This is a genomic window from Pseudomonas sp., assembly GCF_040514055.1.
Classification (GTDB): Bacteria; Pseudomonadota; Gammaproteobacteria; order Pseudomonadales; family Pseudomonadaceae; genus Aquipseudomonas.
The window spans coordinates 1-56,842 of sequence record NZ_JBEVDL010000068.1 but is presented as its reverse complement, the minus strand read 5'-3'; the positions used below and the strand labels follow the sequence as shown (position 1 = coordinate 56,842).

General features: G+C 63.7%; 51 protein-coding genes. 16 read left to right on the top strand and 35 right to left on the bottom strand.

Going from position 1 to position 56,842, the window contains the following annotated elements:
• Nucleotides 1–246: 246 nt before the first annotated feature.
• The 5 genes from rplS to ffh form a co-directional block, all read right to left on the bottom strand.
• Nucleotides 247–597, bottom strand: coding sequence for a 50S ribosomal protein L19 (gene rplS / locus ABWY06_RS17970; RefSeq protein WP_353926946.1), 351 nt, complete (start codon nucleotides 595–597; stop codon nucleotides 247–249).
• Nucleotides 598–639: 42 nt separating this feature from the next.
• Nucleotides 640–1,392, bottom strand: a complete 753-nt coding sequence (trmD, locus tag ABWY06_RS17965; RefSeq protein WP_353926957.1) for a tRNA (guanosine(37)-N1)-methyltransferase TrmD — start codon at nucleotides 1,390–1,392, stop codon at nucleotides 640–642.
• Between the two features lie 19 nt (nucleotides 1,393–1,411).
• Complete coding sequence (gene rimM / locus ABWY06_RS17960) at nucleotides 1,412–1,948, bottom strand: ribosome maturation factor RimM (protein ID WP_353926945.1); 537 nt, start codon at nucleotides 1,946–1,948, stop codon at nucleotides 1,412–1,414.
• 5 nt (nucleotides 1,949–1,953) lie between these two features.
• A complete protein-coding gene (gene rpsP, locus ABWY06_RS17955; protein ID WP_353926944.1) occupies nucleotides 1,954–2,205 on the bottom strand; it encodes a 30S ribosomal protein S16 in 252 nt (83 codons plus the stop codon).
• A 241-nt stretch (nucleotides 2,206–2,446) separates the two neighbouring features.
• Nucleotides 2,447–3,844 carry a signal recognition particle protein gene (gene ffh, locus ABWY06_RS17950; protein WP_353926943.1) on the bottom strand — a complete coding sequence of 466 codons (1,398 nt, stop codon included), beginning with the start codon at nucleotides 3,842–3,844 and terminating at the stop codon, nucleotides 2,447–2,449.
• Nucleotides 3,845–3,999: 155 nt separating this feature from the next.
• Here ffh and ABWY06_RS17945 point away from each other — a divergent pair, with 155 nt between their 5' ends.
• Together ABWY06_RS17945 and ABWY06_RS17940 are read left to right on the top strand one after the other, a co-directional pair.
• Nucleotides 4,000–4,800, top strand: a complete 801-nt coding sequence (locus ABWY06_RS17945; RefSeq protein ID WP_353926942.1) for a cytochrome C assembly family protein — start codon at nucleotides 4,000–4,002, stop codon at nucleotides 4,798–4,800.
• Between the two features lie 19 nt (nucleotides 4,801–4,819).
• Nucleotides 4,820–6,106, top strand: coding sequence for an HlyC/CorC family transporter (locus ABWY06_RS17940; protein WP_353926941.1), 1,287 nt, complete (start codon nucleotides 4,820–4,822; stop codon nucleotides 6,104–6,106).
• Here ABWY06_RS17940 and ABWY06_RS17935 read toward each other — a convergent pair.
• Genes ABWY06_RS17935 through ABWY06_RS17915 form a run of 5 tightly spaced genes read right to left on the bottom strand, consistent with a single transcriptional unit; the run spans nucleotide 6,081 to nucleotide 9,385 of the window.
• Nucleotides 6,081–6,818: an SGNH/GDSL hydrolase family protein gene (locus ABWY06_RS17935; protein WP_502948223.1), complete on the bottom strand. Its 738-nt coding sequence runs from the start codon at nucleotides 6,816–6,818 to the stop codon at nucleotides 6,081–6,083. The two genes, ABWY06_RS17940 and ABWY06_RS17935, sit on opposite strands and share 26 nt — an antisense overlap.
• The gene (purT, locus tag ABWY06_RS17930; RefSeq protein ID WP_353926940.1) at nucleotides 6,815–7,996 is read right to left on the bottom strand and encodes a formate-dependent phosphoribosylglycinamide formyltransferase; all 1,182 of its coding nucleotides are present in this window, start codon (nucleotides 7,994–7,996) and stop codon (nucleotides 6,815–6,817) included. The genes ABWY06_RS17935 and purT overlap by 4 nt, the downstream gene beginning before the upstream one ends.
• Before the next feature lie 38 nt (nucleotides 7,997–8,034).
• Nucleotides 8,035–8,247: a DUF1289 domain-containing protein gene (locus tag ABWY06_RS17925; protein ID WP_353926939.1), complete on the bottom strand. Its 213-nt coding sequence runs from the start codon at nucleotides 8,245–8,247 to the stop codon at nucleotides 8,035–8,037.
• A complete protein-coding gene (locus tag ABWY06_RS17920) occupies nucleotides 8,244–8,765 on the bottom strand; it encodes a gamma carbonic anhydrase family protein (protein ID WP_353926938.1) in 522 nt (173 codons plus the stop codon). The genes ABWY06_RS17925 and ABWY06_RS17920 overlap by 4 nt, the downstream gene beginning before the upstream one ends.
• A 17-nt stretch (nucleotides 8,766–8,782) precedes the next feature.
• On the bottom strand, nucleotides 8,783–9,385 hold the full coding sequence (locus tag ABWY06_RS17915) for a CoA pyrophosphatase (protein WP_353926937.1): 603 nt from the start codon (nucleotides 9,383–9,385) through the stop codon (nucleotides 8,783–8,785).
• A gap of 143 nt (nucleotides 9,386–9,528) precedes the next feature.
• Here ABWY06_RS17915 and ABWY06_RS17910 point away from each other — a divergent pair, with 143 nt between their 5' ends.
• A complete protein-coding gene (locus tag ABWY06_RS17910; protein ID WP_353926936.1) occupies nucleotides 9,529–10,068 on the top strand; it encodes an NUDIX hydrolase in 540 nt (179 codons plus the stop codon).
• A gap of 40 nt (nucleotides 10,069–10,108) precedes the next feature.
• Entirely contained in the window at nucleotides 10,109–10,612 is a 504-nt protein-coding gene (locus ABWY06_RS17905) for a L,D-transpeptidase family protein (protein WP_353926935.1), read from the top strand.
• Between the two features lie 63 nt (nucleotides 10,613–10,675).
• Here ABWY06_RS17905 and ABWY06_RS17900 read toward each other — a convergent pair whose 3' ends face one another.
• Complete coding sequence (locus ABWY06_RS17900) at nucleotides 10,676–10,993, bottom strand: YqfO family protein (RefSeq protein ID WP_353926934.1); 318 nt, start codon at nucleotides 10,991–10,993, stop codon at nucleotides 10,676–10,678.
• Between the two features lie 405 nt (nucleotides 10,994–11,398).
• Here ABWY06_RS17900 and ABWY06_RS17895 point away from each other — a divergent pair, with 405 nt between their 5' ends.
• Both ABWY06_RS17895 and ABWY06_RS17890 read left to right on the top strand, forming a co-directional pair.
• Nucleotides 11,399–12,772 carry an MATE family efflux transporter gene (locus tag ABWY06_RS17895; RefSeq protein ID WP_353926933.1) on the top strand — a complete coding sequence of 458 codons (1,374 nt, stop codon included), beginning with the start codon at nucleotides 11,399–11,401 and terminating at the stop codon, nucleotides 12,770–12,772.
• A 435-nt stretch (nucleotides 12,773–13,207) separates the two neighbouring features.
• A complete protein-coding gene (locus ABWY06_RS17890) occupies nucleotides 13,208–15,670 on the top strand; it encodes a phospholipase D-like domain-containing protein (protein ID WP_353926932.1) in 2,463 nt (820 codons plus the stop codon).
• Between the two features lie 746 nt (nucleotides 15,671–16,416).
• Here ABWY06_RS17890 and purL read toward each other — a convergent pair.
• Nucleotides 16,417–20,313, bottom strand: coding sequence for a phosphoribosylformylglycinamidine synthase (gene purL / locus ABWY06_RS17885; RefSeq protein ID WP_353926931.1), 3,897 nt, complete (start codon nucleotides 20,311–20,313; stop codon nucleotides 16,417–16,419).
• Nucleotides 20,314–20,479: 166 nt separating this feature from the next.
• Here purL and mltF point away from each other — a divergent pair, with 166 nt between their 5' ends.
• On the top strand, nucleotides 20,480–21,946 hold the full coding sequence (gene mltF / locus ABWY06_RS17880; protein WP_353926930.1) for a membrane-bound lytic murein transglycosylase MltF: 1,467 nt from the start codon (nucleotides 20,480–20,482) through the stop codon (nucleotides 21,944–21,946).
• Between the two features lie 26 nt (nucleotides 21,947–21,972).
• Here mltF and ABWY06_RS17875 read toward each other — a convergent pair whose 3' ends face one another.
• Entirely contained in the window at nucleotides 21,973–22,458 is a 486-nt protein-coding gene (locus ABWY06_RS17875) for a GNAT family N-acetyltransferase (protein ID WP_353926929.1), read from the bottom strand.
• A 107-nt stretch (nucleotides 22,459–22,565) separates the two neighbouring features.
• On the opposite strand from ABWY06_RS17875, the gene ABWY06_RS17870 reads away from it, so the two are divergent.
• Both ABWY06_RS17870 and ABWY06_RS17865 read left to right on the top strand, forming a co-directional pair.
• Entirely contained in the window at nucleotides 22,566–22,724 is a 159-nt protein-coding gene (locus ABWY06_RS17870; protein ID WP_353926928.1) for a LysR family transcriptional regulator, read from the top strand.
• Between the two features lie 68 nt (nucleotides 22,725–22,792).
• Entirely contained in the window at nucleotides 22,793–23,230 is a 438-nt protein-coding gene (locus tag ABWY06_RS17865) for a LysR substrate-binding domain-containing protein (protein WP_353926927.1), read from the top strand.
• Here ABWY06_RS17865 and tadA read toward each other — a convergent pair.
• From tadA to kdpF, 8 genes are all read right to left on the bottom strand, one after another.
• Nucleotides 23,216–23,692: a tRNA adenosine(34) deaminase TadA gene (gene tadA, locus ABWY06_RS17860; RefSeq protein ID WP_353926926.1), complete on the bottom strand. Its 477-nt coding sequence runs from the start codon at nucleotides 23,690–23,692 to the stop codon at nucleotides 23,216–23,218. The genes ABWY06_RS17865 and tadA overlap by 15 nt on opposite strands.
• Before the next feature lie 22 nt (nucleotides 23,693–23,714).
• The gene (locus ABWY06_RS17855; protein ID WP_353926925.1) at nucleotides 23,715–25,088 is read right to left on the bottom strand and encodes a multicopper oxidase family protein; all 1,374 of its coding nucleotides are present in this window, start codon (nucleotides 25,086–25,088) and stop codon (nucleotides 23,715–23,717) included.
• Nucleotides 25,089–25,594: 506 nt separating this feature from the next.
• On the bottom strand, nucleotides 25,595–26,287 hold the full coding sequence (locus ABWY06_RS17850; RefSeq protein WP_353926924.1) for a response regulator: 693 nt from the start codon (nucleotides 26,285–26,287) through the stop codon (nucleotides 25,595–25,597).
• 28 nt (nucleotides 26,288–26,315) lie between these two features.
• Nucleotides 26,316–28,967 (bottom strand): DUF4118 domain-containing protein, encoded by a 2,652-nt coding sequence (locus ABWY06_RS17845; RefSeq protein WP_353926923.1) that lies wholly within the window; start codon nucleotides 28,965–28,967, stop codon nucleotides 26,316–26,318.
• Nucleotides 28,968–28,972: 5 nt separating this feature from the next.
• Complete coding sequence (gene kdpC, locus ABWY06_RS17840) at nucleotides 28,973–29,539, bottom strand: potassium-transporting ATPase subunit KdpC (protein WP_353926922.1); 567 nt, start codon at nucleotides 29,537–29,539, stop codon at nucleotides 28,973–28,975.
• Nucleotides 29,540–29,609: 70 nt separating this feature from the next.
• On the bottom strand, nucleotides 29,610–31,661 hold the full coding sequence (kdpB, locus tag ABWY06_RS17835) for a potassium-transporting ATPase subunit KdpB (RefSeq protein ID WP_502948222.1): 2,052 nt from the start codon (nucleotides 31,659–31,661) through the stop codon (nucleotides 29,610–29,612).
• A 12-nt stretch (nucleotides 31,662–31,673) separates the two neighbouring features.
• Entirely contained in the window at nucleotides 31,674–33,374 is a 1,701-nt protein-coding gene (kdpA, locus tag ABWY06_RS17830) for a potassium-transporting ATPase subunit KdpA (RefSeq protein ID WP_353926920.1), read from the bottom strand.
• An 8-nt stretch (nucleotides 33,375–33,382) separates the two neighbouring features.
• On the bottom strand, nucleotides 33,383–33,472 hold the full coding sequence (gene kdpF, locus ABWY06_RS17825; RefSeq protein WP_353926919.1) for a K(+)-transporting ATPase subunit F: 90 nt from the start codon (nucleotides 33,470–33,472) through the stop codon (nucleotides 33,383–33,385).
• Between the two features lie 325 nt (nucleotides 33,473–33,797).
• On the opposite strand from kdpF, the gene ABWY06_RS17820 reads away from it, so the two are divergent.
• On the top strand, nucleotides 33,798–34,082 hold the full coding sequence (locus ABWY06_RS17820) for a hypothetical protein (protein WP_353926918.1): 285 nt from the start codon (nucleotides 33,798–33,800) through the stop codon (nucleotides 34,080–34,082).
• Between the two features lie 174 nt (nucleotides 34,083–34,256).
• On the opposite strand, the gene ABWY06_RS17815 is transcribed toward ABWY06_RS17820, so the two are convergent.
• Genes ABWY06_RS17815 through ABWY06_RS17805 form a run of 3 tightly spaced genes read right to left on the bottom strand, consistent with a single transcriptional unit; the run spans nucleotide 34,257 to nucleotide 36,480 of the window.
• Nucleotides 34,257–34,598: a DUF3325 domain-containing protein gene (locus ABWY06_RS17815; RefSeq protein WP_353926917.1), complete on the bottom strand. Its 342-nt coding sequence runs from the start codon at nucleotides 34,596–34,598 to the stop codon at nucleotides 34,257–34,259.
• Nucleotides 34,598–36,232, bottom strand: coding sequence for a PepSY-associated TM helix domain-containing protein (locus ABWY06_RS17810; protein ID WP_353926916.1), 1,635 nt, complete (start codon nucleotides 36,230–36,232; stop codon nucleotides 34,598–34,600). The genes ABWY06_RS17815 and ABWY06_RS17810 overlap by 1 nt, the downstream gene beginning before the upstream one ends.
• Entirely contained in the window at nucleotides 36,229–36,480 is a 252-nt protein-coding gene (locus ABWY06_RS17805) for a DUF3649 domain-containing protein (protein ID WP_353926915.1), read from the bottom strand. Before ABWY06_RS17805 ends, ABWY06_RS17810 begins: the two co-directional genes overlap by 4 nt.
• A 311-nt stretch (nucleotides 36,481–36,791) precedes the next feature.
• Between ABWY06_RS17805 and ABWY06_RS17800 the strand changes: the two genes are divergently transcribed.
• From ABWY06_RS17800 to ABWY06_RS17790, 3 genes are all read left to right on the top strand, one after another.
• Nucleotides 36,792–37,298, top strand: a complete 507-nt coding sequence (locus ABWY06_RS17800) for a sigma-70 family RNA polymerase sigma factor (protein WP_353926914.1) — start codon at nucleotides 36,792–36,794, stop codon at nucleotides 37,296–37,298.
• The gene (locus ABWY06_RS17795) at nucleotides 37,295–38,242 is read left to right on the top strand and encodes a FecR domain-containing protein (RefSeq protein ID WP_353926913.1); all 948 of its coding nucleotides are present in this window, start codon (nucleotides 37,295–37,297) and stop codon (nucleotides 38,240–38,242) included. Before ABWY06_RS17800 ends, ABWY06_RS17795 begins: the two co-directional genes overlap by 4 nt.
• 92 nt (nucleotides 38,243–38,334) lie before the next feature.
• Nucleotides 38,335–40,749 carry a TonB-dependent siderophore receptor gene (locus tag ABWY06_RS17790; RefSeq protein ID WP_353926912.1) on the top strand — a complete coding sequence of 805 codons (2,415 nt, stop codon included), beginning with the start codon at nucleotides 38,335–38,337 and terminating at the stop codon, nucleotides 40,747–40,749.
• A 137-nt stretch (nucleotides 40,750–40,886) separates the two neighbouring features.
• On the opposite strand, the gene ABWY06_RS17785 is transcribed toward ABWY06_RS17790, so the two are convergent.
• The 5 genes from ABWY06_RS17785 to ABWY06_RS17765 all read right to left on the bottom strand — a co-directional run bounded on the left by ABWY06_RS17785 (nucleotide 40,887) and on the right by ABWY06_RS17765 (nucleotide 45,424).
• Nucleotides 40,887–41,339 carry a GNAT family N-acetyltransferase gene (locus tag ABWY06_RS17785; RefSeq protein WP_353926911.1) on the bottom strand — a complete coding sequence of 151 codons (453 nt, stop codon included), beginning with the start codon at nucleotides 41,337–41,339 and terminating at the stop codon, nucleotides 40,887–40,889.
• A 596-nt stretch (nucleotides 41,340–41,935) separates the two neighbouring features.
• Nucleotides 41,936–42,292 (bottom strand): hypothetical protein, encoded by a 357-nt coding sequence (locus tag ABWY06_RS17780; protein WP_353926910.1) that lies wholly within the window; start codon nucleotides 42,290–42,292, stop codon nucleotides 41,936–41,938.
• Between the two features lie 123 nt (nucleotides 42,293–42,415).
• Nucleotides 42,416–44,479, bottom strand: coding sequence for an acyltransferase family protein (locus ABWY06_RS17775; RefSeq protein ID WP_353926909.1), 2,064 nt, complete (start codon nucleotides 44,477–44,479; stop codon nucleotides 42,416–42,418).
• 26 nt (nucleotides 44,480–44,505) lie between these two features.
• Nucleotides 44,506–45,042: a hypothetical protein gene (locus tag ABWY06_RS17770; protein WP_353926908.1), complete on the bottom strand. Its 537-nt coding sequence runs from the start codon at nucleotides 45,040–45,042 to the stop codon at nucleotides 44,506–44,508.
• Nucleotides 45,043–45,220: 178 nt separating this feature from the next.
• Nucleotides 45,221–45,424: a hypothetical protein gene (locus ABWY06_RS17765; protein WP_353926907.1), complete on the bottom strand. Its 204-nt coding sequence runs from the start codon at nucleotides 45,422–45,424 to the stop codon at nucleotides 45,221–45,223.
• 489 nt (nucleotides 45,425–45,913) lie between these two features.
• Between ABWY06_RS17765 and ABWY06_RS17760 the strand changes: the two genes are divergently transcribed.
• The gene (locus ABWY06_RS17760) at nucleotides 45,914–49,480 is read left to right on the top strand and encodes an NHL repeat-containing protein (RefSeq protein WP_353926906.1); all 3,567 of its coding nucleotides are present in this window, start codon (nucleotides 45,914–45,916) and stop codon (nucleotides 49,478–49,480) included.
• Nucleotides 49,477–51,546 (top strand): pentapeptide repeat-containing protein, encoded by a 2,070-nt coding sequence (locus ABWY06_RS17755; protein ID WP_353926905.1) that lies wholly within the window; start codon nucleotides 49,477–49,479, stop codon nucleotides 51,544–51,546. The genes ABWY06_RS17760 and ABWY06_RS17755 overlap by 4 nt, the downstream gene beginning before the upstream one ends.
• Before the next feature lie 238 nt (nucleotides 51,547–51,784).
• On the opposite strand, the gene ABWY06_RS17750 is transcribed toward ABWY06_RS17755, so the two are convergent.
• On the bottom strand, nucleotides 51,785–52,261 hold the full coding sequence (locus ABWY06_RS17750) for an SMI1/KNR4 family protein (RefSeq protein ID WP_353926904.1): 477 nt from the start codon (nucleotides 52,259–52,261) through the stop codon (nucleotides 51,785–51,787).
• 256 nt (nucleotides 52,262–52,517) lie between these two features.
• Entirely contained in the window at nucleotides 52,518–53,183 is a 666-nt protein-coding gene (locus ABWY06_RS17745; protein WP_353926903.1) for a HEAT repeat domain-containing protein, read from the bottom strand.
• A 114-nt stretch (nucleotides 53,184–53,297) separates the two neighbouring features.
• Between ABWY06_RS17745 and ABWY06_RS17740 the strand changes: the two genes are divergently transcribed.
• Nucleotides 53,298–53,720 carry a helix-turn-helix domain-containing protein gene (locus ABWY06_RS17740; RefSeq protein WP_353926902.1) on the top strand — a complete coding sequence of 141 codons (423 nt, stop codon included), beginning with the start codon at nucleotides 53,298–53,300 and terminating at the stop codon, nucleotides 53,718–53,720.
• Nucleotides 53,721–53,940: 220 nt separating this feature from the next.
• Here ABWY06_RS17740 and ABWY06_RS17735 read toward each other — a convergent pair whose 3' ends face one another.
• The 4 genes from ABWY06_RS17735 to ABWY06_RS17720 all read right to left on the bottom strand — a co-directional run bounded on the left by ABWY06_RS17735 (nucleotide 53,941) and on the right by ABWY06_RS17720 (nucleotide 56,256).
• Nucleotides 53,941–54,333 (bottom strand): hypothetical protein, encoded by a 393-nt coding sequence (locus tag ABWY06_RS17735; RefSeq protein ID WP_353926901.1) that lies wholly within the window; start codon nucleotides 54,331–54,333, stop codon nucleotides 53,941–53,943.
• A gap of 68 nt (nucleotides 54,334–54,401) precedes the next feature.
• Entirely contained in the window at nucleotides 54,402–54,692 is a 291-nt protein-coding gene (locus ABWY06_RS17730; RefSeq protein WP_353926900.1) for a hypothetical protein, read from the bottom strand.
• A 14-nt stretch (nucleotides 54,693–54,706) separates the two neighbouring features.
• Nucleotides 54,707–55,072 carry a hypothetical protein gene (locus tag ABWY06_RS17725; protein WP_353926899.1) on the bottom strand — a complete coding sequence of 122 codons (366 nt, stop codon included), beginning with the start codon at nucleotides 55,070–55,072 and terminating at the stop codon, nucleotides 54,707–54,709.
• A gap of 821 nt (nucleotides 55,073–55,893) precedes the next feature.
• Nucleotides 55,894–56,256, bottom strand: coding sequence for a tetratricopeptide repeat protein (locus ABWY06_RS17720; protein WP_353926898.1), 363 nt, complete (start codon nucleotides 56,254–56,256; stop codon nucleotides 55,894–55,896).
• Nucleotides 56,257–56,842 lie beyond the last annotated feature (586 nt).

Genomic DNA, 56,842 nt, shown 5'->3' with positions numbered 1-56,842 from the left:
ACCACCATCAGGCTCCTGCGTCGTGTGCCCCAGCCCCAAGTACAACAGGCAACGTGCGCACCTTGGGCACCTTGGGCACCGTCATACCCGCGAAGACGGATATCCAGCATCCCGGCGCGCCGAATCAGTTCCCGGCCCGCGCATGACGGATTGGGCCAAGCGCCCTTACGGGCGCGCAGCAAAAGGTAAATCGCAGGTACAAAAAAGGCAGCCCGTAGGCTGCCTTTTGGCGCAACAAGCAGTCGATCAGGACAGCTTTTCTTTGATGCGCGCTGCACGGCCGGACAGGTCGCGCAGGTAGTACAGCTTGGCTTTGCGCACGTCGCCGCGACGCTTGACAGCCAGACTGTCAACCAGCGGGCTGTAGGTCTGGAAGGTACGCTCCACGCCGACGCCGTTGGAGATCTTGCGCACGGTGAACGCGCTGTTGACGCCACGGTTACGCTTGGCGATGACTACGCCTTCGAAGGCCTGCAGACGCTGACGGTCGCCTTCTTTCACACGCACTTGCACGATGACGGTGTCACCCGGGGCAAAGGGTGGGATTTCTTTGGTCATCTGCTCTGCTTCGAGTTGCAGAATGATTTTGTTGGTCATGCTGTGCTCCTAAGACAAACCCTCGGGCTTGCCATCGATACGTTAACTATCGTTGCGCTGGCGAATAAACTCGTCCAGCAGCGTCTGCTCTTCTCCAGAAAGCGAGCGGCTTTCCAGAAGATCAGCGCGACGTTCGTAGGTCCTTCCAAGGGACTGCTGCAAACGCCAACGCCGGATATGTGCGTGATTGCCGCTAAGCAACACGTCGGGAACGCGCTTATCCGCATACACCTCCGGACGGGTGTAGTGCGGGCAGTCGAGCAGGCCATCCGTAAAGGAGTCCTCCTCGGCCGAATCTGCATGCCCCAAGGCCCCGGGCAGCAGACGCGTCACCGCGTCGATCAGGACCATCGCCGGCAGCTCGCCACCGGACAGGACATAGTCACCAATCGACCACTCTTCATCGACATGCGCCTCAATAAAGCGCTCGTCGATGCCTTCATAACGTCCCGCGATGAGGATCAACGCTTGTCGACCCGCCAATTCGCGGACCGCCGACTGCGTCAGTCGACGGCCTTGGGGCGACAGGTAAATCACCTTCGCCCCCCCTCCGGCAGCCTGCCTGGCATCGGCCAAGGCGCTTTCCAGAGGCTGAATCTTCATCACCATCCCGGGTCCCCCACCGAAGGGGCGATCATCCACCGTGTGGTGGCGATCCTCGGTGTAGCTGCGCGGATTCCAACAAGTCAGCTGCAACAGCCCCTGTTTGACCGCACGACTGGTGATGCCGTACTCGCTGATGGCGGCAAACATCTCGGGAAACAAACTGATGACTTCCACACGCAGGCTGGCCATATCGCTCACACACCCGCCGTTAGAAATCTGCATCCCATTCGACCCGCATCTCGCCAGCCAGCAGATCGACAGCCAACACGCACTGCCCGGTATAGGGCAACAGGCGTTCGCGATCATCCAGGCTGTCGGGGCAAGGCTTGACCACCATTACATCGTTGGCGCCGGTCTCGAGCAGATGGTCGATACGCCCGAGCAATTGCCCAAGCTGGTCGATCACCTTCAATCCGAGCAACTGGTACCAGTAGTACTCGCCGTCGGTCAGATCCGGTAACAGGCTGCGCTGCACGCAGATTTCGAATCCAGCGAGAAGGCGTGCCTCTTCGCGATCATCGAGCCCCTTGAGCTTTGCCACCAGAACCTTGTTCTGCGAGCGTCCGCTGACCAGCTCAACCTGGCGAACCTCGCCGTCACGCCTGAGCGTCCAGCTACGGTAGTCCAGCAGGTTGTCAATCGGATCGGTAAAGGAAAAGACCTTCACCTCGCCGCGAACACCGTGCACCGAAACAATCTTGCCAATGACGATCAGGTCATCGGCGGGAGCGGGCGTCGCGTTCATGGCGCTTAGGCTGCTGCCTTGGCGGCATCCTTGAGCAGCTGAGCAACACGCTCAGACGGCTGTGCACCCTGGCCGAGCCAGTAGGTAGCACGCTCTTGATCAACGGACAGACGGATCTCGCCACCGGCGGCAACCGGGTTGAAGAAACCAATACGCTCAACGAAACGACCGTCGCGCGCATTGCGGCTGTCGGTCACGGTGAGGTGGTAAAACGGGCGCTTCTTGGAGCCGCCACGGGCAAGACGGATGGTTACCATGTGAACATCGTTCCTGTAGTCGGTGCTGCAAAACTGATATGCATGCATAGGGCACTAGGCCCGAAAGGCCGCATATTCTAAGGATTATCGGTTTTTTTGCCAAGCCTTTTTCGGAAAAAGCGAAATAAAGCAGGCTGAAGCGGCTGCAAGCCCCGAGCGATAAGCTTCACGCTTAACGCCCCGGGCCTGAGCTTGTGGCTTGTGGCTTGTGGCTTGTGGCTTGTGGCTTGTGGCTTGTGGCTTACTTGGGCATCCCCGGCATTCCGCCGCCTCCGCCACCCAGCAGACCACCCATCCCCCCCATGCCGCGCATCATCTTGGCCATGCCGCCTTTGGCGGTGAATTTCTTCATCATCTTCTGCATCTGCTTGTGCTGCTTGATCAGCCGCCCGATGTCCTGCACCTGGGTGCCGGACCCCATGGCGATACGGCGCTTGCGCGAGCCGCTGATGATCTCCGGGTCACGTCGCTCCGCCGGAGTCATGGAGTTGATGATCGATTCCATCTGCTTGAACTGCTTCTCGGCGACGCCCTGGGCGCTGCCCATCTGCCCCAGATTCATGCCTCCGATGTTCGGCAACTTGTCCATCAGACCGCCCAAGCCGCCCATGTTTTTCATTTGTTGCAACTGGTCGCGGAAATCTTCGAGATCGAAACCCTTGCCCTTCTTCAGCTTCTTGGTGAGCTTCTCGGCCTTTTCCCGATCCATGCTCTGTTCGGCCTGCTCGATCAGGCTGAGTACGTCACCCATGCCGAGGATGCGCGAGGCAATGCGGTCCGGGTGGAAAGGGTCGAGGGCGTCACTTTTCTCGCCCATGCCGAGGAACTTGATCGGCTTGCCCGTAATGGCACGCACCGACAGGGCCGCACCGCCTCGGGCATCGCCGTCGACCTTGGTGAGGATGACCCCGGTCAGCGGCAAGGCATCGCCAAAGGCCTTGGCCGTGTTGGCCGCATCCTGGCCGGTCATGGCATCGACCACGAACAGGGTTTCGACCGGTTTGATGGCCGCGTGCACGGCCTGGATCTCGGCCATCATCTCGGCATCGATGGCCAACCGGCCGGCGGTGTCGACGATCACCACATCGATAAATTTCAGCTTGGCTTCGCGAATCGCCGCCTCGGCGATGGCCACCGGCTTCTGGCTGATGTCCGACGGGAAGAAGGTCACGCCGACTTCCGCCGCCAGGGTTTCCAGCTGCTTGATCGCCGCCGGGCGGTAGACGTCGGCCGACACCAGCATCACGGTCTTTTTCTTGCGCTCCTTGAGAAAGCGCGCCAGCTTGCCGGCCGTGGTGGTCTTGCCCGCCCCTTGCAACCCCGCCATCAGCACCACCGCCGGCGGCGTGGTCGCCAGGTTAAGGTCCTCGTTGGCGGCGCCCATCAGCGCTTCGAGCTCGGCCTGCACAATCTTCACGAAGGCCTGGCCCGGCGTCAGGCTGCGCGACACCTCGGTGCCCACCGCGCGATCCTTGACCTTGGCCACAAAGTCCTTGACCACTGGCAAGGCGACGTCGGCCTCGAGCAGGGCCATGCGCACCTCGCGCAAGGTGTCCTTGATATTGTCCTCGGTCAGCTTGGCCTTGCCGGTGACATGGCGCAGGGTCTGGGAGAGACGGTCGGTTAGGTTTTCGAACATGACGTTCCTTTACAGGCTCTAGATGAACCGAGGTTGAGCTGGCAGGTCATCGATTATAACCAAGACTCCACCGGGCCGACACCGGTGCCGGCCTTTCGTGAGACACAGGTTGTATGCCACACTCGCGACCTTTCGGGCTCGCCTAACAAGGACTTATGCACCCTCTGCTGCCCAGCCTCGTTGCCGCCGGCCTCTACGCCGGCGCCACCGCCTACCAGGGCTTGCGCCTGGCCCGCCGGGAAATTCCGCGCAAGGGCCTGCTGGCGCTACTGGTGGCGATCGCACTGTTTTTCCATGGCGCCAGTCTGTTTTTGCAACTGCACGCCGTCGCCGGCCTGGCCCTGGACTTCTTCAACGCGGCCAGCCTGATCGCCTATTCGGCCATCCTGCTGACGCTGTTGGCCTGCGCGCGCATCCCGGTGGAGAATTTGCTGCTGCTGTTTCTGCCCCTGGGCTGCATCACGGTGCTGTTCGCACAGTTCCTGCCGTCCGGCACGGTGCAGCCGATCGACGAGGAGCCCGGCATCCTGGCGCATATCCTGCTGTCGATTCTGGCCTACGGCATGCTCACCATCGCCGTGTTCCAGTCCCTGCTGCTGCTGCTGCAGGACCATCAACTGAAAAACAAACACCCGTCCGGGCTGATCAAGAACTTTCCGCCCCTGCAAACCATGGAAAGCCTGCTGTTCGGTTTCCTCTGGGCAGGCTGGGCGCTGCTGTCCGCCTCGCTGATCTCCGGCTGGCTGTTCTTCGAGGACCTGTTCGCCCAGCACCTGGTGCACAAAACCCTGCTGGCTTGCCTGGCCTGGGTGGTCTTCGCCGTGCTGCTGTGGGGCCGCCACCAGCTGGGCTGGCGTGGGCACAAAGCGATCCGCTGGACCCTGGCAGGCTTCTGCCTGCTGATGCTGGCGTATTTCGGCAGTAAGCTGGTCCGCGAATTCATCCTGCATATTTAGGCACCTTCTAGGCACCCCCGTGGACATTGCGCACCCTGGTTTTCTGATCGGCCTGCTGGTTTTCCTGATCCTCTGCTCGGCGTTTTTCTCCAGCTCGGAAACCAGCATCCTCAGCCTCAACCGCTACCGATTGCGGCGCCTGGCCAAGGAAGGACACCGCGGCGCCAGACGGATCAGCGCCCTGCTGGTTCGCCCGAACCGCTTGCTCGGCGCCATCCTGATCGGCAACAACTTCGTCAATATCCTCGCCTCGTCGATCGCCACGGTGCTGGCCCTGCAATTCTGGGACGAGGCCGGCATCGCCATTACCATCGCCACCCTGGGCCTGACGCTGATGGTGCTGATCTTCGGCGAGATCACCCCGAAGACCTTCGCAGCCCTGCGGCCCGAGCTGGTGGCCTACCCCTTCAGTTTCCCGCTGATCCTGCTGCTCAAACTCCTTCACCCATTGGTGCTGGTGCTCGGCGGAATCAGCAACGGCCTGCTTCGACTGCTGGGCGTTGACCCGACCCGTCCGAGCAACGACGGCCTGACCACCGAGGAGCTGCGCAACGTGGTGCGCGAGTCCGCTGACGACCTGCCGCAGAATCGCCAGAACATGCTGCTGAGCATCCTCGACCTGGAAAATGTCACGGTCAACGACATCATGATCCCGCGCAACGAGGTCACCGGCATCGACCTCGACGACAGCCTGGAAGACATCACCACGCAATTGCGCACCACGGGCCACACGCGCCTGCCGGTCTTTCGCAACGACATCAACCAGATCGAGGGCGTAGTGCATATGCGCCAGATCGCCCGCCTGCTGACCCATAACCAGTTGACCAAGGAAGCCCTGGCCGAGGCTTACCACGAACCCTATTTCGTCCCGGAAAGCACGCCGCTGTCGACCCAGCTGATCAACTTCCAGAAACAGAAACGTCGCATCGGCATCGTCGTCGATGAATACGGCGACGTACTGGGCATAGTTACCCTGGAAGATATTCTCGAAGAAATTGTCGGCGACTTCAGCAACCAAGATCTGCTGCGCAGTCCGGATATTCATCCCCAGGCGGACGGCACCCAAGTTATCGACGGCGCCGCCTATATCCGCGAGATCAATAAGGCGCTTGGCTGGCACCTGCCCTGCGACGGCCCCAAGACTCTCAACGGCCTGGTCACCGAAGCCCTGGAAAGCATTCCCGACAGCGCGGTGTGCCTGAAGATCGGCCCTTACCGCCTGGAAATCCTGCAGTCGATGGATAACCGGGTGAAAAGCGTTCGGGTCTGGCAGGCCGGCGTTATGCCCCGACCGCCGACGCCCTAAGCTTAGTCACCAGGCCTTCGGCCCAGACGCGGTAGCCAAGGGCCGACGGGTGATAGCCGTCCAGCGCCAGGTAAGCGGGTGAAAACTCCAGATCCACGGTGCAACGCGCCAAGTTCAGGCGGGCCGCCAACTGCCCCAGATGCCTATTCAGTAATCTGGCCCGCGCGCCCAGCAAATGCCGCAGCAGCCAGGGCAGCGCACTGAAGTGCTGCAAGGGCGGCACCGCGGTAAAGGCCACTTGCGCACCCTGGGCGCCCAAAGCCTGGGCCATCTCACCCAGCGCCCGCTCCCATGCCAAAGGCGCGGTGAGCCGGGTGCTGTCATTGACGCCGAACACCAGCACCGCCAGGTCCGCCGGCTCGGCCAGCGCCGAGGGCAGCAGGCGCTGCCGCGCCTGGTCAACCGTGATGCCGTTTTCCCCACAGATACGCCAGCATACCGGGCGGGCCAACGCGCGGGACAAGGCCACGGCCAACTGGCCCGGCAAGGCCTGCTCCAGCGTCGCCACGCCAACCCCGACCACGGTCGACTCGCCCACCAGCAGCAGCCGCAGGGGCGTGCCGGCGCAGTGCGCACCCGCCACCCCCCTGGTCGGCCCGCTGGCGGGAGGCAAGCGCAGGGCGGTGCGCCGCGTATGCACGGCCAGGGGCACCAGCAGCGGCAACAAGGGCAGCGCCATGCCCCACCAGGCCAGGCTGCGCCAACGGCTCACAGCTCGACCTGAACCGCCTGGGCCGCACGGATCGCCTTGGCACGGGCCGCCTGCACCGAGGCATCCCGCGCCAGAGCCACACCCATGCGCCGCTGACCCTCGACCTCGGGCTTGCCGAACAGGCGCAAGGCGGTGTCCGGCTCGGCCAGTGCCTCGCCCAGGCCGGCGAAACTGACCTGGCGCGACTGGCCCGTCACCAGGATCACCGCCGAGGCCGCCGGACCCAGCTGACGAATCCGCGGAATGGGCAGGCCCAGGATCGCCCGTGCATGCAGGGCGAACTCCGACAGGTCCTGGGAAATCAGCGTGACCAGGCCGGTATCATGGGGCCGTGGCGACACCTCGCAAAACCACACCTGGTCACCCTTGACGAACAGCTCCACCCCGAACAGGCCGCGCCCACCCAGCGACCCGGTTACCGCCAGCGCGATCCGCTCGGCCTCGGCACGCGCCAGCGGGCTCATCACCTGGGGCTGCCAGGACTCCTGGTAGTCGCCCCTGACCTGGCGGTGCCCGACCGGCTCGCAGAAGGTCGTGCCGCCGGCGTGACGCACGGTCAACAAAGCGATCTCGTAATCGAAATCGATAAACCCCTCGACTATCACGCGGCCCTTGCCCGCCCGCCCACCCGCCTGGGCATAGTCCCAGGCGGCCTGCAGGTCGTCCGGCCCCTTGAGCAGCGACTGACCCTTGCCGGAAGAGCTCATGATGGGCTTGATCAGACAGGGATACCCCAGGGCCTGCACCGCATCCTGGCATTGTTCGAGCGAGTCGGCGAAACGGTAGGGCGACGTCGGCAGCCCCAGTTCCTCGGCGGCCAGGCGACGAATACCCTCGCGGTTCATGGTCAACTGGGCGGCGCGCGCGCTGGGGATAACGGTAAAGCCCTCGGCCTCCAGTTCGGCCAGGGTCGCGGTGGCGATGGCCTCGATCTCCGGCACGATGTAATGGGGGTTTTCCAGTTCGATTACGGCGCGCAGGGCGGCGCCGTCGAGCATGTCCAATACATGGCTGCGGTGCGCCACCTGCATGGCCGGGGCATTGGCGTAGCGATCGACCGCGATCACCTCGACGCCCAGGCGCTGCAGCTCGATCACCACTTCCTTGCCCAGCTCGCCCGAGCCACAGAGCAATACACGGGTCGCACTGGGCGACAACGGGGTTCCGATACGGGGCATCCGATGGTTTCCTTTAAACAGAGAGGTACGGGTAACACTCAGGCCGGGCGGCCATCGGGCTCGCGCAACCACTGGCCGCTGGCGCTGACGCGCTCGACGCAGCGGGCCAGGACCGCACGGCGCTCGGCATTGTCCATCCGCCCCCAGCGGCTGATTTCGTCGATGGAGCGCTGGCAGCCGATGCACAGGTCAGCGTCGTCCAGGGCGCAGATCTGCACACAGGGCGAGGCCAGCGGGCGTTCGTCGGTCATTCCTCGGCGACCAGGTCGCGGGCATAACGCTGGGCGTTGTGCACATAGTGCGCGGCACCGGCCTCGAGCATTTTTTTCTGCTGCTCGCTGAGCTCGCGCACCACCTTGCCCGGCGAACCCATCACCAGGCTGCCATCGGGAATGTCCTTGCCCTCGGCAATCAAGGCATTGGCGCCGATGATGCAATACTTGCCGATGCGCGCGCCGTTAAGCACAACCGCATTGATGCCGATCAGGCTGTAGTCGCCCACCGTGCAACCGTGGAGCATGGCGTTATGGCCCACTGTCACGCCCTTGCCCAGGGTCAAGGGAAAGCCCATGTCGGTGTGCATCACGCTGCCGTCCTGGACGTTGCTGTTCTCGCCGATCAGGATCAATTCGTTATCGCCACGCAGCACCGCGTTGAACCAGACGCTGGCCCCCGCCTCCAGTTTGACCTTGCCCACCAGCGTGGCGCTCGGCGCGATCCAACTGCTGGGATCGGCCTCTACTCGGGCGGCGCCCAGTCGGTAATTCATGCTCGCGTCCTCATGGGTCAACTCAAGGCGATAAAGTGGTCGGGAGGCTGTTGCAGGTCGATCCCGGTGTCATACAGCAGGTTGACCAACTCAACCACCATGATCGCCGTCAACCCCCAGATGCTGTACTCGCCGTAGCGGTAACTGGGCACATACCAGCTGCGCCCCAGGTAATCGATGCGGTGGGTAGTCTGGCGTGGATCGTCGCAGAAAAACGCCAAGGGCACCGTGAAGACCGCGGCGATTTCGCCGTCATTGGCCTTGTACTCCACATAGTCCGGTACCAGGCCCACATAGGGCGTGACCTGGATGCCATGCCGCGAAACCAGGGGGCTCAGTGGCCCTATCACTTCCACCAGCCCCGGCGGCAAGCCGATCTCCTCCTGGGCCTCTCGCAAGGCGGTAAAAATCAGATCTGGGTCTTCCGGATCACGTCGCCCGCCGGGAAAGGCCACCTCGCCGCCATGGGTCGACAACCCACTGGCACGCAACGTCAGCACCAGTTCAGGTTCGTCGCTACGGGTGATGGGCACCAGTACCGCCGCTTCGGGGAAACGGCGGTCGGTCTGCAGAAGACGCGGCGTGTGGCTGCGCACACGCTGCAGGAGCTCGTCCAGCATCGGCACTCTCGGCGTTTTTATTGTCCGAGGCATCATGGCATGAAAGAACCAGCCCGCCCAAGCCCTGCACCGCTGGCATGCAGCATTAGTTTGCCGTCCACGCCGGCGCGCGCCAAGATGACGCCTCAGCCGGAGACTTCACCATGAAATTCTGCAGCCAATGCGGTCACGCGGTCACCCTACGCATCCCCGAAGGCGATAACCGCCTGCGCCATGTCTGCGGCCAATGCCAGGTCGTCCATTACCAGAATCCACGCATCGTCGCCGGCTGCCTGCCGATCTGGGGCGAGCAGGTACTGCTGTGTCGGCGCGCCATCGAACCGCGCCGTGGCTATTGGACGCTGCCGGCCGGGTTTATGGAAAACGGCGAAACCCTGGAGCAGGCCGCGGCCCGCGAAACCCTCGAGGAAGCCTGTGCACGGGTACGCAACCTCAGCCTCTACACCCTGTTCGACCTGCCGCACATCAACCAGGTGTACATGCTGTTTCGCGCCGAGCTGGTGGACCTGAATTTCGCCGCGGGCGAGGAGAGCCTGGAGGTGCAGTTATTCGATGAACGCGACATTCCCTGGTCAGAGCTGGCTTTCCCGACCATCGGCCGTACCTTAGAATGCTATTTCTCCGACCGCCTGGAGCGCACTTACCCACTGCGCAACGAGGCGATAACGGCGTTACGCACCTGACCGCCACGGCGGCTTTATACACACCTGGGATATTGCTCCGATGCGTTGGTTGTTTGCTGTTCTCTGTTGGTCGTTTATCAGCCTGTCCCATGCCACTGCCACCCCCTCGCTGGAAGGCACCACCATCCACAAAGTGCTGGTGGTCAAATCCGAGCGCAAGCTGTACCTGATCAGCTACGGCAAGCCGCTGAAGTCCTACCGTATCTCCCTGGGTAAAAAGCCCGAGGGAGCGAAGAGGCTCGAGGGCGACAAACGCACCCCGGAAGGCATCTATTGGCTGGACTGGCGCAAGAACAGCGACAAATACAACCTGGCCATGCACATTTCCTATCCCAACGCCCGAGACGTGGCGCGAGCGAAAAGAGAAGGCGTGCGTCCCGGCAGCATGATCATGCTGCACGGCACCCCACTGAACGACGAGTATCCGGAATGGTTCTTCCATACCCTGGACTGGACCGAGGGCTGCATCGCCCTGAAAAACGCCGACATGCGCGAAGTCTGGAGCCTGGTCAAGGATGGCACGCTGATCGAAATCCGTCCCTGAGGGCAAAGCGAGCCGCTTGAAAACCCGCCACTCAGTCGAGCCGCAGGTCGGCTCGACAGCTCTCTAGAGCAGCAGATCGGACAAGCGCCAGACATCGAACGCCGGCGTCTGATAAGGGTGGCTGGCACGCAACGCCTTGACCACGTCATGGATCAATTCGTCGGCCACCACCAGTTCAACCTTCCACTCGGCGACTTCCTCCAGCCGTCCCACCTGCCCGAGAAAGGCCTGACTGCCTTCCAGCGGCCGGAACTGCCCTCGCCCCAGGCTTTGCCAGCAACAGTGATCGTAAGTGCCCACTCGCCCGGCGCCAGCGCCGAACACCGCGCCTTTGACGGATTCCAGGTGGGTATCGGGGACATAAAAACACAACTTGTACATCAACGGCCTCCAGCAAGCCAAAGCGCAGCGAAAGGAACAGGGGTTATGATGCCACAGCGTAATGGCGTTATGCCTTTAAGCAATGCGACCCCGATCACCTGCCCACCATTGGACTGGGCACGCGGTGAACTGTTCGCCCTCCCCGGCAGTTAGGGCCTGTTGGCCATTGCCATCACGGTAGGGCGACCTAGGCGCGCCGTCCAGCGACAACCCGCGGCGTTTGGCCGCGGCATGCACCATCCATTGGATGCGCGTGGGCGCCCTCAGCCGCCAGTAGCTCCATGGGCACACGCCGTCTGCCGCCCTCTCTGTAGATGGCCGTGGGGCCGCCCAATACCCATCCCGCACAGTGCCGATCAGACACCGCCTCGGTTATGCTGGCAGACCACCTGTCGCGATGCCGCCATGACCGAACCTGACAGCTCCCCCCTGACTGCCCTCGCCCCGCCCCGTGCCACGGCGCAGTTTGTCAGTGGCTCACCGCTACGCCATGTGGCCGTGATGTCCGGTACCGGCGCTATCGGCTTGATCGCGGTATTTTTGGTCGACCTGATCAACCTGTTCTATATCTCGCGCCTGGGCGAGGAATCGGTGGCCGCGGCAGTCGGTTTCGCCGGGGTGGTGGGATTTTTTCAACTATCGGTCTGCATCGGCCTGATGATCGGCATCGCCGCGCAAGTCTCACGGAGCATAGGGGCCGGCCAGGCCGAGCAGGCCAGACACATCGCCAGCAGCAGCCTGGTGTTGATGGGCCTGACCTGCGCGCTGGTCGCACTGGCCACCTACCTGGCGCTGGATCCCCTGCTCAATGTACTGGGCGCCGAGGGCGAAACACGGGCACAGGCCGCGCTCTATTTACGCATTACCCTGCTATCGGTCCCCGCCCTGGGCGTCGCCATGGGCTGCTCATCGCTGCTGCGCGCGGTGGGCGACGCCAAACGGGCCATGAATGTGACGCTGATCGGCGCGCTGGTCACCGCACTGCTCGATCCACTGCTGATCTTCGGGCTGCACCTGAGCCTGGAAGGCGCCGCCATCGCCGCGGTGATTGCCCGCCTCAGCATGCTCGCCATGGGCCTTTGGGGAGTCCTGCACGCCCACCAGCTGCTGGGACGGTTCCAGCCAGCGCGCTGGTTCCCGGACAGCCTGCACGTGGGGCGCGTCGCTGGACCGGCCATCCTGGCCAATCTGGCGACGCCCTTCGGCGCCGCTTTCGTGACCCACTTTATGGCCCAGTTCGGCCCGGCCGCCATCGCCGGCCAGGCCACCATCGATCGCTTGACCCCAGTTGCCTTTGGCCTGGTGTATGCGTTGAGCGGTGCGGTCGGCCCCATTTTCGGTCAGAACCTCGGTGCCGGCCGTTTCGATCGGGTGCACGCGACGCTGCGCGGCAGCCTGCTGTTTATGGGCATGGTGGTCGGCGCGGCATGGATCCTGCTGGCGCTGGGACAGTCGTTGATCATTCGCGCATTCTCGGCACAAGGACCAGCCGCCGAGCTGATCGCGTTGTTCTGCAGCGGCCTGGCGGCCAGTTTCTTCTTTATCGGCGCTCTGTTCGTGGCCAATACCGCCTTCAACAACCTCGGCCGGCCGCTGTATTCGATGGGTTTCAACTGGGCCCGCGCCACACTGGGCACCATTCCTTTCGCCTATTTCGGAGCGCAGTACGGACCCGCCGGCGTACTGATAGGCCCGGCCATCGGGTCGGTCATTTTCGGCTCGCTGGCGCTCTGGGTCGCCTTTCGCCTGACCGCGCAGCTGGGCGCGGGCGCTAGGTGACAGGCAAACCTACCCGAAGGACCCGCTGCTTAGAATAAAACGCAACTAATAATCCGTGTGCGAAAACTAATTAAGCTGCTTCCAAGCCGAGCAAAGCTGACGCACTTATCAGGAACCCAGATGCAAACAGCCCGTCAACTATTCGACACCAAAATCCACCATTTTAATTCATTGAAAGCATCACTCGGATTTGCCTGATAATAACTTCCCAGAAGAATCACAGGCCTCGTGTGATATTCAACCAATATCACCTAAAGGAGATCGGCATCGACAACTAAACAGCACCATCGCCAGCACTCAATATGTTTATCAATGGATCTGGAAGACGGTAAATTCCAGCCCGCTCGCGGATTGACCAACCCACTTGCCAAGGTTATACATGCGGCTCCCAAGGGTTGATCCGATCTCTCCGCCGTAGCCCGAAAAGGACAAATCATGAAACGTTATGCAGTTGCTTTTCTACTATTTTTTTCCTGCGGCGCCTTTGCCGCCGATATAAAAACCTACTTCAACCACCCGTCCAATACGCCAGCGATCAGCGCCGATTTACAGAGCGTTATTATCGACTATATCAACACCGCGACGACCACAGTGGACGTCGCCGTGTATGACCTCGATATCGACGCCATCGCCAATGCCTTGGTCGCGGCCAAGCTGCGCGGAGTCACCGTCAGGCTGGTTACCGACAATGAAAATACCGGTGCCGACAACCAGTCGGCGCTCGGCATCCTCACCGCCAATGCTGTGCCCTGGATCGATGACCGGGAAGATGGCAGCGCCGGCAGTGGCCTGCAGCATAACAAGTTCATCGTGGTCGATGGCCTCAAGGTCCTCACCGGATCGGCCAACTTCACCCACAGCGACTTGCATGGCGACCCGGATGGCCAGGGCGGCTACCTGGGTTTGGGCAATGCCAATAACGTCGTCACCATACAGTCCGGCAGCCTCGCCAGCGTGTATACCAGCCAGTTCAATCAAATGTGGGGCGACGGCCCGGGCGGCTTGCAAAACTCGAAATTCGGCCTGAGCAAAATCGACCACTCGGTACAGACCGTCTATACCGACAACGATGCCACGCGTATCGATGTGCAGTTTGCCCCACAATCCTCGTCGGCATTCAATGGCTCAGCACTGGACACCCTGAACAACACCTTGGCCAGCGCTCAATCGCGCATCCATACCGCCCAGTTCGTTTTCAGCGCACAAGTACTGGCCGATACCCTGCAGGGCCGACATGCGCTCGGCGTGAATGTCCAGGGTGTTGGCGATCGACTGTTCTTCAACCGCTACTACAGTGAGTTTCTGGACATGATCGGCACGCAAGTCGCCGACCCCAACGGCAACTACGAAGTCGACGGCAGCACCGGCGCCGCCAACTACCCTTGGGCCCTGCCGGCCGAGGCCTATGTCGCGGAAACCAGCAGCCACGACAAGTTTCACCATAAATACTGGATTGTCGATAACAACGTGGTGACTGGCTCGTTCAACGCGTCCAGCTCGGCAGCGTTCGACAACGACGAAAACCTGGTCGTCATTTATGACCAAGCCACCGCCGAGCAATTCGAGGGCGAGTTCAGCCGGCGCTTCTGCGAGGGCAAGGGCGCGCTCAATTGCGACGGCGCGCTGACCCACGCCAGCAGCATTGTCGAAACTGTCGGTTTCACTGCTCAGGAAGCGACCGCGGTCATGGCCTTCGTCGCCACGGCCAGCCTGGCCCAGCTCGATGACGATGTCGCCCTGGATTCGCGCGCGGCGCTGGCCATTTACACCGATCGCCCCACCACCATGGCGGCTCTGGGCGCTGCGGCCTACGTGGGTCCTTCGGCATTGGCCAAACTGCGTAACTACATGCTGCTGCCGGCTACACCGGCCCAGTACGAAGTACGCTTCGACCTCGGCACCACGGCCAACCTCACCGCCCTGTACAGTTACCCCAACTCGAGCAACGGCATGTCGCTCAAGGAAACCCTGGAGCACTACCTCAACCAGAACCTGCAACGCGACCAGATCGCCAAAGGCAGCGCCGTGGTAGCCATCCGTACCGGCAACACCTACGAGGTGGTGCTGCGCGGCGACTCCAGCCTGGTCAGCAGCTACCAGACCGCCCTGACGGCGTTCTATAACAGTGGCACGCTGGCGGTCAGCGCCGAACAGGCCCTGCGCAGCGCCAACGCCTGGGACGTTGACGAGTGGCGTTTGTTCCTACCCCATGGCCTGGCGCTGAAGAACCAGCGCAGCCTGCAACTGCTGCACTTTCCGCCCGACTACTCGCTGACCGAACAGGACTACCTGAACTCCAGCACCAGCAAACGCTGGGAGGAGCTGCTCAAGCTCAACGCGGTGCCGGAGGAACAACTGAGCCTGCACGAAACCATTCTTGATATCGCACCGATCGCCGCACCCGCCAGCGCCGGTAGCACCCTGGATGCGACCTACAGCTATTTCGAACCCTATGTACTGAGCATGCTGAAGGTGCTGACCAAAGCCAACCAGGGGGGCGCCAACGCGATTCCCATCGTCGCCTACGGTGGTCCGGTGCGCACCTGGCTGGCCGGCCATTACAACCTGCAGGGCTTTGGGGTCAACAGCGTGGCGCAGATCGAGATCAGCCCGGGCGTGACCTCGGCGGTCATCGGCGCCAACCACCCCAGCTACATCTGGTACGCCACCCAGACCAGCCGCGCCCATACCTTCGATGTCATGGAGCAGGACCTGATCTCGGCGTGCTGGCAGCAGAGCATGGGCAATGCCCCGCAACAGAACCCCAACAGCGTGATGAGCAGCTGCACCAGCGACTGGAGCAACCAGCCCCAGGCGGTCTGCATCGCCATGGAAGTGCAGGCCTATTCGCGCAGCGACGCCGATGCGACCTTGATCTGCGAGGCCGAATACCCTTGAAATGACCTGAGCGCCCAATAAATAGCCCGGCAGCTTTCGCTGCCGGGCTTTTTTGTGCGACTCGGTGCCCACGTCGGGTGGGTTAGGCGGATCGCGGCGGCTGGCGCTCGAGCGGCGTGGCCGCGACGCCGTAACCCACGCGGCGGTGCCGAAGGGGCGGGATGACCGGCATGGGTCTCGCTGCATGGATATCGCTGCGCAGCATGGGTATCGCTGCTCAGCATGGGTATCGCTGCGCTCAACCCATCCTACGTGCGTATCCTACAAAATGCGGGTCCCACGTCGGGTGGGTTAGGCGGGTCGCGGGTCTGGCGCTCGAGCGGCGTGGCCGCGACGCCGTAACCCACGCGGCGGAGGCGAAGGGGCTGGATGACCGGCATGGGTCTCGCTGTATGGGTATCGCTGTGCAGCATGGGTATCGCTGCGCTCAACCCATCCTACGTGCGTATCCTACAAACCGCGGTGCCCACGTAGGGTGGGTTAGGCGGATCGCAGGGGTGACGTTCGAGCGGCGTGGTGGCGGCGCCGTAACCCACGCGGCGGAGGCGAAGGAGCGGCAGGGCGCTATGGGTGACGCGGGGCAGCACGGGGATCGCTGTGCAGCATGGGTATCGCTACGCTCAACCCATCCTACATATCCAACGTATCGGCGTGGGAACGATCTAAGGCAGGCGGGACATGCCCATAAAAAAGCCCGACAGCTTTCGCTGCCGGGCCTTTTTTATTGTGGAGTCAGGTCCAGCGGGTCAGTCGACCCAGACCCGCGCATTGCGGAACATCCGCAGCCAGCCGGCATCTTCCTGCCAGTCGTCCGGCTTCCAGGAGTTCTGCACCGCGCGGAACACCCGCTCCGGGTGCGGCATCATGATGGTCACACGGCCATCCCGGCTGGTCAGGCCGGTGATCCCACGCGGCGAGCCGTTGGGGTTGGCCGGGTAGGTTTCGGTGACCTTGCCGTGGTTGTCGACGAAGCGCATCGCGACGCAACCGGACAGGTCTGCCTCGAGCAGGGCCTCTTCGCTTTCGAACTCGGCGTGTCCTTCACCGTGGGCGATGGCGATCGGCATCCGCGAGCCGGCCATGCCACGCAGGAAGATCGAGGCCGATTCCTGGATCTGGACCATGGCCACCCGGGCCTCGAACTGCTCCGAGCGGTTACGCACGAAGTGCGGCCAGAACTCGCTGCCCGGGATCAACTCGTGCAGGTTGGAGAGCATCTGGCAGCCATTGCACACGCCCAGGGTGAAACTGTCCTTGCGCTCGAAGAAGGCGCTGAAGGCATCCCGCGCACGGTCATTGAACAGCACCGACTTGGCCCAGCCTTCCCCGGCGCCCAACACGTCGCCGTAGGAGAAACCGCCACAGGCGACCAGCCCCTTGAAGTCGTTCAGGTCGACGCGACCGGCGAGGATATCGCTCATATGCACGTCCAGCGCGGCAAAACCGGCGCGGTCGAAGGCCGCCGCCATTTCCACCTGACCGTTGACGCCCTGCTCGCGCAGGACCGCGATCCGCGGGCGCACGCCCGACTTGATATAAGGCGCGGCGATATCCTGACTCGGCTCGTACCCCAGCTTGACCGACAGACCAGGGTTGTCCTCTTCCAGCAGGCCGTCGTACTCCTGCTCGGCGCACGTCTGGTTGTCGCGCAAACGCTGGATCCGGTAGCTGGTCTCGGCCCACTGGCGCTGCAACAGACGCCGCTCGCCACTGAACACCGTGGCGCCATTGAAGCCGATCAACACCTCGCCGTTGTTCACCGGACGGCCGATCACCGCGACGCAGTCGCCTAGCCCGGCGGCGCTGAACTGCGCCAGCACCTCGGCGGTGAGGTCGCGCTGGACCTGGATCAGGGCGCCCAGTTCTTCGTTGAACAGCACCGCCGCCAACTCGCTGGAGGTGTCCGCCAGGGCATCGAGCTGCAGGCTCAAACCGCAGTGACCGGCAAAGGCCATTTCCAGGGCAGTCACCAGCAGGCCACCGTCGGAACGGTCGTGGTAGGCCAGCAGGCGGCCGTCGGCGTTAAGCCCCTGGATCACCGCGAAAAAGGCCTTGAGGTCTTCGGCGTCGTCCAGGTCCGGCGCCTGGCGGCCCAGTTGGGCATGCACCTGGGCGAGGATCGAGGCGCCCATGCGGTTCTGCCCGCGCCCCAGGTCGATCAGGATCAGGTCGGTCTCGCCCTTGTCCAGGCGCAGTTGCGGCGTCAGGGTCTGGCGAATGTCCAGCACCGGCGCGAAGCCGGAGACGATCAGCGACAGCGGCGAGGTCACGCTCTTGTCGACGCCGTCTTCCCGCCAACCGGTCTTCATGGACATCGAGTCCTTGCCCACCGGCACGGTGATGCCCAGCTCCGGACACAGCTGCATGCCCACGGCCTTGACCGTGTCGTACAGGCGGGCATCCTCGCCCGGGTGCCCGGCGGCGGCCATCCAGTTGGCCGAGAGTTTGATATCCGAGAGTTTGCTGATGCGCGCCGCGGCGATATTGGTCAGCGTCTCGCCGATCGCCATGCGCCCCGATGCCGGCGCATCGAGCAGGGCCAGCGGCGTGCGCTCGCCCATGGCCATGGCTTCGCCGTAATACACGTCGAAGCTGCTGGCGGTCACCGCGCAGTCCGCCACAGGCACCTGCCAGGGGCCGACCATCTGGTCGCGGGCCACCAGCCCGGTGATGCTGCGGTCACCGATGGTGATCAGAAAGCTCTTGCTGGCCACCGCCGGATGACGCAGCACCCGGGTCACGGCGTCCTGCAGGTCGAGGGTAGCCGGATCGAAGTCGTCGCCCAGCTCCGCTTCGCGGGTCGCCGAGCGGTGCATGCGCGGCGCCTTGCCGAGCAATACTTCCAGTGGCATGTCCACCGCGTTGTTACCGAAATGACTGTCGGTCACGGTCAGCTGCGGCTCGGCCGTGGCCTCGCCGACCACCGCGAACGGGCAACGCTCGCGCTCGCAGATGGCCTGGAACCGCTCGAAGTCGGCCGCGTCCACCGCCAGTACGTAGCGCTCCTGGGACTCGTTGCTCCAGATCTCGTGAGGGGCCATGCCCGGCTCGTCGTTGGGCACCGCGCGCAGTTCGAAACGGCCACCGCGGCCACCGTCATTGACCAGCTCGGGGAAAGCGTTGGACAGGCCACCGGCGCCCACATCATGGATAAAGCTGATGGGGTTGTGCGCACCCAGCTGCCAGCAGCGGTCGATCACTTCCTGGCAGCGGCGCTCCATTTCCGGGTTCTCGCGCTGCACCGAGGCAAAGTCGAGGTCCGCCGAGCTGCTGCCGGTCGCCATCGAGGAGGCGGCGCCGCCGCCCAGGCCGATCAGCATGGCGGGGCCGCCCAGCACGATCAGCTTGGAGCCGACGGTGATTTCGGCCTTCTGCACGTGCTCGGCGCGGATATTGCCCATGCCGCCGGCCAACATGATCGGCTTGTGATAACCGCGCACTTCCTCGCCACGGGGCGTCTGGATGGCTTGTTCGAAGGTGCGGAAATAACCGGTCAGGGCCGGGCGGCCGAATTCGTTGTTGAAGGCCGCGCCACCCAGCGGGCCTTCGAGCATGATATCCAGCGCGGTGACGATGCGCTCGGGTTTGCCGTAGGGCTGTTCCCAGGGTTGTTCGAAGCCCGGGATGCGCAGGTTCGACACGCTGAAACCGGTCAGGCCCGCCTTGGGCTTGGCCCCGCGGCCGGTAGCGCCCTCGTCGCGGATCTCGCCACCGGAACCGGTGGATGCGCCGGGGAAGGGGGCGATGGCGGTCGGGTGGTTGTGCGTCTCCACCTTCATCAGGATATGCACCGGTTCCTGCACGGCGGCGTACTGGCGGCTGTCCGGATTCGGGTAGAAGCGGCCGGCGATCGAGCCTTCGATCACCGCGGCGTTGTCCTTGTAGGCCGACAGCACCCCTTCACCATGCAGCTCGAAGGTGTTCTTGATCATGCCGAACAGGCTCTTGTCCTGGTTCTCGCCGTCGATGTCCCAGCTGGCGTTGAAGATCTTGTGCCGACAGTGCTCGGAGTTGGCCTGGGCGAACATCATCAGCTCGATGTCGTGGGGGTTGCGCCCCAGGTCACCGAAGCTTTTTACTAGGTAATCGATCTCGTCTTCGGCCAGGGCCAGCCCCAGCTCCAGGTTGGCGCGTTCCAATGCGGCGCGGCCACCCCCCAGTACATCGATCACGCTCAGCGGCTTGGGCTCGGCGTGGCTGAACAGCGCGCCGGCCTGTTCCAATGATTGCAGCACCTGCTGGGTCATGCGGTCATGCAGCGCCACGCCGATCAGTTCGGCCTCGGCCTCGCTGAACGAGCCGCTGACGTAATAGGCAATGCCCCGCTCCAGCCGCTGAATCTTGCTCAGGCCGCAATTGCGGGCGATGTCGCTGGCCTTGCTCGACCAGGGCGAAATGGTGCCGAACCGGGGTAGCACCAGGAACAGCCGACCGGCCGGCTCCTGCACTGCCACGCTGGGCCCGTACTTGAGCAGGCGCGCCAGCACCCCTGCCTCATCGTCGGAGAGGCTGCCAGCGACCTCGGCGAAGTGGGCAAACTCGGCATAGAGCCCGCCGACGGCGGGGACCTTCTGGGTCAGTTGCTCGAGTAGTTTGCCGTGACGAAAAGCAGAAAGGGCAGGAGCACCGCGCAGGATCAACATCTTCGGGACAGCCTCGGGAAGGGGGTATGCTTTGAGGCCGTGCATTCTAGCCTAAACCGCCTCGCGGCGGCACCCGTGCCGGTCACCTTGCGCCAGTCGGGCGCTAGCAGAGAAGTGCTCCGCTGTCGATATATGGCAGTGCTGGCCCTTTGCGTATACTGCGCCGATGTTTTCACAAACGGCGTTCCGCAGGCGCTGCACCCCCTGGGTGCTGGCGACCGGAATCCTTCTGCTGATGTCCGGTTGTAGTGAGCCTCCCAAGCCCTCTACGCTCGAGCGCATCCAGAAGGAGGGCGTGCTGCGCGTGGTCACTCGGAACAGCCCGGCCACCTACTTCCAGGACCGTAACGGCGAAACCGGTTTCGAATACGAACTGGTCAAGCGGTTCGCCGAAGACCTGGGCGTCGAGCTGAAAATCGAGACCGCCGACAACCTGGACGAGCTGTTCTCCCGCCTGAGCCAACCCGACGGTCCGGTACTGGCCGCCGCCGGTCTGGTCGGCAGCGAAGGCCGCAAACGCCAGGCGCGCTTTTCCCACAGTTACCTGCAGGTCACCCCGCAAATCATTTACCGTGACGGTCAAACCCGTCCGTCGCGTCCCGAAGACCTGCTGGGCAAACGCATCCTGGTGCTCAAGGGCAGCAGCCATGCCGAACAGCTGGAAAGCCTAAAAGCGCGCCTGCCCGGCCTGCAATTCGAGGTGTCGGACGCGGTGGAGGTGGTCGACCTGTTGCGCATGGTCGACGAAGGGCAGATCGACCTGACGCTGGTGGATTCCAACGAACTGGCGATGAACCAGGTGTACTTTTCCAAGGTGCGGGTAGGCTTCGACCTCAGCGACCCGAGCAGCCTGGGTTGGGCACTGGCCTCCGGCGATGACAACAGCCTGCTCGAGAAGACCAATGCCTTTCTCGACAAGGTCGAGCAAAATGGCACCCTGCAACGTTTGAAGGACCGCTACTACGGCCATGTCGACGTACTCGGCTACGTCGGCGCCTACACTTTCGCCAAACACCTGCAACAGCGGCTGCCGCGCTATGAAGGGTTTTTCCGCCAGGCGGCCCAGGCCCATGGCATCGACTGGCGCCTGCTCGCCGCCATGGGCTACCAGGAATCGCTCTGGCAACCCGACGCGATTTCCAAGACCGGTGTGCGCGGCCTGATGATGCTGACCCAACGCACCGCCCAGGCGATGGCGGTTTCCAATCGCCTGGACGCCAAGCAAAGCATCACCGGCGGGGCCAAGTACCTGGCGCAGATCCAGGAGCAGTTGCCCGCCGAAATCGTCGAGCCGGACCGCACCTGGTTCGCCCTGGCCGCTTACAACATCGGCAATGGTCACCTGGAGGACGCCCGCCGGCTGACCGAAGCCGAGGGCTTGAACCCGAACAAATGGCTGGATGTGAAACAGATCCTGCCGCGCCTGTCGCAGAAACAGTGGTACAGCAAGACCCGCCACGGCTACGCCAGGGGCGGCGAGCCGGTGCATTTCGTCGCCAACATTCGGCGCTATTACGACATCCTCACCTGGGTCAATCTGCCCCAGCTGGAAGGCAGCCAACTGGCCGAAAGCAGCTTGCACGTACCAGGCATCGACAAGGCCGGCAACGAGAAGCCCCTGCCGCAGCTCTGAAGCTGTGCAGTGACCCAGGCGACGGCTTACTGGTCGCCATAGGCGAATGCCCGCAGGGCGTCGTCCGCCAACCGATAACGCACCCATTCCTCCTGGGGGCTGGCGCCCAGGGCCTGGTAGAACTGGATGGCTGGCTCGTTCCAGTCCAGTACGCTCCATTCGAAACGACCGCAGCCGCTTTCGCACGCCAGTCGCGCCAGGTGGCGCAACAACCCCTTGCCCGCACCGCTGCCACGGGCGGCGGGCGATACATAGAGGTCTTCCAGGTACAGGCCCTGACGCCCCAGCCAGGTCGAATAACTGAAGAAATACACCGCGAAACCCACCGGCTGGTCGTCCAGGCTGCAGATCAGGGCGCGGGCAACGGACTGCTCGCCGAACAGGCTTTGCTCGATATCAGCCACGCTGGCCTTGACCTCGTGCTCGGCCTTTTCATAGATCGCCAGCTCGGTGATAAAGGACAGGATCAGCGCGGCGTCGGCCGGGGTCGCTTGACGGATATGCAGACTCAAGGAAAGGCTCCTGGGCAAGTGACGCGCCAGGGCGGCGCGGCTGGTCTCATGCTAACCAACTCCCTAAACTGCATGTAGTGCATTTATTTCAGACAGTAGTGAAGCCCATGCATCCCGACCTGCGTCGCCTCGACCTCAACCTGCTACTGGTCTTCGACAGCCTGTTTCGCCTCTGCTCGGTCAGCGCCGCGGCGCAGGAAATGGCCCTCAGCGCCTCGGCCTTCAGCCACGCCCTGGCGCGTGTGGCTAGTGTCCACAGGCCCTAGCCTACAGCGAAGACCTCGGCCCCCTGCCCTCCGGCATCGAGGAGTTCGACTGGTTCGAGGATGACTATGTGGTGATCGCCAGCCAGCAGCATCCGCGGATCCAGGACCGGCTGACGCTGGCCGACTACCTGGCGGCGCGGCATGTGGTGGTGACGCCCTGGAACGAAACGCGGGGGGTGATCGACTATGTGCTCGACGGTCTGTCGCTGAGTCGCCAGGTGGCGGTGCAATTGCCGAGCGTGCTGGCCGCCCCCTTTATCATCGGGCGCAGCGAGCTGATCATGACGCTGCCGCGGCACGCGGCCGAGACCCTCTGCAGCGCGGCGCCGATCCGCCTCTACCCGGCACCCTTTGCCATCGCGCGCTACAGCCTCAAGGTCTACAGCCATGCCAAGCACGCCCGCAGCGCGGCCCATGCCTGGCTGCGCGAGCAGTTGCTGGCGACCTTGCCGCGGGTGCCGGAGCAGCGGCCGCCGGCCGCGGACGCCCCCTCAGGCCCGGCGTGACTTGAAGAACGCACTCAACAGCGCGCTGCACTCCTCAGCCAGCACACCGCCTTCGACCAGCACCCGATGGTTGAGGAAGTCCTGGGTAAAGAACTGGCCACGGCTGTGGACCACCCCGGCCTTGGGCTCGCTGGCGCCATACACCACCCGGGCGATCCGCGCATGCACGATCAGCCCCGCGCACATGCTGCACGGTTCCAGGGTGACGTACAGCGTGCTGCCAGGCAGGCGGTAATTGTCCAACGCAGTGGCAGCCGCGCGAATCGCCACCATCTCGGCATGGGCACTGGGATCGCGGCCGCTGATCGGCCGATTGAACCCCCGCCCGAGCACGTGACCGTCCTGCACCAGCACGGCGCCGACCGGCACCTCGCCCAGGGCCGCGCCCTCGGCGGCGAGCGCCAGCGCCTGCTGCATAAAGGCCAGGTCGCGGCTACGGTCGATGATCTGCGGTTTTCTCATGGCGGGATTCCCGGACCTGGCCTCAGGCGACTTCGATCGAGGCCATCAGGCCGGTTTCCATATGATCGATCACATGGCAGTGGAACATCCAGACCCCGGGATTATCCGCGACCAGGGCAATGCGCGCCCGCTCGTTCTTGCCCAGCAGGTAGGTGTCGGTGAAGTACGGCAGGATGCTTTTGCGGTCGGAGGACAGCACCTTGAAGGTCATGCCGTGCAGGTGGATCGGGTGTTGGTACTGAGCCATGTTGCGCAGCTCGAAGATATAACTCCGACCGAGCTTGAGGCGGGCGATCGGCCGCTCGGCGCAGCTCTTGTCGTCGATGTCCCAGGCCTCGCCATTGATCTGCCAATACTTGGCGCGACCGGCGTTGGCGCCGCTGCCGGCCAGCTCGGCCGACCACTCGAAGTTGAACCTGAGGGTTTCGGCCGTGGCCAGGTCCGGCTCGGCCACCGGGTTGGCCGGCAGCGCGGACGGCCAATCGCCGGCCGGCTGGCCCGCACTGTCCAGCGCGCGCAAGGTTGCCAGGCGCAGCGGCCCGTTGCGCAAGGCGAGTTCCTGCCCCACCGCGGGTACCCGCAGCGCCAGGTCGATGCGCATGCCCGGGCCCAGCCAGTACTCCTTGCCCAGCGGCCGCGGCTGCACCGGGTTACCGTCCAGGGCGTAGATACGCGCCTCGGCACCGGGCAGGTTGAGCCGGTAGGTCAGGGTGCTGTCCAGGTTCATCAGCCGCAGACGGACCACCTGGCCGGCGGGCAGCTCGAGGGTCGGCAGGTGCGCACCGCTGACCGTGGACAGGCGCCCCGCCGTGCCGCCGCGGGCCGCTTCCCGGGGCAGGCTGAAAGCCGTGAAGGCGCCCTGCTCGTCGATATGCCAGGTTTTCAGGGTCAGCGTGCGTTCGTGCCGGAACCCCGTGGGCTCACGCTCTTCGACGATCAGCGGGCCAACCAGGCCGCGACCGAGTTGCTCGCCACTGGCCACATGGGGGTGGTACCAGAAACTGCCGGCATCGGGGGTCTTGAAACGGTAGTCGAAATATTCACCAGGCAGCACCGGCAGTTGCGACACATAGGGCACGCCATCCATCTCCAACGGCAGGCGGATACCGTGCCAGTGAATGGTGGTCGGCACGTCCAGCTTGTTGATAAAGCGCACCCGCAGCCAGTCGCCCTGACGGCTGCGCAACTCCAGGCCCGGCGCCTGGCCGCCATAGGCCCAGGCGGGGCTGGGATGACCGGGGACCAGCTCCAGTTGCAGCGGCGCGGCGATCAGTTCGTAATCGTGGCCGGCGGCGCCATCGGTGCGCCCCAACCAGTAGCGCACACCCCCGGCGCCCAGCCCGACCACGCCCAGGCCAAGCAGACCGCCGAGCACCTGCCTGCGGGAAAACACCATGGGTCAAGCTCCTGTGCGATACGGCTGACGGCCTGAGCGGCGCGCTGAAGAAGGGGCGGGGTCGTCGGCCAAGTGCTGCGCACGAACGGCGCCGTCGGCGTTTTCGGCCCGCCGCAATGGCGCGCAGGATACCGGAATGACCCCGACCCGTCAGCCGGGTGCGGCCTTATGCCCCCACTGACTTTACTGCCTCCACGTTTGCCGGAGTGGCTCGCGGACGGGGCCCGCGCCATTGGATGCGTGGCGAGCCGGAGAGAGAACAGCGACGATCCTGGGGCCTGTGGACACTAGAGCGGTTTCACTAAAAGTCCGTCTGCACCTGGGCGCCCGTCCGCGTGGGTTATGCCGCGCTCGGCCGCGCCGTGGTTTGTTGGCGCAGTTTTCTGCGCGGCTAACGCCACCCTACGACAAGCGCGCCTGCGTACGCGTCGGGTGAGGTGCTCAACCTTGTAGCACTCCTCGCGGCCGAGATCTGAAACTGCGGACCAAGATAAGGCGAAAACGCTCTAGTCCTCGCTCAGGCGATAACCGACCCCCGAGGCCGTGATGATAAACACCGGATTGGCGGGATCGTCCTTGAGTTTTTGTCGCAGGTGTCCGACCACCACCCGCAGATAGTGGCTGTCGTCGCGGTGACTCGGCCCCCAGATATCGTTCAGCAACTGCTGCTGGGTCACCACCTGGCCCTGGTGCCGCGCGAGCATTGCCAGCACCGCGTACTCCTTGGGCGTCAGGCTGACGTCGAGCTGCTCCAGGGTCACCCGCCGGCGGACGAAATCCACCGTCAGGGGGCCGCTGCGAACGCTGGTCTGGCGGGGGCTGTCGCCGGTCGAATGGCGCAGCAGCACCCGCAGGCGCGCGAGGAATTCCTGGATGCCGAAGGGCTTGGTCATGTAGTCGTGCGCGCCTGCGTCCAGCGCCTGCACCTTTTGCGCCTCGCTGGCGCGCACCGACAGCACCAGCACGGGCACCTGCGACCATTCCCGCAGCTCACGCAGTACGACCAGGCCATCGAGGTCGGGTAGGCCGAGGTCCAGGATCACCAGGTCCGGCGCGTTCAGCGCCGCCTGCGACAGGCCCTCGGCGCCGGTCGCGGCCTCGAGCACGGCATAACCCTGGGTCGACAGGCTGATGCGCAGAAACTTGCGGATCTGCGGCTCGTCGTCGATCACCAGGATGATAGGTTGGCTGTTTTTCATCCAGTGCGGACCGGCGGCGGCAGGGCCGTCAGGTCGCGTCCTCCAGGTCGGGTTGCGGCGGTAGGGGCAGGTGCAGGGTCATGCAGGTGCCGTCACCATCGAGTCCATCGGCGACCGTCACCCGTCCGCCATGGGCGCCGAGCATGCCCTGGCAAATCGCCAATCCCAGGCCGGTGCCTTGGCCACCGCGATCGCCACGGGCGGCGGTGTAAAACATGTCGAATATCTTTTCACGCTCGGCCAAGGGTATCCCGGGCCCCTGGTCACTCACCAAAAAACGCAGCGCCTGGTCGTCCGCCTCCACCACGATCCGCAGCAGGCCGGACGGCGGTGAAAAGCGCGCGGCGTTTTCCAGCACATTGACCAGGGCCTGCTCGATCAAGGCACCGTGCACATACAACAAGGGTAAGCCTTCCTGCAGCCGGTGCTCCACCCGCAGCGGCGCCAGCAGCGGGCGCAGGCGCTGCAGGGCACTGGCGACTATGTCCGCCGGCGCCACCCAGTCGCGTGCCAACTTCAGGCTGCCATGGCCCAGGCGGGTCATGTCCAGCAGGTTCTGGATATAACGGTCGAGACGCTCGGCCTCGTCGCGAGTGCCCTCCAGCAACTCGCGCCGGTCGTCCTGGGACATCTGCTCCCCCAACGCCAACAGGCTGTCGATCGAGCCACGCATGCTGGTCAGGGGGGTGCGCAAGTCATGGGACACCGAGGCCAGCAAGGCGCTGCGCAATTGCTCGGTTTCCCCCTGCAGGCGCGCCGCTTCCAGGTCCTCGGCCAATTGGGCACGCTCCAGGGCCTGGGCCAGCGGCTGGCCGAGGGCGGCGATCAACCGGCGCTGCGGCGGCGGCAGTGGACCACCGCCCCGGGGCCGTACGCCAAGCAAGGCCAGGGACCTGTGCTCTCCCGCCAGCGGGCACCACCACCAACCGCCATTGGGCAGCGTGCCGGTACCCAGACCCGCCGGCTGAGTGTGTTGCCAGGCCCAGTCGGCGGCCGCGCGCTCGCCTTCGGCCAGCTCATCCCGCGCCCCGGCCTCGACCGTCCAACCGCCCTCGGCGGCCGGCACCCGCAGGCTGATCTCCAGTTCGCTCCACAGACCGAACTGCTGCATGGCGGCGGCCAGCACCGCCTGGCGATCGGTGGCGGCGGTCAGTTTGCGCGACAACTCCAGCAGCGCCGTGGTCTCGCGCTGGGCCTGGCGCACCCCCTGCAACTGGCGACGCTGACGCGACGCCAGGTTACCGGTCAGGGCCGCCATCAGCAGGAAGAACAGCAGGGTCAGCACATCCTCCTGACGGGCGATGGTCAACGACCAGGTCGGCGGAATAAACAGCACATCGTAGGCGACAAAGGACAGCCCGGCGCACAGCAGCGCCGGGCCCAGGCTGCTGCGTACCGCCACCAGCAGCACGGCGGCGAGGAATACCAGGGAGATATTCGGCAGCGCCAATACCCGCGACACCGCCGTGGCCAGGCCGGCGGCACCCAGTGCGGCGAGCACCGCCAGCAGGTAATCCCGCCAGACCCAGGGCGCTCCCAGCCGCCGCGGCGCGACAGGGGTGCCCTCCTCGCCCTGCACCACATTGATTTCCAGGCCCTGGCCCTGCACCAGCAAGCGCTCGGCCACGCCCCGACCGAACCAGCGCCGGCGCAGACGCGCCTGGCTGCGTCCGACCAGGATCAGGCTGGCGCGCCGTTCGCGGGCATGCTCGATCAACCCACGGGCGACGTGCGCGGCGCGCAGGCTGACCACCTCGCCGCCCAGGCGCTCGGCCAGTTGCTGGGCGCTCTGCAATCGGGCCAGGCGTTGTTCGTCATGGGGCCGGCCGGTGTCCACATGCACCACCGACCAGGGCAGGTGCCGGCGCGCCGCCACGCGGCAGGCATGCCGCACCAAGCGTTCGGCATGGGCGTCGCCATCGATGCCGAGCAACAGCCGGCCACGCACCGTGGGCGCCAACTGCCCCTGCACGCGGTAACGCTGGTTTAGGTCGGCATCGACCCGCGCCGCGGCGGTCTGCATCGCCAGTTCGCGCAGGGCGGTCAGGTTGGTCTGGGAGAAAAAGGCATCGATCGCCGCCCGCGCCTGCTCCGGCACATACACCTTGCCCTCGCGCAAGCGTTCGAGCAACTCCCGCGGCGGCAGGTCGATCAACAAGATTTCATCGGCCTCCTGCAGCACCCAGTCCGGCACGGTTTCGCGCACCTGCACGCCCGTGATGTCGCGTACCTGGTCGTTAAGGCTTTCCAGGTGCTGCACATTGACCGTGGTGTAGACATCCACACCGGCGGCCAGCAGCTCCTGCACATCCTGCCAGCGTTTGGCATGGCGACTGCCCGGGGCGTTGCTGTGAGCCAGTTCGTCCACCAGCACCAGGGCCGGACGCAGCGCCAGCAGCCCGTCGAGGTCCAGCGCCTGCAGGCGCAGGCCACGGTAATCCAGGTGCACCGGCGCCTGCCGGATCAGCCCGGCGAGCAGGCTCTCGGTTTCGGCGCGGCCGTGGGTTTCGACCACTCCTACCCGCAGGTCGACGCCCTGGCGTCGTTGCGCCTGCGCTGCCTGCAGCATGGCAAAGGTCTTGCCGACCCCCGGCGCAGCGCCGAGAAACACCTTCAGCCGGCCCCGTCCGCCGCTCGGCAGGTCCGCCAGCAGCGCCGATGCGCGAACGGCATCACTCATGAAGGTTACTCGGTGGGAACAAGGGAGGGATTTTCCGCCAACGCCTGGTTAAGCGCTAGCACATTGACCACCGCGGGGCCCACCAGCGGCCGTTGCGTATGGGCCTCGATCAACGACTCCAGGCGTTCCCGCGCGATGCCGCGCGACTGCGCCACACGGCTGAGCTGATAACGGGCCGCGGCGGGCGACAGGTGCGGGTCGAGGCCACTGCCGGAGGTGGTGACCAGCGCCATCGGCACCGGCCCCTGGCCCTCGCGTCCCAACACCCGCACCTGGGCGGCGATGCGTTCGGCCAGCAGCGGGTTGCTCGGTGCCAGGTTGCTGGCGCCACTGGCGACCGTGGCATAGGCCGCGGCGGAGGGCCGTGGCTGGAACCATTGGGCGCCCTCGAAGGCTTGTGCCAGCAGGCGGCTGCCGCGCACCTGGCCGGTCGCGTCCTGTACCAGGCTGCCGTTGGCCTGGGCCGGGAAGGCCAGCTGGCCGATACCGGTCACCGTCAAGGGATAGGCCACCCCGGTGATCAGGGTCATGATGGCCAACAGGCTCAAGGCGGGACGTAACTGGGTGAACATGGGGTATTCCTCAAATGGTCGGGCCGTGATCGGCCCCTGTCGCCAGGGCCCGGGGCCCTGGCCGTGCAGGTCAAACCAGGCCGATGGCGGTAAGGGCCAGGTCGATCAGCTTGATGCCGACAAAAGGCGCCAGGATGCCGCCCAGGCCAAAGATCAGCAGGTTGCGCCGCAACAGGCTGCTGGCGTCCGTGGCCTGCACCCGCACCCCGCGTAGCGCCAGGGGAATCAGCGCGACGATGATCAGCGCGTTGAACACGATGGCCGAGAGAATCGCGCTTTGTGGGCTGTGCAGGCGCATCAGGTCGAGGGCGCCGAGCTGCGGGTAGATACCGGCGAACAGCGCCGGCAGAATCGCGAAGTACTTGGCGATATCGTTGGCCAACGAAAAGGTGGTCAGCGCGCCCCGGGTCACCAGCAGCTCCTTGCCCACCAGCACCACGTCCAGCAGCTTGGTCGGGTCGGAATCCAGGTCCACCAGGTTCGCCGCCTCACGCGCCGCCTGGGTGCCATCGTTCATCGCCAGGCCGACATCGGCCTGGGCCAGCGCGGGGGCATCGTTGGCCCCATCGCCGCACATGGCGACCATCTTGCCCTCGGCTTGCTCGGCGCGAATGCGCTGCAGCTTCTTCTCCGGAGTGGCCTCGGCGATCACGTCGTCGACCCCCGCCTCGGCAGCGATGGCCGCCGCGGTCAGCGGATTGTCGCCGGTCACCATCACCGTGCGAATGCCCATCTGGCGCAGCTCGGCGAAACGCTCGCGGATACCCGGCTTGACCACGTCCTTCAGATGGATGGCACCCAGCAGCTGGCCGTCGACGCAGACCAGCAGGGGCGTGCCGCCGCTGCGGGCGATTTTTTCCACCTCGCGGGCAAGGATCGCCGGCATCTGGTCGCGGGGCAGGCCGATAAAGCTCAATACCGCATCGACCGCGCCCTTACGGTACACCCGCCCCTGGCAGTCCACCCCGGACAACCGGGTCTGGGCACTGAAGGCGACGGGCGTCAACGCCTGCCGTGCGGGCTCGTCGATCGGGTGCAGCGCCCGCAGGTAGTCGACGATGGACTTGCCTTCCGGAGTCTCGTCGGCCAGCGACGCCAGCAAGGCGCCTTCGGCCAAGTCCCGAGCGGACACCCCCGGCGCGGCGAACAGCGCAGTGCAAAGGCGGTTGCCGAAGGTGATGGTGCCGGTCTTGTCGAGCATCAGCACATGCACGTCGCCCGCCGCCTCCACCGCGCGGCCCGACTTGGCGATCACATTGAGGCGCACCAGCCGGTCCATCCCGGCGATGCCGATGGCCGACAACAGGCCACCGATGGTGGTCGGGATCAGGGTCACCAGCAGCGCCACCAGGTACACCAGCGGCAAGTCACCACCGGCGAAGCGGGCGAACGGCTGCAGGGTCACCACCACCAGCAGGAAGATCAGCGTCAAACCGATCAGCAGGATATCCAGGGCGACCTCGTTGGGGGTCTTCTGCCGCTGGGCGCCTTCGACCAGGGCGATCATCCGGTCCAGGGTCGACTCGCCGGGATCGACGCCGACGCGCACTAGCAGCCAGTCGGAAACCACCCGGGTGTTGCCGGTGACGGCCGAGCGGTCGCCCCCCGACTCGCGGATGACCGGTGCCGATTCACCGGTGATGGCCGCCTCGTTGACCGCGGCGATGCCCTCGAGGATCTCGCCGTCGGCGGGGATCAGTTCGCCGCACTCGACCCGCACGATATCGCCCCGGCGCAGGCTACTGGCCGCCACCTGCCGGTACTGGCCCGGGCCCTCCTGAAGGCGCGCGGCGAGGCCCTGGCTACCGGCCTTGAGGCTGTCGGCACGGGCCCGGCCACGGCCTTCGGCCAGCGCCTCGGCAAAGTTGGCGAACAGCACGGTGAACCACAACCACAGGGCGATCTGCAGTGCCAGGCCTACCGACACCGCCGGATTGGGCACCAGACACAGCAGGCTGGTCACCACGGCGGTCAGCTCGACCACCAGCATCACCGGCGAGCGCAGCAGCTGGCGCGGGTCGAGCTTGACAAAGGCCTGGCGCAAGGCCGGTTTCCACAGGTCCGCCAGGGCGGTCTTGGGCTGCAACGGGGTGCCATTCAGCACCGGGGTTTGGGCATTCATCATGGGTCTCCCTTAGAAGCCCTGGAACAGGATTAGGTGTTCGGCGATCGGCCCCAGGGCCAGCGCCGGCAAGAAGGTCAGGCCACCCACCAGCAGGATGCTCAGGGTCAGCAGGGTGACGAACAACGGGCCGTGGGTGGGGAAGCTGTTGCTGCCCTGCGGTGCGCGATTCTTCGCCGCCAGGCTGCCGGCAATGGCCAAGACCGGCAGGATGTAGCCGAAGCGTCCGAGCAACATGCCCAGACCCAGCATCAGGTTGTGGTAGGCGGTATTGGCGCCGTATCCGGCGAACGCCGAGCCGTTGTTGGCGCTGGCACTGGCGTAGTTGTAGAGCAGCTGGCTGAAGCCATGGGGGCCCGGGTTGCTGACCGAGGCCAAGGGCCCCGGCAGGCTGGCGGCCAATGCGCCCAGCACCAGCACGCCGATGGGCATCACCAGCAGGCTCACCACCAACAGGCGTACTTCCCGGGCTTCGAGTTTCTTGCCGAGGTATTCGGGGCTGCGCCCGATCATCAGGCCGGCGAGGAACACCGCGATCAGCACGAACAGCAGCATGCCGTAGAGCCCGGCGCCAACACCGCCGAAAATGACCTCGCCGAGCAGCATATTGACCATCGGCACCATCGCGCCCAATGGACTGAAACTGTCGTGCATGGCATTGACCGAGCCGTTGGATGCCGCGGTGGTGGTCACCGCCCAGAGGCTCGAGGCGGTGATGCCGAAGCGGCTCTCCTTGCCTTCCAGCGAACCGACCTGCTCCACCGCCACGGCGGCCAGGGCCGGGTTCGGCTGATGTTCGGCATACAGGGTCACGCCCAGGCCGATCAGGAACAGGATGGCCATGCTCGCCAGCAGCGCCCGGCTCTGGCGCAGGTCCTTGACGTAGTGGCCGAAGGTGAACAGCAAGGCCACCGGGATCAGGATGATCGAGGCGAGCTCGAACAGGTTGCTCCAGGCGGTCGGGTTTTCGAAGGGATGCGTCGAGTTGACCCCGAAGAATCCACCGCCGTTGGTGCCCAGCTGCTTGATCGCGATCTGGCTGGCCGCCGGCCCCAGGGGAATGAGCTGCTCCGTGCCTTGCCAGGTCATCGCATGGACATAGGCCGAGAAGGTTTGCGGCACACCCTGCCACACCAGCAGCAAGGCCAGCACCAGGCAGAACGGCAGTAGCCCATAAAGGGTGGCACGGGTCAGGTCGACCCAGAAGTTGCCAACCGTCCCGCTGGAGCGCCGAGCGATGCCGCGGCAAAACACCACCAGCACGGCCAGGCCGACCGCGGGGCTGACGAAGTTCTGCACGCCGAGGCCAAGCATCTGGCTGAAGTAACTGAGCGAGGCTTCACCGCTGTAGGCCTGCCAGTTGGTATTGGTGACGAAGCTGATCGCCGTGTTCAGCGCCAGCGTCCACTCCAGGCCTGGCATGCCCTGGGGGTTGAGCGGCAACGCGCCCTGACCGAGCAGAAGGGCAAACACCGCTGCCAAGCTGACCGCGGTGAACGTCAACAGGGCCAGGGCATAGTGTTTCCAGTCCTGCTCAGCCTCCGCCTGGACGCCCGCCGCGCGGTAGCACAGCCGCTCCACGGGCTCGAGCAGCGGACTCAACCAGGTCCTCTGCCCCTCCATGGCCTTATAGAAATAACGTCCCAGCACTGGCGCCGGCAGCAGGACCAGCGCAAAAAAAGCCAGGATCAAGCCGTAGTCATGAAACTGCATGGCGCCCCCTAGCGACGGTCGGCGCGGACCAGCGCGACCAGCAAGTAGATGAAAAGGCCGGCGGCCATGGCCAGGGACAGCCCGTCGAGAACACTCATGAATCACCTGCGTGCGAATGCGGCAAGCGCCGCGACGCGGTCATTCTCCGAGCACCTGGCGTAAAGGATCGATGGGCGAAAGCCGCAGCCGCGTAAAGAATTCGTAGAGATCGGCGGGCGAGGTTTCGGGCCGATGGGAGTGACCTGCGGCGGGCAGGAGGAGGATGTTCGTAGCCGCCGCGTTCCCCCCACGGTGGATGGATAAGTCGTCATCCGCCCTACGCCAGGCGATTAGGCGAAGGCTGCAGACACGGCGCGCCTGCAGAACGTAGGATGCGTTCGCCGCGCCGCGAGACGGTATCCAAGACAACCACAGGATCAGCCCATGGAAGAAACAATCGCCACCACCCGCCACCCGTTCCGCCAGGCCTTCACCTGGGGCGCGCTCTGGCTGGTCGGGATCACTGCCGGGCTTTCCATCGCCTACGGCAATTTCTCCGCGGAAGGCTGTGGCCGCGTGCTCGTCTTGACCCTGATCACGGCCTTCTGCACCGCCATGATCGCGCGCAAGAGCCGCACGCCCTGGGGGTTTTTCAAGGTCGGCGCGGTCTTTCTGGGGGTCATGCTGGTGTTTCTGCTGGTCGCAAGTTTTGGCGGCCGGGCGCGCTAGGGCCTGTGGACATTACCATCGCGAGGCGCGTTGTCGCGTAGAAGGGTCCCAGGCAAGGCGCGGGAACATAGGCCCCTGCCACCGTGACGGCATGCGTGTGGCGGGCATGATCATCCCTTGCCAAGTCCGGCTGGCTGTTTGGCGTGCAACCCATGCGCATGGCGTCCAGAGGCCCTAGACCGTCCAGGCCAGCACGGGCAGGCTGCCGAGCATGGCCAGGCCCATCAACAGCGCGGCGCCCCGGGGCCAGTAGGGCAATAACAGCACCAGCAGCAGCGCCGCGGCCGACAACAGGCCGAACCAGATCACCGGCCCCACCGATGCGCCCCAGGCGCGCAGACAAGGCCACAGCGCCAGGGCCAGCAGCAACCAGCCGAGCAGCCGCAACCCCCGTTGCCGCCGCGGCGCCTTACGAGCCCAGACCTGCGGGTGATGACGGTCCATGCCCAGGCACAACGCCGCCATACCGGCATAACACAGCGCCGCGGCGAGCAGCAGGGCGACCCCGATCGTCATCACAGCCCCTCCGCTGGCATGGGCTGCCCCGGGCGCAGTGGCCTGGCGCCGACCGCCTGCTGGCTCCGCTGCCAGACCCGGCGCGCCGCCCACAGATGGAGCAGGCCGAGGACCAGGGCCATCAGTTCGACCCCGGCGCGCTCGCCGTCGCCCCGTTGCAGGTAGCGGACGAACTGGTCGCCGACCACCAGCCAGTTGAGCAGCGGCAGGGCCAGGCACAGCAGCGCCGTGGCCAGCAACTGCTCGACCCAGGCGGCCACGACCGGGCGCCGCGCGGCGTGGACAAAGGTCAGCAGCCAGACGACGAAGAACGCCAGGATTTCCCACTCGGCACGCCCGTCGACGCCCAGGGGGATCAGCCGGTTGCCCCAGAAGAAAGCGATGCAGGCCAGGCCCAGGCCGCTGATGGAGCCGATATTGAGCACCTCGATGATGCGATAGACCTGCGGCGTGCGCGCGCCGAACTCGTGCAGCGAACGCTGGCGTCGCTTGACCATAAAGAGGATCGCGCCCGTGGCCATCATCGCCGCCCCCGCCAGGCCGCAGATAAAATACAGCCAGCGCGCCGCGTACCCGCCGAACGCGGCGAAATGCAGGTTGCGCATCACCGACTGCACATCCTGGGCGACGCCGCCCCGCAACTCTCCGGGCGCCTGCAGGTCGCGCTGCTCGCCGCTCACCCCGTCGAAGAAGACCTGGCCGCCGCCCTCGCCCAGCAGACGGTACTCGCCGCTTTTCTCGATGCTGCGGCCGAAGGTGACCACCGCCGCGCTGCTGTCACCGGGGTGCTCGACGCGGACGAATCCGACCGGGCGCTTCAGCTGCCGCTCGCTGCCCAGCAATAACGCGTCGAGCGCGGTGACGGCGGCGTCGACGCCGGTTTCCTCGCGCGGTTCGGGCTGGGTCAGCAATTCGGCGAAGTAAGCATCCTCGCTGGGGTAATGCACGGCGATGCCGACCGGCATATACAGGGCGTAAAAGGTCGCCAGGCCGGTGTAGGCGATCATCAGCTGAAACGGCAGGCTCAGCACCGACACCGCGTTGTGCGCGTCCAGCCAGCTGCGCTGGCCCTTGCCCGGGCGGAAGGTGAAAAAGTCCTTGAAGATGCGCTTGTGGGTGATCACCCCGCTGACCAGGCCGACCAGCATGGCCAGGGTGAAAAAACCCACCAGCCAGATACCGGCGGTGCCGCCATGGAATTCGAAATGCATGTGTACGAAGTGATGGCCGCCTTCGCTTTCGCGTTCGTCAGTGGCCTGCAGCGGCTCGCCGCTGGCCGCGTCGAGGCGGATAGTGTGGAACTGCTCCTGGGCATCCTCCCAGAACAAGCGCACCGCCTGGTCGGCGTCCGAAGGCAGGGCGATGCCCCAGAAATGGCTGCGCGGCACCTGCTGACTCAGGTAGGCCTGGGCGACCCGAACCGCCTGTGCACGGGCCGCCCGGTCGTCGGCGTCGCGCGCCGCGCCGGCGGGCGGCAACTGCGGTTTCATCCAGCGGGTGATCGGCTCGTCGAACACCCCCAGCGAGCCGGTAAGGAACACCACGAACAACACCCAGCAGGCCCACAAGCCGCCCCAGGTATGCAACCAGGCCATGGACTGGCGCAGCCCCTGTTTCTCCACGGGCACGCTCATGTGGCGCTCCCCAGCCAGGTACCGAGCAGTGCGAATAGCGCCGCCGGCAGCAACAGCCCCCACCAGGCGCGGCGGCTGTCACGCACGGCGAAAACCCAGACGATGGCCAGGGTGTAAACGGTGAAACTGGCCAACGAGGCGGCGAGCACCGCCTGGCTACGGGGCAGCGGCAACACGGCGCCAAGAAAGATCACCAGCCCGGAGGTCAGGGCGTAGCCGCCAAAAACGGCCGCGGCAGTGAGCGACAACAGTGCCCATCCGGGCCTGCGGGAAAGGGGGGTTGGTTTCATCGCGCGGGAGTCATCACTGAAGGGTCTACGGAGTCGCCCGGCATCGGCATGATGCGGGGCCTGTTAAGGACAAGGACGAACGAGGCAGGCGAATACCGCACCTCGCCGTCCGGACAAATGTTTCGCGATATGTCCAGGCAGGCGCCGGCGGTGGCTCACCGGACGGGCGACTCTGCACAGATCCATCCCAGCAAAAGCATGGGATTTGCCATCATGAAAACCCTGATTATATAATGAGAATCATTAACATATAAACTGGAAGGGTCCGCGTGCACAATGTTTCGAGCCAGCGCCTCGGCCTTTTTTTCAGTGATCACCATCACTGGCTGTTGCAGCATGTGCAGCGCCGCCTGAACAGCCGGGCCGACGCCGAAGACACCGCGGCCGAGACCTTTTGCCAGCTGTTAGCGGCGCGTATCGATCCGGCCAGCCTCGAGCAGCCGCGGGCTTACCTGTCGACCATCGCCCGCCGCCTGATCTTCGACCGCCATCGCCGCCGGCGCCTGGAGCTGGCCTACCTGGAACGCCTGGCGCTGTTGCCGGAGGCGTTGCACCCTTCGCCGGAAGACCGCTACCTGCTGCTTGAGGCGTTGCATCAGCTGGACCGTGCGCTGTCGGGCCTGCCCCTGCCGGTGAAAAAGGCCTTTCTGCTCAGCCAGCTCGACGGTTTGAGCTACGCCGAGATCGCTCGCCGTCTGGACGTCTCCGAACGCACGGTGGGCCGCTACATGACCCAGGCCCTGCGCCAGTGCTACCTGAGCACCGAACTCTCATGAGCCCGGCACGCCTGGATGACGCCGCTGAGCAGGCCATCGCCTGGCTGGTACGCCTGCGCAGCGGCGGCCTGAGCGCCCACCAGCAGCAGCGTTTCGAGCACTGGCGCAGCAGCGATCCCGCCCACGAGGCGGCCTGGGCCCGCCTGCAACAGAGCCTCGGCGCCCATGAAATCCTGCGCCAGGCCCCGGGCCTGGCACGCGAAACCCTGCTGCAACCCGACCTGTCGCGCCGTGCCCTGGTGCGCGGGCTGGCCGCCGTCGGCCTGGTGGGCGGCGGGCTCTGGCTGGCCGGCGGGACAACGGCGCCCCGCACCTGGCTGGCGGACCTGCGCACCGGCGGCGGCGAGCGGCGCAGCTGGCGCCTGGCCGACGGCAGTCGCCTGAGCCTGAATGCCGACAGCGCCGTCGACCTGGATTTCTCCGGCGATCAGCGCCTGCTGCGGCTGCGCCGGGGCGCACTGCTGGTCCAGGTCGCCGCCGACCCCACGCGGCCCTTTATCGTCGTCACCGAGCAAGGCCAGGTGCGCGCCCTGGGCACGCGCTTTCTGGTTGAGCAGTTGCCCGACAGCAGCCGGGTGGTGGTGCTCGAACATGCGGTCCGCGCCAGCCTGCCGGAAGGTGCGACCCTGGAGCTGCGCCAAGGCCAGGCCGCGCTGCTGCACCCGGGGCGCATCGAGGCATTGAGCGACCCCCAGCACTACCGCGCCGATTGGCTGCAGGGCCGCCTCAGTGTGCTGGATGAATCGCTGGCGAGTGTGATCGACGCGTTGCGCCCCTATCAATCCGGCCTGATTCGCTTAAGCCCGGCGGTGCGCCAACTGCGGGTACAGGGTGTGTTTCCGCTGGACGACCCGCGACTGGCGTTGACCGCCCTGGCGGAAACCCTGCCGATCCAGGTGCGCCATTACGGCCCCTGGCTGACGCTGATCACGCCGGCCGAATGACCTCGCCGGATGAAAAACATTCGTATTCGTGTCCGGATTTCATCGCTCGCCCCACCTAACTCCTGATCCCATCCTTTTTCAGGAGACTGTACGTGCGTAAACCCTGGCCCCGCGCCCTTGCCCTTGCCATCGCGCTCGCCTCGACCTTGCCGCTGGGCGTCGCCCACGGCGACACTCCGGCCGAACAGCAGGTGCTGCCCTTCGACCTGCCCGCCGCCAGCCTGGGGGAAACCCTCAATGCCATCGCCCGCCAGAGCGGCCAACTGGTGGCGTTGCAACCGGCGCTGGTGGAAGGCAAGCAGGCCGCGGCAATCCGCGGCAACCTGACCGCCACCCAGGCCTTGCAACGGGCCCTCGACGGCAGCGGCCTGGAGCTGCGGGTCACCGCCAGCGGCAGCTTTAGCGTGCAGCCGGCCGCCGACACCTCCGGGGCGCTGCAGCTGGGCCCGGCCCGGGCCTATGCCAGCGGCGTAAACGCCACCAGCGAAGGCAGCGGCTCCTACGCGCCGCGCGCGATCAGCATCGGCAAGGGCGACCGCGCGCTCAAGGACATCCCTCAATCGATCACGGTAATGACCCGCCAGCAGCTGGACGACCAGGGCATCACCGACCTGCACGATGCGGCCAACCAGATCACAGGTTTGGTCGGCGTCAAGGGCGTGGGCCAGGGCATGGTGCTGTCGGCCCGCGGTTTCCAGATCGACGACTGGCAGTACGACGGGGTGCCCGTGCCGCGCAACGTCTACTCCCTGGGTAACTGGGGCACCGAAGGCCTGGTGTTCTATGACCGCCTGGAGGTGCTGCGCGGCGCCGCGGGCCTGCTGCAGGGCACCGGCAGCCCGGGCGGCGCGGTGAACTTGGTGCGCAAGCGCGGCCAGGACACCCCGACCCTGGCGCTGACCGGCAAGGCCGGCTCCTGGGATCACTACGGCCTGCAGCTGGACGCCGGCGGCCCGCTCAACGCCGAGGGCAGCGTGCGCGGCAGGGTGCTGGTGGATGAAGACCAGAGCCAGTCCTTCACCGACTATGTCCGGGGCGACACCACCTCGCTGTACGCCGCGCTGGATATCGACCTGGCGCCCGACACCACCCTGGGCCTGGGCGTCAGCCACTCCGACAGCGAGTCGCGGCCCATGGTGCGGGGCCTGCCCCGTTACCCTGACGGCAGCGACATAGGCCTGCCGCGCTCCACCTATGTCGGCGCCGACTGGAACCAGGCCGAGATCGAGCAGACCAGCCTGTACGCCGACCTGGAACACCGCTTCAACCCGGACTGGTCGTTGAAGACCTCGGCCCTGCACATGAGCGAACGCAACCGCTCTACCCACCAGCGCATGCATGGCGACGTGGCGGCCGACGGCAGTGGCCTGACCTTCGCCGACTGGATCACCGACTTCGACGCCGAACGTATCGGCCTGGACAGTTTCCTCAATGGTCGTTTCCAGGCGCTGTCCCTGGAGCATGAGCTGACCCTGGGCGGCAACTACTCCCAGTACCGCACGGACGACCTCTACGCGCGCCGGTTCAGCACGGGTGGCAATATCTTCGCCATCGACCACCACCGCCCCCAGCCGGACCTCGACAGCATCCTTGCCAGCCCCGGTGGGCGGGTCAGCTACAGCGACTACGACATCCGCCAGAAGGGCCTCTACGCCAGCCTGCGTACCCAGCTGACGCAGCCCCTGACCCTGATCCTCGGCAGCCGGGTCAGCTGGTACGACTACCTGTACAGCTCGGGCGGCGTCGACTCTCCCAATACCGCCACCGGCGAAGTGACACCCTACCTCGGCCTGGTCTATGCCCTGACGAAAGAATGGTCGGCCTACGCCAGCTACACCGATGTGTTCGAGCCGCAATCCCAGCGCACCACGGGCGGCTCGGTGCTCGAGCCGATCATCGGCAGCAACTACGAGGTCGGGCTCAAGGGCGAACTGCTCGACGGCCAACTCAACACCTCCTTTGCGCTGTTTCGCTACGACCAGGAAAACCGCGCCGTCACCGATTACGACGGCGGCTTCGCCTGCGATGACTGGTACTGCTCACGCGCCTCGGGCCGGGTGCGCAGCCAGGGTTTCGAAGCCGAAGCCAGCGGCGAGGTGCTGCCGGGCCTGCAACTCGCCGCCGGCTATACCTTCAACACCACGAAATTTCTCGACGACCCGGACAACCAGGGCAAGGTCTTCAGCCAGTGGACGCCCAAGCATATGCTGCGGGTTTGGAGCCAATACCAGCTGCCAGGCGAATGGGACCGGCTCAGTGTCGGCCTGGGCTTCAACGCGCAGAGCCACACCCTGGGCTACAACCGCGAGTACGAGGTGGCGGGTTTTTCGGTCTGGAACGCCCGCTTGGGCTACCAACTGACTCCGGAGCTGGCCCTGGGCCTGAACCTCAACAACCTGCTGGACAAGCGCTATTACATCCCGGCCTTCAACGAGACCAACGGCAATAACGAATACGGCGATCCCCGCAACTTCATGCTTACCGCCCGTTACACGCCGCAGTTCTAAAGCGCCACAGGGGCTGTCACTGAGCCACCGGAGCCGTGCTGCCAGGCGGCCCGGTGGCCCGGTGGCCCGAGACGCTGCACGCACGAAGCGGCGACCCCGGTTGGCCTGGCGGTACCCGTGGGGGAGGTTTAGCGCGCTTACTGTCCAGTGCGAAGGTAGTAGTTATCGAACTCGCCTTGCTCGACCAAGACAAAACCATTGCGCAGGTAAAAGCGATTTGAACCGCTCTCCCGCAAGGCCCCTACCCGAACAGGACGTGCGTTGAGATCAGCTTCTTCGATAACACGAGCGAGCACGGCTGCGCCAATGCCTTGGCCCTGAACGTCTGGATGAATGTAGAGGTGATCCAGCAGCAGGCAGTCTGCATGCGGTTTGACTACGACGAACCCAACTCGCTGGCCTGCACATTCGATATGGCGCGTGTACGCGGCCGAAAAACCTGCTCGAAAACGCTCCCGCGCTCGTACCGGATCGAATCGACCGATGCGCTGCAAACTTTCACGCATGGCCTCGACTCGCAATGCCAAAAGTTCTTCAAAGTCTTCAGGAACAGCTGTAGTGAGTTCGATAGATGCGGATGTCGTTGGCATGCGGGTAAGCACTCTCACGCGTGTATAAGGGGACCCAGTCGCTTTCAACGCGCTAAGCGAGCAATTGGGGTGCATCGCTACAGGTTTTCAAAAAACGTCCTGCCCCCCATCAGGCGAGCGCAGAATAATGACCGTCTTGTCGGACGACAGTGACGCCAAACACTTGAGTGTCGCTGACATGAATAATAATTTGGCCATGACGGGATTCATTTTCATATTTTTGATACCTGCTATCGGGGTGGCAGGTTGGGTGGCAAACCGTTGAGCCAGGGAGTGTTATCCCATTCGGTACCTGCATTCAGCGCGTCACACTCCTGTTTGGTTAACCAGACCCCGTGCGCCTCTACACCAAAAGAGTGTCCATTAGTGAGTTTCACAGTCTCCGCGATTCCAATAAAGTGTCGGCGAAGCAGCAGACTGACAGGCACAACTTCCGTGATAAAAACGGACTCGCTTGGGGCTGCCTCACCAACAACCAGCAATTTGTAATGCCTCCTGCCGTTCGATTGCTGACAGAGCGCGACACAGTACTCTTTGCTTTCATCGATTTCAGCTCGAAGCCACATATTGGTTACTCCTCCAGTGCCTAGCAACGATCACGACGCTCGAAACCAATTAATATAAAACATTTTTTTCTTGCATCGAATCAAAAAAGCTTTTCCTGCGGAATTCGGATCATCGCCTAGAACAGTAGCACTTACTACATCCTCTATTTCCAGTATCACATCGATGAATTTACTCGCACCTTGGAGATCCCGAACGATGAGCCTTATGGTTTCGGATATTTCGCCAGCTTCGATATTCGACCGCCTTGCGCATGGTAGAAAATCCTCATCCAACCGCAGGCAAGCAGCTAAAAAGTTTTCCTCATTATCCAAACTATTTGTTGAGGCCAGAGCGACATAGCCAATGGGCACAAACGCAGAGTGAATATCAATTCTATCGAAGTTCATATCTTTACTCAGAGTCCAGACGCTATTTGAATAGTGGAGACTAAACGACCCAAAATTTTAAGGTCTTCAACGCCAGTCGAAAACAGAGAATGCCTAAAATCCCTTGTCACCCGCTCGGAGCCATCATTGGTTACGCAAAAATTCGGCCTCCAGTTGTTTTACGACAAAGAGCGAGCCGGTTTGATTAAGGTGATCATCATCCATATAAAGCAGTACGCCATCCTTGGCCCCATAACACCAGGTGGCATCGCACAGGGGCACCGCCAGATCGATGGCGTGCACGGCTGGAAATTGCGCAAGCACGGCATCGGCCATCGAGCGGAAGGCAAGATTTCGTTTGACGAAGGCTTCGCGACTGACCGCACAGGGATTTTTGCCGCGGCTGGTCAGCGCGAACGGGCGATCCACCAGGCAGCTTTTGATATCGAAGCCGAGTTCAGGCACATCATGTAAAAACGTCACCGTCTTGCCAGCTTTCAACAGTGCGTCGAAGGTATTGGCCAGTGCCACCTCGAAGACCTGCAGGTTGGGACGCACGCCCTGGGCCTCACCTTTCAAGTGAAGCACCCACTGCGTATGGCCATCACCCGCGAAGTCACCAAACCCCCGGGACGTGGTGTACAAGGACCCGCGGCTGGTCAGGATCACTTCCTTGATCGAGTCTTCAGCGATGATTTTCTTCAGCGACAGGGTCATTCGTTCAATACAGTGCCTGCGGTCGTCGCCTGGCCCATCCGTGCTCACCACATCCAGCAAGGGCGGGCAGCCACCGACGCCGCCGAAGCGGGCAAGCGTCTTTCCTTGCGCCCGGTACAAGGATTTCAATCCACGGTAGATCGCGGTGGCATGGCTGTCGCCAATGACCACCGCGGTCGGCTCTCCACCTTCATAGAAACACCGGATCTCGCGGAACGCCTCGTCGTCACACCACCAGCCGCTGCCCCTGTTCAGGGACGGCTTTAACAGCGCCTCGGCCTGTGAGGCCATCTGCTGGGGCGTGGAACGAAACGCCAACCCCTTGCCGTGATAGGTGGCGTAGCCCACCGCGCCCATCAGTAGCATGGCCAAGACCAGCACCCTGCTCTGACCCGCCGGGCTGCCGCGCCAGCGCAGGGGGCGTTCGACCAGCACATAGGTGATCCAGGCCAGGCCAATCGCAATAAGGACCGCCACCATGCGGATACCACGACTCGGCACTTCGCCTTCGACAATGCGCGCAAGGGACAGCAGGGGCCAATGCCATAGATACAAGGGAAAGCTGATCAAGCCGAACCACACCGCGACACGACTAGAGAACAACACCCGGTTGACCCAGGCCCCGGGACCGGCGGCAATAAGCAATGCTCCTCCCAGCACCGGAATCAGCGCCAACGCGCCGGGGAAATGCTGGTCCTTCGTCAGCCAGAGGAATCCGTAGCCGAGCATCAGCATGCCCAACCAGGCGCATAAATCGGGTAGTGCCGCCCTGAAGCTCTGGCGATGGGCGCTACCTGGCGTGGCGTACTTCGCACCCACGGAGCCATACGCGCTGGACCACGCCAATAGCGCGCCGACCAGAAACTCCCACAACCGGGTCTGTGGCGAATAAAACGCCGCGATGGCGTCTCGCTGAACGGTCAGCACCGCCAGGTAAAAGGACCCTAGCATCAGCAATACCGTCAGCCACAGGACACCAAGCTTGCTACGCCAGGCCAGCCATAACGCCAGCGGCCAGACCAGGTAAAACTGCTCTTCTACCCCCAAGCTCCACAAATGCAGCAACGGCTTGGTATCGGCCGCCGTGTCGAAATAGCCCGCCTCCCCCCACAGCACCAGGTTGGATACAAACCCGGCGCCGGCGGCCATATGCTTGCCCAATTGCTGATATTCGTCGGTCAATAACGTGAGCCAGCCCACGCTATAGCTGGTGGCCAACACCAGCAGCAAAGCGGGAAAAATGCGCCTGATACGCCGCGCAAAAAAATCAGAAAAGCGAAATTCGCCTTCGGCGAGTCCCTTCAAGATAATCGAAGAAATCAGGAAACCCGAGATAACGAAAAAAACGTCGACACCGATAAATCCACCGGTCACCCAGTGGGGAAATGCGTGAAAACCGACCACCGATAACACGGCGACCGCTCTCAAGCCATCGATGTCGGGGCGGTAAATGAGGTATGAAGACGGGGTACCCTTACCTTCCCTGTGCACGTATAAGCCCTTTCCGATAAGTCGCTTTAAACGGTATCACTCGGCCGCCGCGCCCGGGGCAATTGTTGGCTCACATCCGCCATGCACCGGGGTCGGCTGCTCGAGCGGGACAGGATTATTTCCAGGGCATAATCATCGTCACCGCTCGCCATGGCGCCCACCCAGAGCTCTACCCCATACCAGCCGATGGGCAGTGCCATATGCCGCACGGCAGGACTGGCCGGGGCCCAATGACTCAGCGCGCCCAGGCCACAGACGGCGATCTGTCCTGATACCACTTCCAGTATCCAGCCAGTGGAGATATGCGAGGGGGCCTCCGCCAGCAGGCTGGGCGAGACGGCGTCACGCAGAACGATCGAATAGTAACCCGCCTCGACTCCCTGTACGGGTATCGCCGCGCCCTCCATGGCCACGCGCTCACCCAGGTCCGTGGAGCTGTACTGCGCAAGCAGGTCCTGGCCCAGGATCGGCTCACCGTGAACGGCTTCCAACTTCAGGGGATCGCAGATAACGAAGCCAAATAACTCGCTGAACAACTGCCGTTCAATGACCGGTGCAAACATGGGGCACTCATCGGGTGGCATGGGACGTCCGGGTGAGGGAGGTCCTGGCTTGATAGTCGCTACTGGCGCTTACCCGCCAAGGGTTTACGCAGGCGTATAAGGATCGATAATTTCACCTTGGCAAACGGAGTGGGAAGCGCCTCAAGGCTTGCGCCAACCCTCTTGTCCTCCCGGATCATCACTGGGAGGTTTTTGTCAGTTCCACATCGTCGACCGCCATTTTCCACTCGTCACCGTCCAGGTACGGCGCAGTGCTCGCCACAAAGGTGGTGCTAAGAGGCCCCACGCCAGCCTCGAAACCCTTGAGCGGCCCCTCGACCGAGGTGGTCACGCGGCCCGCGACTTTCTTGGACGTGATCCTGCCCTCTTGGGTGATGGACAACTTGCCACACGCCGACGTAATCCGCCTTTTCAGGCGGCACGGGTTGGCCACAGGCCGCCAGCAAGGCGCTGAACACCACTAGCGCGGCCGCGACAATTTTCTTCATAGGGCACCCTATGGCCAGCGTTCATTTATGGAGTTGCTCACTGTAGCAGGCTGCTTCATATATCCAGGGAGCACGAGGTATTTGCAGTCTGTCGGTAACGCTGATGCGCTGGCGGTTTATCCATGCTGTTACCGCCCTCCCAACCCGCGGTCCAACGCGACATAACATGCCTGTCTTGCCCGCAATGGTCGAGCCATTGTGTTCAACCGGCCTAGCAAGGTCTGCCGGTTGAGGAGCGGCCCGGTAGCCCGCCCGACGCTGCTCTGGCCGGGTGAGGCAGATTGCCGCCCTGGAGGAATGCCTTGTTCACCAGGGACTACACTCATCGATCGCGCCGAGGTCTCTCCCGCGGCAGCGCCCTCCCTGGACAGAAGGATTTAGCCATGGCCACTCGCCAGCTGCACTTCGACTTCTCGCACCTGGACCCCGTCCTGGCCTACACCTTCCGCCACAGCCTGTACGCTGCGCCGCTGCAGCGGCATACGGCCGAGACTCGCCGCAATGCGATGCAAAGCAATCCGCTGCTGCGCCTGATCCCGGAGCAGCAGCTGACGCACTTCGTCAATGCCGAGCTGCCGGATGCGCAGGTGGTGCTGCTGTACGTCACCACTCCGAAGAGGGTCGGCGATCGTGCGTTCGATCACCCGGTGCACCTGGCCATCCATATCCCGGACGAGGGCCGCGAGCGCGTGCGCCAGGCCTCGATCCAGGCGCGTGGCACGCGTGCCGTCGGGCTGCACCCCAAGCTCGCCCGCTATCGCCCTTCGCCCGCATTGGTGCGCCAATTGCTGGACGATGGCGTCGACCCCGAGTTCCCGCCGCATATCCAGACGCTGCAGGACGCGACCGAGGCGGCCATCGCCCTGCTCTTCCACCATGGCAACCTGGTCAACCTGAACACGGCGAATGGCGGCGAGATCCCGGCCATTATCGTCGAGCAGTGCATCCAGCCCGCGGTGACGGCCACCTACGAGCTGCCGCTGGCCATCCTCGGCCAGGGCGACGCCTGGCTCACCGCCACACCGGTGGACGGCACCACCAGCCTGCAACCTACCGCCACCACCCTGGCGTCGGTGACGGGGCCGCTGCAAAAAGCCCTGCTGACGTCGCAGAACCTGCCGAGCCTGCAAGGGCAGCAGTGGAACCCCAGCTACGGAGTGACCTCCGCGGCGTACGGCGGCACCTCCGGCCCGGTGCTAATGGAGGCCACGCTCGCTGGCGACAGCGGCGGGTGGGTGGCGAAGAACGTCACGCAGATGAATGGGCTGACGGTGGACCCAGACAGCGTGGTCTACTCGCCGCCGCCGACCACCCCCACGTGGAGCGCGACCGGGCTGTGGTCGTTGAACGACACGCCTTCGCTCACCGCCACGATCGCCACCCAGATCGCCGCGGGCACCGTCTCGCTGGTGATCGCGGACCCAACGAATCCACAGGGCGCCCTGACCGGCCTGCTGGTGCCGGGCAGTCCCGACCCGGATACGCAACTCACCCCGTTCACCGTCACCCTGATACCACCGCCCGGGGTGAGCACCACCGCTACGGCGACCGCCACGCTCAGCCTGAATGGCGGGCACAGTGGGCTTAGCTTCACGGTCACGGTGCAAAGCGACTCGACCCAGGTGAGCGCCGCCCTGCACTCGGCGGACGGCTTGCTCTATGAGCTGCCACTCAGCAACACCACCAGCACGGGTTCGCTGAGCCTGCAGGTGACCAACTACTGGCTGCGCCACCTGTCCGTCGGGGTGCAGTACCTGGACGTGGGCGGCAACGTGCTGGCTCCGCAGAATTGGAGCGACAAGATCCCGGCCTTCCTGCGCGGTGCCTTCGAGACGGACCCCAACAAACCTTTCGCGGCGTTGGTGGGGCCCGTCACCACGGTCTTCGGTGTCCCCATTCCCGCGGACCCCACCACCATCACCGTCCCGGTGTGGGACGAGGTCCACACGGTGCGACTGCTGCTGGGGGGGCTCGGCCGAGGCACCTACGACAGCGCCGTCTGCCCGATCGGCATCACGGTGACGGCCCTGGCAGAGCTGGTCATGCCAGTCTTTATGCTGGCCGTGGGCACCGCCATCACCAACTCCGCCCCGTTCAAGGCGCTGATGGCCGATACCGAGGTGCTCTTCGCGGTCTGCGCGGCAGGTGCCTTCCTGGTGGCGGGGCCCACGGCAGCCTACATCGCCTTGGCCCAGGACCCGGCTGCGGCCACCAAGGGGCTAGCGGAGCAGTTCGGGCCGATGCTGCTGTCCCCCGCCACGTCGCTGGGGTTGTGGGTGGCCGAACAGATCGTGGAAGGGGCTGCGGAGCGCGCGACGCCCTTCGTCGATATCGCGCTGGCGGTCATCAACGGCGCCGTCACCGCGGCCCAGCTCAGCGAGACGATCATCGAAGTGCTGGATTCGCCCTTTGTCTATGAGGCCGACCTGAGCCGCTCCATGGACTTGCAGATGACGCTCTACCCGGACCCGCGCTTCAACAAGTTTCCGGACTACCACAATTCCATGCAGGTGACCGTCGTCTACGACGCCGGCACCACCACGCCCGTCTTTACCCAGAGCCTGGCACCGACCACCCTCAGCGAGCCGATTCCGGTGTCCTTTACCGCGGTGCCCGCCGGCGGTTCGCTGCGTGTCTACGCCTGCTTTTACGCGGCCAACGGTTGGCAGTCCGGCCAGGGCATCACCGACTGGATTCCCGCGCTGCCCACCAACGGGGTACTGACGCTGGACAAGGTGGTGGTCACGACCAACGAGATCCCGCTCAGCAGCGCCTCGGTGTACGTGCACCAGGAGAAGATCGGCATGCTGGACGGGGTGCTGGGCTGGATCGGCGCCGTCGGCACGCCGCCCACCGAGACGGTGAAAACCCCGTCACCCTTCGCGGCCCAGGGCAAGGAGGTGCTGCGGTTCTCGACCATCACCACGGCCCAGGAGCCGGAGATGCTCGGCTATGCCTGGCAAGCGACCGGGTTGGACCTGCCGCCGGACCACAACGGCGCGGCACCGACGAACGACGCGCTGTGGACGATGCAGAACATCTCGCTGCTGCAAAACCCCGCGGACGGCTACGCCGCGCCTGCGGTGGGCTTTACCCAGGTGCCGGGCATCGCCTACAACATGACCAGCGGCGACGGCGACAACAGCAACTTCTTTATCGACTCCTCCAACCCGACGTTCGACGTCGATGCCAACCCGTCCGGGGGCTGGCACGTGCGCGCGCTGCCGCTTACCCACGCGGGGCCGCCGCCCAGCTTCGGTGTCGGCGACAATGCCAGCTACGGCCGCTTCCCGGCGGCACTGGACCGTTATGTGTACCACCCGCAGGGCTACGTGATCGGCATCAGCTTTGCCACGGACAAGCTCTACCGCCTGCCCCTGGCCAGTGCCCCGGTGGCCGATAACCAGGCCCCCTTTGCCCTGCTGAGCTCCGGGCAAGGCGCACGCGACGGGTTGATCTATGACCCGGTGGGACTGGCCGTGGCGCTGGACGGACGCATCCTGGTGCTGGAAAGCGGCAACCAGCGGGTCCAGGCCTTCGACATCTATGGCAACCCGGTGCCCTACTTCGCGAACCCCGCGTACGACCCCTCGGACCCGAACAGCCCGACCACCCTGCCCACGCTCGCCCTGAAAAACCGTGGCAGCTCCAGTTACCTGGACATCGCGGTCGAGTCGCAGGGCCATATCTATGTGCTCTCCTATACCGGGGACGGCTCCGAGCCGTCCATGTACCAGATCGACCTGTACACCCCCGCCGGCGCATTCCTGGTGACGACGCCGGACGTGGCGGCCGCGCGCATCGTCGTGAATATCCTGCGCGACCTGTACACGCTGAACTACGAGCTGTTCCTCGACGCGACCGGACGGGTGCAACCGTCCGTAAGCCTGTGGTTGCCGCCACCGCCCGCGGCCGGCACGCAAACCCCACCCGCGGAGACCCGGCCATGAGCGCGGCAACCCCCTACCTGGGCAAGTGGCAGATCCTCTACACCCCCACGGGGGGTGGCGCGCAGCAGGTTTTCAGCTGGCAAAGCGGCTGGCAAGGGCACCCCAATATCGCGGCCTTCGCCGTCTACCAGGGCGCCGCTGGCAACGGCACGACGACGCCGGTGTACTTCATACTCCCGGATTTCAAGGATCCCTCGGACTGGAACAGCTGGATGACGCCCTGGCTGACCTTCGAGAGCGGACTGGACACCTTCGGCATCATCCTCTTCTTCAACGACAAGGAAGACAGCCCGACGCCGGCCTACCTCAACGCCGTGCTCGCCAACCCACCCCAACTGCCGGCGAGCGCCAACCCCTCGCCCAACCAGTACGCGCCTGGGCCCATCAGCGTCTACGACCTGTACGGCAACGGCCAGTATTACCAGTTCGGCTGGGCGCAATTCAGCGGTCAGTCGGGTTTTGTCCCGGTGCAGGTATCCACTGCCCTGCAACTGGTCTGGCCGGGCGCCAGTTACCTGCGCAGTTTCTTCAACAGCGTCGCGCCCGCCAATACCGACTTCACCTACATCGATATCTCCGGCGAAGATTATTCCTCGCTGACCCTCACCGGCTGCAACTTCACCAGCAGCCTGTGCACGGGCACGGACTTCAGCGCCGCCGTGCTGAACGACTCCCAGTTCGGCGGCTATGGGGCCATTGCGCAGGCGATCTTTCGCAACGCCGCGCTGCGTGGCGCCACCTTTCAAGGGCTGGACTTCACCGGGGTGGACTTCACTGGCGCTGACCTGACCGGGGCGCAATTCTCCGGATGCACGATGCATGGCACGCTCCTCCACGCCGCGCAGCTGGGCGGCTGCACCTTCACCGGCTGCGACCTGACCGGGGCGATTTTCAGCGACCTGCCGCTGGCCACCAGCACACTGTCGTTCCCGGGCAGCACCCTGGACAGCGCCAGCTTCGCCCCGAGCAGCGCCACCTCCGACCTCTCCGGCGCCAGCTTCGTCGGGGTCAAGTCGATGGTCGGCTGCAACTTTCAGAAGACCATTCTGAGCGGGACCAATTTCGATCAGGTACCACTGGCGCAGGTGGACTTCACCGGCGCCAACCTCACCGGCACGCTGCTCACCCGCACCGACCTGCGCACGGCACTTTTCTCCTCGCCGCCTGGCTTTTCGACGGACAGCACACAGCTCACCAACCTCTCCGGCTCCACCCTGAACTACGCGTTGATCGGCGCGACCTGGAGCTACCTCAACCTCTCGGACACGGTCATCGAGGGGCTGCCCAGCGCCATCCCGAACCTGGTGGCGTGGTACGCCGTGCTCAAGGACCAGCAACTCTCGGGGATGGACCTGCGCAGCGCGGACTTCACCGGTGCGGACCTGCGCCAGTGCGACCTGGCGAGCTGCAACCTCTCCGGCGCCATCTTCGCCGGGGCGCAGCTGCAAGGCGACGAGACGCTACGGGCGGCGGTGCTCTCCAACGCACAGTTGGAGAACGCCAACCTGAGCGGTGCCAACCTGACCGGGACGCAGTTCAGCGGCGCCTTCCTGTGGGGGGAACAGGTGACGCTGGCCGAGGCTGTCGTGGTCCGCACCAACTTCACCGGGGCCTACCTGGCGGGCGTGAAGTTTATGGATGTAGCCCAGAAGGCCTGCCAGGGGGTGATGCTCGGCCGAGCGTGCCTGGTCAATGCCTCCTTTAACGGCACGGACTGCGGACCCTACCAGGGGCAGCCGGCCAGCTTCGCCTCCGCCTGCCTGCAGGGCACGGATTTTACCGACGCGTCGCTGGACGGTGCCGACCTGACAGGCGCCGCGGTGGCGGCCGCGCCCGTCACGGTGAAGGCAACCATCCAGGTGGGCTGGCCCGTCCAGCCGCTCACCGTGCCACTCTCCTCGACCGCGACCCTGGGCGTGCAGGCCGCGACGGACAGCATCTCCGTCTGCCCCAATGGCCAGCGGGGTCCCTGTACCCCCGCCCAGCAGCAGGCGCCTGGCGCCCCGACCGCGTGGCCGGTGACGACCTCGGAGGGCGGCGATACCCCCGCGAGGGTTGGCCCTTGACCGAGGGGTCAGATCGCCAGCCGCTTATTACAGCAGCTCGAGGACGTACCCTGGAGGCAGCCCGGCGAGCCGGTGAACCCAGGCAGGCCCACCGGGCAAGGCGGGAAGGCGGGAAGGCATTCAGCTTCGGTGGCGAAGATGCGTTCTGGCATTTAAGGGACCTGACCTCGGTTAAGGGGCGGGTCCGAGCCCGCTCACCGCTCAATGGCGAGCCGATTCGCGTAGTCTCGTTAGACCACTACCGGGATATGTCATCGCCCTCAGGACGCTCCCCGACCAAACCTGACAATTCGACATAGAGCCAGCGCGAAAAGCGGCCCAGTGATCGAATGCCGGCTTCAGATAAGCCTTCGTTGAACGAGAAGACCTCTGGATCCTCAGCGGTGTCACTGGTACAGAACCAACAGGCCAGGTAACCCTGATGAAGAAAGAAGACGACGGGGCGATCAAGCGGAGGAGGAAGATCGTTTTCACACAAGAGGTCAACAAGGCCCTGCTCGTTGGACTCGACGTCGCCAAGGAAGCACTCGGTACCGTGCAGCAGCCCCTTGCGATCCTCCCCCATCCACAGAAGAAATTCCCGGTAGGCGAGAGGAAAGCGGCAGCCAAGGCGAACTTCGAGCGCAGCGACGTCGTGTTCCGCTGCACCGACGGCAGGGCCACGCAAGGGCTCGATTGCGCTGCAATGGAGTTCAAGGGCTTGAGCGATAAGCATAAGACGGCTAACTCCTGGGTTAGGAAAACTCTGAAAACGACTGCCCGATTTGGCAAAATAGCCGGACTCCACCCGCCGAGTTTTCCGATGACGCCGCTCAGACTCGGGCCATTTCCTTTTCCTTCGTCCGTTCTTCTTGTAGAGGCCCTGAGGTACCGGCCGACCAGCCGCACCCGAGAGTGTGGTTGTGTCAGCGCCTCCCGCTGCGCGTGCCCAGGCAGCGTGCGACCTCCCCCAACAGCACGTTAATCCCTGCCTACCGGTCCTGGCCGAGGACGAATATGCGTTTCGCCTCCTGGACGGCGAGCTCGAAACCCGCACTTGGGTCGCGCAGGAGCCGCTTCGTGGCGCTCGCATGGGCGTGGACGCCCGGATCGTTACGCTCCATCGCCGTCTGGAGAACCGGCTCGATCACTTCTTCTCCCAAGGCGATGAGGCTGCGACTCAAGCAGAGCTGCACGTCCCGGTTACCGCGACCAAACTGCGCGGCGAGTTCTGCGGCCAAAACCCCCTTCTGCCCATCGGGCACCAGGGCCACCGCGGCACGCCATGCGCTGCAGGCGACCGCATCATCCGGATCGTGCAGCAGGGATCGGGGGATTGCTGGCCAGGCGCCAGCATCCTTGATCTTCGACAGCGTGTGCAACGCCTGACTCCGGGCCTGAGGGTTTTCCGAATGCAGTTCCGTGACCAGTCTCGGTACAGTGATTTCGTTTGGGAAACGGGTCAACGCCCATGTGAGCATGTCGCGCACGTAGAAGTCCGGCTCGATCGCACACCGCGCTACAAGGGTGTCGACCAGACCCGGCTCGGGGTTGGAGCCCAGCGCGAGAGCTGCCTTGAGCCGCGTCGAGCCATTGTCGGCGGCCAAAGCCGCGATAAGGTTTATGTCCATGTCGTACACGCGGTGTTGATGGATCATTTCTATTCAGTGCTTCAAACCAGGAACCCTGCTGCCCGGGGTTGCCCACCGACCAATTGCTCCCTATTGTTACTGAAAATTCCATTTATTTAGAATAGTAGGGATGTAATGGGAATGTCTAGGGACCTTGTTACCGTCGAGCAGGCGGCTGAGCTTCTGCATCTGCATCCCAAGACCGTGCTGCGCTATATCCGTGACGGGCGACTGGCAGCAACGCGCGTCGGAAAATCCTATCGCATCGCACGTGCCAGACTGGATGCCTTTGCCGGTGTCGCGAGCGAACAATCGGAAGCGGCGCCCGGCGTGCGAGCGACGTGCATCGTGGACATTCCCGATGTCTGCGTGGAAGCAGCACAACGGCTGGCAACCTTCCTCCAGGCCGCTGCTACAGCCCGTCCAGCCGGCACGTCACCGCTGCATCTGCAAACGGCATTCGACCCGCTCGCCAGGAGCATGAAAGTAGTGGTGATCGCCAGCCCGTCCGAAGTGGCTGAACTGCTGGAGATGTTGCAGGTACAGATGAGTTATCGCGTGTAAGCAACCTGGTTTAACGAAGCGCGGAACGACTGCGGTGCCCGCAAAACCCGCGAGCCAGCACACTTCAGCTCGCCGCGCTGCGCCGTGTTCGCAACAAGCTCGAGCTTGGTGTCATTGTGTATCGAAGTCATCAGGGACGACCTTAGCCGTCCAGCGTTCGATATAAGCGGCAACTGCATCTGGGTGAAGTCCGCTGGTAGAGGTCCACTCAATGGAAAGACTAAGTCGCTGCATGCGTTCTTGCTGCCTTGAGAGCGATGTCTGCGACTTCCCGTGGCATTGGCCAATCGATGCAGGGGATGGTCTGCTCGTCGACAAACGCTTGCGCGGCCAGCAGGATCGCAGCGGTCGCACGCACCAGTGCCAGGTCGTGCCACGCGGCGATGTCGAGACGGGCTTTCGCCCGGGCCATTTCGTCCAGTACTAGAAGCGTGTCGTTAAAGCCGACGGCTTCGCCGACAGCCTGAGCCGCCACCAGCGCAAGCCCGTAGGCGGCGGCTTGCAGACGGATCTTCGGCACGCCAGGGTTGTTCCGGATGATGTCCTCTAGCTCGGCCAGGGAGCAGCATTGGGCAGCGGCGCCGAATGCTTCAACCTCGGTGTGGAGGGGCATGGTGGCTCCCAGTGGCCTGACGCCTGGCATCGTCGGCTCGTGAAAGGCGGTTCCGCTCGATGGCGTGCTCAGGCCTCGCCTATGTAGTAGGAGTCAAGGGTCTGGCGATCATCAGGCTTTGGCCCCTGCAGCGGATGTGGCTCGGTGATACAGGATTCCGTTTTCCACTCGCCCCTGGGATCTTCGCTAATCCTTAACCCCTCGGCGAAAAACGCCTCGAAATTCAACTTTCGCTCGCCATTTTCGTCTATTTTAGTCAGCGCCTGCGTCACATGGACCGCGACATAGGCATCCTCGTAGGTGACTCTCCGTACGCGAAGCGCTATAGAGACAGTTTCTGGCTGATCTGGGTGACTCATCTGATTTTTCTCACTTAAATATAAGGTTGCGGCGGACCACATTTACCTGCCGAACAATAACCATCACTAATTAAATTAATCACGTCTTGAACCGCCCACTCCAGCTCACTTTGATTGCACCAATACTCAGCTATTTTTCCGAATTCCGTATATGACGACTGGTTAAATCCGTCTTCGATATCATTGAACCAAACAACCGATGAGCCAATAAGAGCGACAACCCAAAAGCCCCCACCCAGCTCACCATAGGTGTCCTCGGCCCACTTCTGTGGATGGACCTTGATGATTTCCCAAATTTTCGATTGCTCAGGGCTCATACGTTCACAAGCAGCATTTATTCTGCCCCAGAGCTCTACTTCGGTTATTGGTTCCCAGCTCATAGTATTTCGCTCTTGACGTTAAAATCATGTTGAGCCGCGAAGCGACCTCATCACAAACAATAAGTTAAATCATGCCAAAAAAATTGCGATTTTTATGACAGCATAGCTGCGGCAATTAAATAATAAATCAACCCCCGTAGCCATTCACGTTAACAAACCAGACATGGCAGCCATGACTACGCCAATAGTTATTAAAGGAAACAGGATGAGTATTTGACCAACACGATTAACCGTGCTGGATTTCAAGATTCTGGCTTCCGATTCCGGCAGCCTCCTCGAACGAACATATACTGACAAGCACATTATAAAACCTGTAACAACCAACACTGAAGCAGCATATAGCGACATTACAGTCGCCAATACGCTGACCAACACCGCAAGGAAAACAGAAAACATTTTCATCGTAAATTCAATCCTAACTAATACTAGCTGTTTACGTCTAAACTGAGCCAACGCCACGAAGCGTGGCATAGGCCCGCACGTCGGCCAATGAAACGTCGGTTGCTAACTATACGCGCCCCCTCAAACACCTCCAGGTGAGCGCCTGGCTCAAGCGACCGATATAAAACAACCGGAGAATAAACCAACTTCGCTACTTTACTCGTTCCCCTCCATTGCAGCCAGCCCCGAGTAAGGGGCGACTGATCGTCGGTCCGCCCTCAGCGGACGTGCGGTAGGGCTGCAGCGGTTACGCACCCACCGTGACGATTCAACTCTCACCATTGGTTCTAACGCCCATGGCAACTCCCCACAACCTGACCCTTAGATAAGGAACTGCAGAACACAACCGGAAATAAGCGAAGCGAATCTAGAACCATCGGTTACAGGCGCGCGCACGGAGTTTCTGATTCAGACTCCGCCCTAGTATTTATGTTGATCAGCTGATCTGCTTTATTGAACTCGAAACGCAAACCATCGAGCTGTACTGCACAATCTGTTTGTACAATAAACCCAGACTTGTAGTGTACGCGCAGCAAATTGAGAATGTCTTTTTTAGCGTACGTTCCTTTTGGATAGATCTTAGCGAGTCTCTCCAGGTCTCTTACTGCACCCGCATAGCCATCACTTAAATATGAGAGCGTCATGATCCGTTCAATGAAGCCATAACCAAGAACCACCGTGACAGAAATAAACAATAATAGCAGGCCAAAAAAAGCCGATTTCCAGCCAATTATTGCGCGCATGGTCATAACTCCAAACCATTAAATTAAAGAGTCGATTTAGCCAATCCCAGCGAGCTAATCGAACGACTTGAGCAGCTTGCAAATTGCGCTATTATTGCCTCAGTAGCAGCCCCATTGGCATTCTCACCAAGATATCTGGCTAGACTATTTAAATTCTGTCGATCGCCGCGATGTATCCTCTACACCTTACGCCTGAGCCAAGTCAATTCACGAAGCGGATTCTATTTTAACAAATATCATTCAATTATTGACGAGTTAATGATTGCCTCAATTCTGTGGCCATCAGGATCCACCAAAAAGGCCGCGTAGTAGTTTAGCCCGTATTCTGGCCGTAAACCTGGTCGACCGTTGTCCTGCCCGCCGATACAAAGTGCTGCTGCGTGAAAAGCATGCACTGCCGCCCTTGAGGGTGCAGCAAAGGCCAGATGAAATCCATCACCGGGTGGAGAGGGATGATCTTACCCAGTTTCAGTGGACACCCCGTTAAGCGATAAACTGCAACGAGGTGAACCATGGCAAGAACTCCAAGCCCGATGAAACAACCCCGAACCCGCCATTCCCAGGCCTACAAGGACGAAGCGCTGGC

Bases quoted from the DNA above. Each gene is read 5' to 3' on its own strand.
- ABWY06_RS17855 (WP_353926925.1), bottom strand. From the start codon at position 25,088: ATGGTGTTTTCCCGCAGGCAGGTGCTCGGCGGTCTGCTTGGCCTGGGC.
- ABWY06_RS17780 (WP_353926910.1), bottom strand. From the start codon at position 42,292: ATGAACTTCGATAGAATTGATATTCACTCTGCGTTTGTGCCCATTGGC.
- ABWY06_RS17895 (WP_353926933.1), top strand. From the start codon at position 11,399: ATGACCGAACCTGACAGCTCCCCCCTGACTGCCCTCGCCCCGCCCCGT.
- ABWY06_RS17845 (WP_353926923.1), bottom strand. From the start codon at position 28,967: ATGAGTGATGCCGTTCGCGCATCGGCGCTGCTGGCGGACCTGCCGAGC.
- kdpA (WP_353926920.1), bottom strand. From the start codon at position 33,374: ATGCAGTTTCATGACTACGGCTTGATCCTGGCTTTTTTTGCGCTGGTC.
- ABWY06_RS17820 (WP_353926918.1), top strand. From the start codon at position 33,798: ATGGAAGAAACAATCGCCACCACCCGCCACCCGTTCCGCCAGGCCTTC.
- ABWY06_RS17750 (WP_353926904.1), bottom strand. From the start codon at position 52,261: ATGCTTATCGCTCAAGCCCTTGAACTCCATTGCAGCGCAATCGAGCCC.
- ABWY06_RS17785 (WP_353926911.1), bottom strand. From the start codon at position 41,339: ATGCCAACGACATCCGCATCTATCGAACTCACTACAGCTGTTCCTGAA.
- purT (WP_353926940.1), bottom strand. From the start codon at position 7,996: ATGCCCCGTATCGGAACCCCGTTGTCGCCCAGTGCGACCCGTGTATTG.
- ABWY06_RS17755 (WP_353926905.1), top strand. From the start codon at position 49,477: ATGAGCGCGGCAACCCCCTACCTGGGCAAGTGGCAGATCCTCTACACC.
- ABWY06_RS17925 (WP_353926939.1), bottom strand. From the start codon at position 8,247: ATGACCGACGAACGCCCGCTGGCCTCGCCCTGTGTGCAGATCTGCGCC.
- ABWY06_RS17735 (WP_353926901.1), bottom strand. From the start codon at position 54,333: ATGCCCCTCCACACCGAGGTTGAAGCATTCGGCGCCGCTGCCCAATGC.
- ABWY06_RS17915 (WP_353926937.1), bottom strand. From the start codon at position 9,385: ATGCTGGACGAGCTCCTGCAGCGTGTGCGCAGCCACACGCCGCGTCTT.
- ABWY06_RS17745 (WP_353926903.1), bottom strand. From the start codon at position 53,183: ATGATCCATCAACACCGCGTGTACGACATGGACATAAACCTTATCGCG.
- ABWY06_RS17870 (WP_353926928.1), top strand. From the start codon at position 22,566: ATGCATCCCGACCTGCGTCGCCTCGACCTCAACCTGCTACTGGTCTTC.
- ABWY06_RS17905 (WP_353926935.1), top strand. From the start codon at position 10,109: ATGCGTTGGTTGTTTGCTGTTCTCTGTTGGTCGTTTATCAGCCTGTCC.
- ABWY06_RS17720 (WP_353926898.1), bottom strand. From the start codon at position 56,256: ATGCGCGCAATAATTGGCTGGAAATCGGCTTTTTTTGGCCTGCTATTA.
- rplS (WP_353926946.1), bottom strand. From the start codon at position 597: ATGACCAACAAAATCATTCTGCAACTCGAAGCAGAGCAGATGACCAAA.
- trmD (WP_353926957.1), bottom strand. From the start codon at position 1,392: ATGGCCAGCCTGCGTGTGGAAGTCATCAGTTTGTTTCCCGAGATGTTT.
- mltF (WP_353926930.1), top strand. From the start codon at position 20,480: ATGTTTTCACAAACGGCGTTCCGCAGGCGCTGCACCCCCTGGGTGCTG.
- ABWY06_RS17945 (WP_353926942.1), top strand. From the start codon at position 4,000: ATGCACCCTCTGCTGCCCAGCCTCGTTGCCGCCGGCCTCTACGCCGGC.
- tadA (WP_353926926.1), bottom strand. From the start codon at position 23,692: ATGAGAAAACCGCAGATCATCGACCGTAGCCGCGACCTGGCCTTTATG.
- ABWY06_RS17730 (WP_353926900.1), bottom strand. From the start codon at position 54,692: ATGAGTCACCCAGATCAGCCAGAAACTGTCTCTATAGCGCTTCGCGTA.
- ABWY06_RS17810 (WP_353926916.1), bottom strand. From the start codon at position 36,232: ATGAGCGTGCCCGTGGAGAAACAGGGGCTGCGCCAGTCCATGGCCTGG.
- ABWY06_RS17890 (WP_353926932.1), top strand. From the start codon at position 13,208: ATGAAACGTTATGCAGTTGCTTTTCTACTATTTTTTTCCTGCGGCGCC.
- ABWY06_RS17770 (WP_353926908.1), bottom strand. From the start codon at position 45,042: ATGTTTGCACCGGTCATTGAACGGCAGTTGTTCAGCGAGTTATTTGGC.
- ABWY06_RS17920 (WP_353926938.1), bottom strand. From the start codon at position 8,765: ATGAATTACCGACTGGGCGCCGCCCGAGTAGAGGCCGATCCCAGCAGT.
- kdpC (WP_353926922.1), bottom strand. From the start codon at position 29,539: ATGTTCACCCAGTTACGTCCCGCCTTGAGCCTGTTGGCCATCATGACC.
- kdpB (WP_502948222.1), bottom strand. From the start codon at position 31,661: ATGAATGCCCAAACCCCGGTGCTGAATGGCACCCCGTTGCAGCCCAAG.
- rimM (WP_353926945.1), bottom strand. From the start codon at position 1,948: ATGAACGCGACGCCCGCTCCCGCCGATGACCTGATCGTCATTGGCAAG.
- ABWY06_RS17900 (WP_353926934.1), bottom strand. From the start codon at position 10,993: ATGTACAAGTTGTGTTTTTATGTCCCCGATACCCACCTGGAATCCGTC.
- ABWY06_RS17795 (WP_353926913.1), top strand. From the start codon at position 37,295: ATGAGCCCGGCACGCCTGGATGACGCCGCTGAGCAGGCCATCGCCTGG.
- ABWY06_RS17850 (WP_353926924.1), bottom strand. From the start codon at position 26,287: ATGAAAAACAGCCAACCTATCATCCTGGTGATCGACGACGAGCCGCAG.
- ABWY06_RS17815 (WP_353926917.1), bottom strand. From the start codon at position 34,598: ATGACGATCGGGGTCGCCCTGCTGCTCGCCGCGGCGCTGTGTTATGCC.
- ABWY06_RS17740 (WP_353926902.1), top strand. From the start codon at position 53,298: ATGTCTAGGGACCTTGTTACCGTCGAGCAGGCGGCTGAGCTTCTGCAT.
- purL (WP_353926931.1), bottom strand. From the start codon at position 20,313: ATGTTGATCCTGCGCGGTGCTCCTGCCCTTTCTGCTTTTCGTCACGGC.
- ABWY06_RS17760 (WP_353926906.1), top strand. From the start codon at position 45,914: ATGGCCACTCGCCAGCTGCACTTCGACTTCTCGCACCTGGACCCCGTC.
- kdpF (WP_353926919.1), bottom strand. From the start codon at position 33,472: ATGAGTGTTCTCGACGGGCTGTCCCTGGCCATGGCCGCCGGCCTTTTC.
- ABWY06_RS17910 (WP_353926936.1), top strand. From the start codon at position 9,529: ATGAAATTCTGCAGCCAATGCGGTCACGCGGTCACCCTACGCATCCCC.
- ABWY06_RS17725 (WP_353926899.1), bottom strand. From the start codon at position 55,072: ATGAGCTGGGAACCAATAACCGAAGTAGAGCTCTGGGGCAGAATAAAT.
- ffh (WP_353926943.1), bottom strand. From the start codon at position 3,844: ATGTTCGAAAACCTAACCGACCGTCTCTCCCAGACCCTGCGCCATGTC.
- rpsP (WP_353926944.1), bottom strand. From the start codon at position 2,205: ATGGTAACCATCCGTCTTGCCCGTGGCGGCTCCAAGAAGCGCCCGTTT.